This window comes from Micromonospora rubida (assembly GCF_009908295.1).
In the GTDB taxonomy this organism is placed as follows: Bacteria; Actinomycetota; Actinomycetes; order Mycobacteriales; family Micromonosporaceae; genus Micromonospora; species Micromonospora rubida.
Map to the genome: position 1 here is coordinate 557,992 of NZ_JAAALO010000002.1, position 55,890 is coordinate 613,881.

Annotated in this window: 55 protein-coding genes and 1 pseudogene (2 of these 56 cut by a window edge); 22 read left to right on the forward strand and 34 right to left on the reverse strand. The window is 74.0% G+C overall.

The annotated features are described in order from the left end of the window. Positions 1–359: the 3' portion of a phosphatidylserine decarboxylase gene (locus GVV04_RS06920; RefSeq protein WP_161685736.1), read on the forward strand. The gene continues 895 nt to the left of window position 1, outside the view; only the last 359 of its 1,254 coding nucleotides appear in the window; its start codon lies off the left edge, out of view; its stop codon occupies positions 357–359. 51 nt (positions 360–410) lie between these two features. Here the strand turns inward: GVV04_RS06920 and GVV04_RS06925 are convergent, their stop codons facing one another. The 3 genes from GVV04_RS06925 to GVV04_RS06935 all read right to left on the reverse strand — a co-directional run bounded on the left by GVV04_RS06925 (position 411) and on the right by GVV04_RS06935 (position 3,662). Then, positions 411–1,331 (reverse strand): CDP-alcohol phosphatidyltransferase family protein, encoded by a 921-nt coding sequence (locus tag GVV04_RS06925; RefSeq protein WP_161685738.1) that lies wholly within the window; start codon positions 1,329–1,331, stop codon positions 411–413. Between the two features lie 346 nt (positions 1,332–1,677). After that, entirely contained in the window at positions 1,678–2,586 is a 909-nt protein-coding gene (locus GVV04_RS06930) for an NUDIX hydrolase (RefSeq protein WP_161685740.1), read from the reverse strand. A gap of 128 nt (positions 2,587–2,714) precedes the next feature. Then, positions 2,715–3,662: an NUDIX domain-containing protein gene (locus GVV04_RS06935; RefSeq protein WP_161685742.1), complete on the reverse strand. Its 948-nt coding sequence runs from the start codon at positions 3,660–3,662 to the stop codon at positions 2,715–2,717. Between the two features lie 144 nt (positions 3,663–3,806). Between GVV04_RS06935 and GVV04_RS06940 the strand changes: the two genes are divergently transcribed. After that, positions 3,807–4,169: a PspC domain-containing protein gene (locus tag GVV04_RS06940; protein WP_161685744.1), complete on the forward strand. Its 363-nt coding sequence runs from the start codon at positions 3,807–3,809 to the stop codon at positions 4,167–4,169. A 7-nt stretch (positions 4,170–4,176) separates the two neighbouring features. Here GVV04_RS06940 and guaA read toward each other — a convergent pair whose 3' ends face one another. Further along, positions 4,177–5,733 (reverse strand): glutamine-hydrolyzing GMP synthase, encoded by a 1,557-nt coding sequence (guaA, locus tag GVV04_RS06945; protein WP_161685746.1) that lies wholly within the window; start codon positions 5,731–5,733, stop codon positions 4,177–4,179. A 128-nt stretch (positions 5,734–5,861) separates the two neighbouring features. Next, entirely contained in the window at positions 5,862–7,559 is a 1,698-nt protein-coding gene (locus GVV04_RS06950) for an FAD-dependent oxidoreductase (RefSeq protein WP_161685748.1), read from the reverse strand. A gap of 139 nt (positions 7,560–7,698) precedes the next feature. Between GVV04_RS06950 and GVV04_RS06955 the strand changes: the two genes are divergently transcribed. Continuing rightward, positions 7,699–8,817, forward strand: coding sequence for an LCP family protein (locus GVV04_RS06955; protein WP_161685750.1), 1,119 nt, complete (start codon positions 7,699–7,701; stop codon positions 8,815–8,817). Between the two features lie 49 nt (positions 8,818–8,866). Here GVV04_RS06955 and GVV04_RS06960 read toward each other — a convergent pair whose 3' ends face one another. From GVV04_RS06960 to guaB, 4 genes are all read right to left on the reverse strand, one after another. After that, positions 8,867–10,345: a M1 family metallopeptidase gene (locus tag GVV04_RS06960; protein WP_161685752.1), complete on the reverse strand. Its 1,479-nt coding sequence runs from the start codon at positions 10,343–10,345 to the stop codon at positions 8,867–8,869. A gap of 201 nt (positions 10,346–10,546) precedes the next feature. Continuing rightward, complete coding sequence (locus GVV04_RS06965; protein WP_161685754.1) at positions 10,547–12,025, reverse strand: M1 family metallopeptidase; 1,479 nt, start codon at positions 12,023–12,025, stop codon at positions 10,547–10,549. Positions 12,026–12,233: 208 nt separating this feature from the next. Beyond that, positions 12,234–13,352, reverse strand: a complete 1,119-nt coding sequence (locus GVV04_RS06970; RefSeq protein WP_161685756.1) for a GuaB3 family IMP dehydrogenase-related protein — start codon at positions 13,350–13,352, stop codon at positions 12,234–12,236. Positions 13,353–13,382: 30 nt separating this feature from the next. Beyond that, a complete protein-coding gene (guaB, locus tag GVV04_RS06975; RefSeq protein ID WP_161685758.1) occupies positions 13,383–14,945 on the reverse strand; it encodes an IMP dehydrogenase in 1,563 nt (520 codons plus the stop codon). Between the two features lie 232 nt (positions 14,946–15,177). Here guaB and GVV04_RS06980 point away from each other — a divergent pair, with 232 nt between their 5' ends. Continuing rightward, positions 15,178–15,588: a DUF5319 domain-containing protein gene (locus GVV04_RS06980; protein WP_161685760.1), complete on the forward strand. Its 411-nt coding sequence runs from the start codon at positions 15,178–15,180 to the stop codon at positions 15,586–15,588. Between the two features lie 37 nt (positions 15,589–15,625). Here the strand turns inward: GVV04_RS06980 and GVV04_RS06985 are convergent, their stop codons facing one another. Continuing rightward, positions 15,626–16,444, reverse strand: coding sequence for a helix-turn-helix transcriptional regulator (locus GVV04_RS06985; RefSeq protein WP_161685762.1), 819 nt, complete (start codon positions 16,442–16,444; stop codon positions 15,626–15,628). 253 nt (positions 16,445–16,697) lie between these two features. Here GVV04_RS06985 and GVV04_RS06990 point away from each other — a divergent pair, with 253 nt between their 5' ends. Beyond that, entirely contained in the window at positions 16,698–17,081 is a 384-nt protein-coding gene (locus tag GVV04_RS06990) for a WhiB family transcriptional regulator (protein ID WP_161685763.1), read from the forward strand. A 592-nt stretch (positions 17,082–17,673) separates the two neighbouring features. Here the strand turns inward: GVV04_RS06990 and groL are convergent. Together groL and groES are read right to left on the reverse strand one after the other, a co-directional pair. After that, on the reverse strand, positions 17,674–19,317 hold the full coding sequence (groL, locus tag GVV04_RS06995) for a chaperonin GroEL (RefSeq protein WP_161685765.1): 1,644 nt from the start codon (positions 19,315–19,317) through the stop codon (positions 17,674–17,676). A gap of 71 nt (positions 19,318–19,388) precedes the next feature. Continuing rightward, positions 19,389–19,703: a co-chaperone GroES gene (gene groES, locus GVV04_RS07000; protein WP_161685767.1), complete on the reverse strand. Its 315-nt coding sequence runs from the start codon at positions 19,701–19,703 to the stop codon at positions 19,389–19,391. Between the two features lie 1,040 nt (positions 19,704–20,743). On the opposite strand from groES, the gene GVV04_RS07005 reads away from it, so the two are divergent. The 3 genes from GVV04_RS07005 (at position 20,744) to ybaK (ending at position 23,011) form a co-directional block, all read left to right on the forward strand. Continuing rightward, the gene (locus tag GVV04_RS07005) at positions 20,744–20,968 is read left to right on the forward strand and encodes a helix-turn-helix transcriptional regulator (RefSeq protein WP_161685769.1); all 225 of its coding nucleotides are present in this window, start codon (positions 20,744–20,746) and stop codon (positions 20,966–20,968) included. A 213-nt stretch (positions 20,969–21,181) separates the two neighbouring features. Then, positions 21,182–22,393: a THUMP-like domain-containing protein gene (locus GVV04_RS07010; RefSeq protein WP_161685771.1), complete on the forward strand. Its 1,212-nt coding sequence runs from the start codon at positions 21,182–21,184 to the stop codon at positions 22,391–22,393. 138 nt (positions 22,394–22,531) lie between these two features. Beyond that, the gene (ybaK, locus tag GVV04_RS07015) at positions 22,532–23,011 is read left to right on the forward strand and encodes a Cys-tRNA(Pro) deacylase (RefSeq protein ID WP_161685773.1); all 480 of its coding nucleotides are present in this window, start codon (positions 22,532–22,534) and stop codon (positions 23,009–23,011) included. A gap of 254 nt (positions 23,012–23,265) precedes the next feature. Here the strand turns inward: ybaK and GVV04_RS07020 are convergent, their stop codons facing one another. From GVV04_RS07020 to GVV04_RS07050, 7 genes are all read right to left on the reverse strand, one after another. Continuing rightward, positions 23,266–23,523 carry a hypothetical protein gene (locus GVV04_RS07020; protein WP_161685775.1) on the reverse strand — a complete coding sequence of 86 codons (258 nt, stop codon included), beginning with the start codon at positions 23,521–23,523 and terminating at the stop codon, positions 23,266–23,268. 89 nt (positions 23,524–23,612) lie between these two features. Further along, positions 23,613–23,927: a hypothetical protein gene (locus tag GVV04_RS07025; protein WP_161685777.1), complete on the reverse strand. Its 315-nt coding sequence runs from the start codon at positions 23,925–23,927 to the stop codon at positions 23,613–23,615. After that, on the reverse strand, positions 23,924–24,466 hold the full coding sequence (locus tag GVV04_RS07030; RefSeq protein WP_161685779.1) for a hypothetical protein: 543 nt from the start codon (positions 24,464–24,466) through the stop codon (positions 23,924–23,926). Before GVV04_RS07030 ends, GVV04_RS07025 begins: the two co-directional genes overlap by 4 nt. 13 nt (positions 24,467–24,479) lie before the next feature. After that, the gene (locus GVV04_RS07035) at positions 24,480–24,908 is read right to left on the reverse strand and encodes a hypothetical protein (RefSeq protein ID WP_161685780.1); all 429 of its coding nucleotides are present in this window, start codon (positions 24,906–24,908) and stop codon (positions 24,480–24,482) included. Continuing rightward, positions 24,905–25,456: a hypothetical protein gene (locus GVV04_RS07040; protein WP_161685782.1), complete on the reverse strand. Its 552-nt coding sequence runs from the start codon at positions 25,454–25,456 to the stop codon at positions 24,905–24,907. The genes GVV04_RS07035 and GVV04_RS07040 overlap by 4 nt, the downstream gene beginning before the upstream one ends. Positions 25,457–25,601: 145 nt before the next feature. Continuing rightward, entirely contained in the window at positions 25,602–26,129 is a 528-nt protein-coding gene (locus tag GVV04_RS07045; RefSeq protein ID WP_161685784.1) for a hypothetical protein, read from the reverse strand. An 11-nt stretch (positions 26,130–26,140) separates the two neighbouring features. After that, positions 26,141–26,680 carry a MauE/DoxX family redox-associated membrane protein gene (locus GVV04_RS07050; RefSeq protein WP_161685786.1) on the reverse strand — a complete coding sequence of 180 codons (540 nt, stop codon included), beginning with the start codon at positions 26,678–26,680 and terminating at the stop codon, positions 26,141–26,143. A 424-nt stretch (positions 26,681–27,104) separates the two neighbouring features. Here GVV04_RS07050 and GVV04_RS07055 point away from each other — a divergent pair, with 424 nt between their 5' ends. The 5 genes from GVV04_RS07055 to GVV04_RS07075 all read left to right on the forward strand — a co-directional run bounded on the left by GVV04_RS07055 (position 27,105) and on the right by GVV04_RS07075 (position 31,919). Beyond that, on the forward strand, positions 27,105–28,193 hold the full coding sequence (locus tag GVV04_RS07055; protein WP_161685788.1) for a sugar ABC transporter substrate-binding protein: 1,089 nt from the start codon (positions 27,105–27,107) through the stop codon (positions 28,191–28,193). 125 nt (positions 28,194–28,318) lie between these two features. Then, on the forward strand, positions 28,319–29,125 hold the full coding sequence (locus GVV04_RS07060; RefSeq protein WP_161685790.1) for an ATP-binding cassette domain-containing protein: 807 nt from the start codon (positions 28,319–28,321) through the stop codon (positions 29,123–29,125). Next, positions 29,122–30,384 (forward strand): sugar ABC transporter permease, encoded by a 1,263-nt coding sequence (locus GVV04_RS07065; protein WP_161685792.1) that lies wholly within the window; start codon positions 29,122–29,124, stop codon positions 30,382–30,384. Before GVV04_RS07060 ends, GVV04_RS07065 begins: the two co-directional genes overlap by 4 nt. A 7-nt stretch (positions 30,385–30,391) precedes the next feature. Next, on the forward strand, positions 30,392–31,573 hold the full coding sequence (locus GVV04_RS07070; RefSeq protein ID WP_161685794.1) for an ROK family transcriptional regulator: 1,182 nt from the start codon (positions 30,392–30,394) through the stop codon (positions 31,571–31,573). Positions 31,574–31,628: 55 nt separating this feature from the next. Then, complete coding sequence (locus tag GVV04_RS07075) at positions 31,629–31,919, forward strand: DUF1707 SHOCT-like domain-containing protein (protein WP_161685796.1); 291 nt, start codon at positions 31,629–31,631, stop codon at positions 31,917–31,919. Between the two features lie 27 nt (positions 31,920–31,946). Here GVV04_RS07075 and GVV04_RS07080 read toward each other — a convergent pair whose 3' ends face one another. Beyond that, a complete protein-coding gene (locus tag GVV04_RS07080) occupies positions 31,947–33,710 on the reverse strand; it encodes an ABC transporter ATP-binding protein (protein ID WP_161685797.1) in 1,764 nt (587 codons plus the stop codon). Then, positions 33,710–35,413: an ABC transporter ATP-binding protein gene (locus GVV04_RS07085; protein WP_161685799.1), complete on the reverse strand. Its 1,704-nt coding sequence runs from the start codon at positions 35,411–35,413 to the stop codon at positions 33,710–33,712. Before GVV04_RS07085 ends, GVV04_RS07080 begins: the two co-directional genes overlap by 1 nt. A gap of 175 nt (positions 35,414–35,588) precedes the next feature. Here GVV04_RS07085 and GVV04_RS07090 point away from each other — a divergent pair, with 175 nt between their 5' ends. Genes GVV04_RS07090 through GVV04_RS07105 form a run of 4 tightly spaced genes read left to right on the forward strand, consistent with a single transcriptional unit; the run spans position 35,589 to position 37,973 of the window. Further along, positions 35,589–35,957, forward strand: coding sequence for a YbaB/EbfC family nucleoid-associated protein (locus GVV04_RS07090; protein ID WP_161685801.1), 369 nt, complete (start codon positions 35,589–35,591; stop codon positions 35,955–35,957). A gap of 9 nt (positions 35,958–35,966) precedes the next feature. Next, positions 35,967–36,290: a hypothetical protein gene (locus GVV04_RS07095; protein WP_161685803.1), complete on the forward strand. Its 324-nt coding sequence runs from the start codon at positions 35,967–35,969 to the stop codon at positions 36,288–36,290. A 1-nt stretch (position 36,291) separates the two neighbouring features. Next, on the forward strand, positions 36,292–37,380 hold the full coding sequence (locus tag GVV04_RS07100; RefSeq protein ID WP_161685805.1) for a WXG100-like domain-containing protein: 1,089 nt from the start codon (positions 36,292–36,294) through the stop codon (positions 37,378–37,380). Between the two features lie 2 nt (positions 37,381–37,382). Beyond that, a complete protein-coding gene (locus tag GVV04_RS07105) occupies positions 37,383–37,973 on the forward strand; it encodes a hypothetical protein (protein WP_161685807.1) in 591 nt (196 codons plus the stop codon). A 22-nt stretch (positions 37,974–37,995) separates the two neighbouring features. On the opposite strand, the gene GVV04_RS07110 is transcribed toward GVV04_RS07105, so the two are convergent. The 11 genes and pseudogenes from GVV04_RS07110 to GVV04_RS07160 all read right to left on the reverse strand — a co-directional run. Next, entirely contained in the window at positions 37,996–38,250 is a 255-nt protein-coding gene (locus GVV04_RS07110) for a hypothetical protein (protein WP_117665155.1), read from the reverse strand. A 32-nt stretch (positions 38,251–38,282) separates the two neighbouring features. Then, positions 38,283–39,329 carry a tRNA (adenosine(37)-N6)-threonylcarbamoyltransferase complex transferase subunit TsaD gene (gene tsaD, locus GVV04_RS07115; protein WP_161685808.1) on the reverse strand — a complete coding sequence of 349 codons (1,047 nt, stop codon included), beginning with the start codon at positions 39,327–39,329 and terminating at the stop codon, positions 38,283–38,285. A 6-nt stretch (positions 39,330–39,335) separates the two neighbouring features. Next, a complete protein-coding gene (gene rimI / locus GVV04_RS07120) occupies positions 39,336–39,791 on the reverse strand; it encodes a ribosomal protein S18-alanine N-acetyltransferase (protein WP_161685810.1) in 456 nt (151 codons plus the stop codon). A 55-nt stretch (positions 39,792–39,846) separates the two neighbouring features. Next, complete coding sequence (gene tsaB / locus GVV04_RS07125) at positions 39,847–40,524, reverse strand: tRNA (adenosine(37)-N6)-threonylcarbamoyltransferase complex dimerization subunit type 1 TsaB (RefSeq protein ID WP_161685812.1); 678 nt, start codon at positions 40,522–40,524, stop codon at positions 39,847–39,849. An 80-nt stretch (positions 40,525–40,604) separates the two neighbouring features. Next, the gene (locus tag GVV04_RS07130) at positions 40,605–41,465 is read right to left on the reverse strand and encodes a maleylpyruvate isomerase family mycothiol-dependent enzyme (protein WP_161685814.1); all 861 of its coding nucleotides are present in this window, start codon (positions 41,463–41,465) and stop codon (positions 40,605–40,607) included. A gap of 260 nt (positions 41,466–41,725) precedes the next feature. Beyond that, complete coding sequence (gene ung / locus GVV04_RS07135) at positions 41,726–42,427, reverse strand: uracil-DNA glycosylase (protein ID WP_161685816.1); 702 nt, start codon at positions 42,425–42,427, stop codon at positions 41,726–41,728. Positions 42,428–42,652: 225 nt separating this feature from the next. Next, a complete protein-coding gene (gene tsaE / locus GVV04_RS07140) occupies positions 42,653–43,132 on the reverse strand; it encodes a tRNA (adenosine(37)-N6)-threonylcarbamoyltransferase complex ATPase subunit type 1 TsaE (protein ID WP_328822245.1) in 480 nt (159 codons plus the stop codon). Positions 43,133–43,170: 38 nt separating this feature from the next. Beyond that, positions 43,171–44,259: an alpha/beta fold hydrolase gene (locus GVV04_RS07145; RefSeq protein ID WP_161685818.1), complete on the reverse strand. Its 1,089-nt coding sequence runs from the start codon at positions 44,257–44,259 to the stop codon at positions 43,171–43,173. Between the two features lie 13 nt (positions 44,260–44,272). Continuing rightward, positions 44,273–45,391: an alanine racemase gene (alr, locus tag GVV04_RS07150; protein WP_161685819.1), complete on the reverse strand. Its 1,119-nt coding sequence runs from the start codon at positions 45,389–45,391 to the stop codon at positions 44,273–44,275. A 72-nt stretch (positions 45,392–45,463) separates the two neighbouring features. Next, complete coding sequence (locus GVV04_RS07155; RefSeq protein ID WP_161685820.1) at positions 45,464–46,933, reverse strand: NAD(P)H-hydrate dehydratase; 1,470 nt, start codon at positions 46,931–46,933, stop codon at positions 45,464–45,466. A gap of 59 nt (positions 46,934–46,992) precedes the next feature. Beyond that, positions 46,993–47,121 (reverse strand): annotated as a pseudogene (locus tag GVV04_RS07160) (holo-ACP synthase); the annotation flags it as partial. A gap of 238 nt (positions 47,122–47,359) precedes the next feature. Here GVV04_RS07160 and GVV04_RS07165 point away from each other — a divergent pair. Together GVV04_RS07165 and GVV04_RS07170 are read left to right on the forward strand one after the other, a co-directional pair. Next, positions 47,360–47,656, forward strand: a complete 297-nt coding sequence (locus GVV04_RS07165; protein ID WP_161685822.1) for a type VII secretion target — start codon at positions 47,360–47,362, stop codon at positions 47,654–47,656. Continuing rightward, the gene (locus GVV04_RS07170) at positions 47,653–49,290 is read left to right on the forward strand and encodes an alpha/beta hydrolase (RefSeq protein WP_161685824.1); all 1,638 of its coding nucleotides are present in this window, start codon (positions 47,653–47,655) and stop codon (positions 49,288–49,290) included. Before GVV04_RS07165 ends, GVV04_RS07170 begins: the two co-directional genes overlap by 4 nt. Before the next feature lie 108 nt (positions 49,291–49,398). Here the strand turns inward: GVV04_RS07170 and glmS are convergent, their stop codons facing one another. Next, positions 49,399–51,312: a glutamine--fructose-6-phosphate transaminase (isomerizing) gene (gene glmS, locus GVV04_RS07175; protein ID WP_161685826.1), complete on the reverse strand. Its 1,914-nt coding sequence runs from the start codon at positions 51,310–51,312 to the stop codon at positions 49,399–49,401. Between the two features lie 282 nt (positions 51,313–51,594). Here glmS and GVV04_RS07180 point away from each other — a divergent pair, with 282 nt between their 5' ends. From GVV04_RS07180 to GVV04_RS07190, 3 genes are read left to right on the forward strand one after another with little or no spacing between them, the layout of a single operon-like run. Further along, a complete protein-coding gene (locus GVV04_RS07180) occupies positions 51,595–52,575 on the forward strand; it encodes an MmpS family transport accessory protein (RefSeq protein ID WP_161685828.1) in 981 nt (326 codons plus the stop codon). 39 nt (positions 52,576–52,614) lie between these two features. Beyond that, entirely contained in the window at positions 52,615–53,811 is a 1,197-nt protein-coding gene (locus GVV04_RS07185) for a pyridoxal phosphate-dependent aminotransferase (RefSeq protein ID WP_328822246.1), read from the forward strand. Then, a complete protein-coding gene (locus tag GVV04_RS07190) occupies positions 53,808–54,917 on the forward strand; it encodes a threonine aldolase family protein (RefSeq protein ID WP_161685830.1) in 1,110 nt (369 codons plus the stop codon). Before GVV04_RS07185 ends, GVV04_RS07190 begins: the two co-directional genes overlap by 4 nt. A 99-nt stretch (positions 54,918–55,016) precedes the next feature. Here GVV04_RS07190 and glmM read toward each other — a convergent pair whose 3' ends face one another. Continuing rightward, positions 55,017–55,890 carry the 3' portion of a phosphoglucosamine mutase gene (gene glmM / locus GVV04_RS07195; protein ID WP_161685832.1) on the reverse strand. Its footprint extends 482 nt past the window's final position, so 874 of the gene's 1,356 nt are visible here — the last part of the coding sequence; its start codon lies beyond the right edge, outside the window; the stop codon is at positions 55,017–55,019.

Genomic DNA, 55,890 nt, shown 5'->3' on the forward strand with positions numbered 1-55,890 from the left:
CGGTGCTGGACGTGCACGTCAACCGGTCACCGGTGGCCGGCAAGGTGGTCGACTACTTCGTCGCCGACGGCGGCTTCGTCAACGCGATGAAGCCGGACGCCGAACACAACGTGGCGGCGTACACGGTGCTGGACACCGAGCACGGCACGGTGGTCGTCGCGCAGCGCACCGGGCTGATCGCCCGGCGGATCGTGCAGCGCGCACCGATCGGGTCGCTGCTGGCCAGGGGCGAACGGTTCGGCCTGATCCGGTTCGGCTCGCGGACCGACGTCTACCTGCCGGCCGACGCGGCCGACCCGCTGGTCGGGCCGGGCGACAAGGTCATCGGCGGGTCCACGGTCATCGCCCGCTGGCGCTGACGACGAAAGGGGCGCCGCGGACAGCGGCGCCCCTTTCGGGTGGATCGTCGGTCAGGCGGTGCGGCGCTGGTGCAGCCAGAGCAGCGGGCCGCTGACCAGGTAGCCCACCACGACCAGGGCGAAGGTCAGCCGGACGTCGACCAGCGCGCCGATCGCCGGGGCCAGCCAGAGCCACGGCGGCAGCTTGACCAGCCGGGCCAGCTTCGCGTAGGGGAAGCTGGAGACCATCGCGAAGGCCAGCAGCGCCACCCCCGCGATCTGCACCAGACCGGGCAGCGGCAGCCCGATGGCGACGGTCAGGGCGAGCACGGCCGCCGCCATCGTGGTCGGCACACCGCAGAAGAAGCGGCCGTCCTTCGGCGAGACGTTGAACCGGGCGAGCCGGATCGCCGCGCAGGAGGCGACGAGCGCTGCGGCCACCGCGGCGGCGGCGGGCGGGGCCTCGCCGGCCAGCGAGGCGTAGACCACCACCGGGGCGGCGAAACCGAACGAGCACATGTCGGCCAGCGAGTCCATCTGGGCGCCGAACGGGCTGGCCACCCCGAGCTTGCGGGCGAGCGCGCCGTCGAGCCCGTCGAACACGACGCAGGCGATGAGGAGGAGCGCGGCGATGCGCACCTCACCATGCATGGCCACGAAGATGGCGTTGATCCCGAGCGCCAGGCTGGCCAGGGTGCAGGCGTTGACCAGCGCGAACTTGGCGCGGCGGGCCGCCGTCCGCTCGCCGGGCAGCAGCGGGATCGACATCGACGCCGCGTCGTCGACCGGGGTGCTGGGGGCGAGGGCCGGGCTCACCGGCGCGATCGCCTGGACCTCGGCGCGCTCGTACCGGTCGAGGCCGTACCGGCGGCGCTGCCGATCGAGGTAGCGGTGCTCGGGCGAGGCCAGGTCGGCACCGACGGCGTCGCCGCCGTCGCGGCGACCCACCCGGACCAGCAGCACCTGGCGGGCGAATGTGCTGCTGCGGCGCAACGGGCCCGCCCAGCGACGCCCTGCGGGGCGCGGACTGTCAGTCGTACGACGCCGGCGCCAGGGGGCTCTCGGCACGTTTCCTCCATCACCGGATCGGCTGGCCACCACGGGGCGGGGCGTCCGGCTGTCTCGTGCCGGACCGCTTCTGGCCCGGCAGCCTTCAAGCGGAGTACACCATTGCACAGGGGAGTAGGGCTTGGCGATAGCTGACGGCGGCACTTGTCATCTCGGTCAAACCGCGCGAACCGCCTCGTTATTCCCATCCCGGGCCTCATCGCCCGTTCCTTACATCAACCCCGCCACACAGCCTACCGGAGCCGGTCGATGCCGGCCCGACGGGCGGGCGCTATGCGACTCGATGTCCGATTGCCAGGGCCGCGACCTCGGTCATGCGCAGCCCTTCGAGCCCGTCGGGCGGGAACCAGGCCGCAGCGGCCGTCGACCCCCCGGCCAGCTCGACGACCCGCGCCTCAGTCGGCTCGTCGACCAGCACCCGGTAGACCACCCGCACCCCGTGCCGGTCCAGCGGCCTGCCCTCCGGCCCCAACGCGGCGGGATTGTGCAGGTTGTGCACCATCAGCAGCTCCACCACCCGGCCGAGCTGGCCGGCCTCCTCGACCAGCTCCCGGAGCAGCCCGCCGGCCGGCTGCTCGCCGTGGTCGGTGCCGCCGCCGGGCAGGTGCCACCACCCAGCGCCCGGGTAGCCGTCCGCGATCATGGTGAGCAGCACCCGACCGGCCGGGTCGGTGACCAGGCCGTACGCCGCGAAGCGCTGGTGCCGGTCGGTCGCCGGCGCCGGTGGCGGCGCGGTGCCGGGCGCGACCGGCCGCAGCGGGGTGACCGGCAGGCCGAGCGCCTCGGCGGTGAACGGCATCAGCGGCAACCCGGCCGCCTCCTCGGGGCTCGACCAGCGCACCAGGTCCGTGGTGCCGTCGGCCTCGTCCCGGAGCGCACCGCCGCCGCTTGGCCGGACGGCGAAGATGATCCGGTCGGTGTGCAGCGTGACGCCCGCGCCGGGCAGCGGTGTGACGTCAGCGACAGCGGCGAGCAGGTCGGTCACCTCGACGGCGAGCCCGGTCTCCTCGGCGAACTCCCGCAGCACGCCGGCCTCGGGGTGCTCGCCGTGCTCCAGGCCACCCCCGGGGAGCTGCCACACCCCCGGGAGGCCGGCCCGGTCGGAACTCCGCACGAGCAGCACCCGCCCGTCCTGGTCCCGACAGACCCCGTACACCCCGACCCGCCGCCGCTGCTCCATGCGCCACTCCCCGTCCGCCCGGATCGCACGCCCGGTCGATCATGAAGCTATCGCCTGCCGCCAGGGCGGGTCGCGGCGACAACCCGATGAGCGACCGGGCCCACGCGAGGGCTGAGGGGACGGGGCGGTCAGGTGAGCCGGGCGGCCTGGACTGCCTCGGCCGTGACCTCGGTGAGCCGGTCGGCGGGCAGGGCGCCGAGCTCCTCGCGGGCGAACCAGCGGGCCTCGCAGGTGGAGCCGCCGACGTCGGTCACGGTGGGCGGGGCGGGCTGGTCGACCGCAACCCGGTAGAAGGCACGCACGCCGTGCCAGTCGATCGGATAGCCCTCGGGGCCGAGCGAGGCGGCGTCGCGGTGGCTGGCCACGCCGAGCAGCTCGACGAGGCGACCCCGCTGGCCGGTCTCCTCGACCAGTTCCCGGATCAGCGCCGCGCCCGGCTGCTCGCCGTAGTCGGTGCCGCCGCCGGGCAGGTGCCAGCAGCCGGCGCCCGGGTACCCGTCGGAGACCCGGGTGAGCAGCACCCGGCCCTCGGGGTCGGTCGCCACCGCGTACGCGGCGAAGCGCTGGGCCCGGTGCAGCCCGTCCGGGCCCGGGACCGCGTAGAAGGAGGGGAACTCCGGCGGCTCGTCGGGCACCACGTCGGCCGAGGAGGCGGGCAGGCCGAGGGCCCGCGCGGTGAACGCGCGCAACGGCAGCTCGCGGGCCTCGGTGAGGGTGAACCAGCGGGCCAGGTCGGTGGGCCGGTCGACCCGGTCGGCGAGCGTGCCGCCCCGCACCGAGACCTGGTAGATGAGCCGGTCGGTGTGGATGGTGATGCCCCGCTCGGGCAGGGCCCGCATGTCCGCGAGCACGTCGTCCAGCCCGGCGACGGCGACCGAGAGCCCGGTCTCGGCGGCGGTCTCCCGGACGACGGTGTGGTTCGGGTCCTCCCCGTGGTCGACCGCCCCGCCGGGGAGGGACCACGTTCCGGGGGTGCCGGAGCGCTCCGATGCGCGGACCAGCAACACTCGGCCGACTGAATCAGCACAAACTGCGTATGCCGCGATCCTGCGGAGCGGCTCCAGCATGGTGGTCACGGGGGGGAATTCTCCTCGGCCGGCGTTACCTGCACCGAAAAGAGTCAGATTCCTGACTGATGACTGGATCATCAGGGAACGGTCAGGGTAACGATCCGGGCCGTCACCGAGGTCGCCGCGCCGCCCGGCGCGGACCGTGGGGACATGACCTCGACGCCGCCGCACCAGGCCCCGTACAAGCAGCTCCGCCGCCCCACCACCGACCGGATGGTGGCCGGGGTGGCCAGCGGCCTCGGCCGCTACTTCGCCGTCGACCCCACCCTCGTCCGGGTGGGGTTCGCCGTCGCGACCGTGCTCACCGGCGGGCTCGCCGCGCTGACGTACCCGATCATGTGGTTCCTGATGCCGGAGGAGCCGGCCGGCGCCCCCGCCTGGCCGCACCCGGCGGGCCCCGCGACGCCCGGCACGTCGCCCACCCCGGGGTACGGCCCGCAGCCCACCTGGCCGCCGGCCCCGCCGACCGCGCCCGGGGCGCCGGACGAGCCGGTGCCCCAGACGGCCGGCTGAGCCGGCGTCACTCCCACTCGATGGTGCCCGGCGGCTTGCTGGTGACGTCCAGGACCACCCGGTTCACCTCGGCCACCTCGTTGGTGATCCGGGTGGAGATCCTGGCGACCACCTCGTAGGGCAGCCGGGACCAGTCGGCGGTCATCGCGTCCTCGCTGGAGACCGGGCGCAGCACCACGGGATGCCCGTAGCTGCGCCCGTCACCCTGCACGCCGACGCTGCGCACGTCGGCCAGCAGCACCACCGGGAACTGCCAGACGCCCCGGTCCAGGCCGGCGGCGGTCAACTCCTCGCGGGCGATCAGGTCGGCCTGGCGCAGCAGGTCGAGCCGCTGCTGGTCGACCGCGCCGATGATCCGGATGGCCAGGCCGGGACCCGGGAACGGGTGCCGCCAGACCATCGCCTCGGGCAGGCCCAGCTCCAGGCCGAGCGCCCGGACCTCGTCCTTGAACAGCGTGCGCAGCGGCTCGACCAGGGCGAACTTCAGGTCCTCCGGGAGGCCGCCGACGTTGTGGTGGCTCTTGATGTTGGCGGTGCCGGTGCCGCCGCCGGACTCCACCACGTCCGGGTAGAGGGTGCCCTGGACCAGGAACTCGACGTCGCCGTGCGAGGCGACCTCCCGGGCGGCGGCCTCGAAGACCCGGATGAACTCCCGGCCGATGATCTTCCGCTTCTGCTCCGGGTCGATCACCCCGGCCAGCGCGCCGAGGAACCTCTCCTGCGCGTCGACCACCTTGAGCCTGATGCCGGTGGCGGCGACGTAGTCCTTCTCCACCTGCTCGGCCTCGCCGGCCCGCAGCAGGCCGTGGTCGACGAAGACGCAGGTGAGCTGGTCGCCCACGGCCCTGTGCACCAGCGCGGCGGCGACCGCCGAGTCCACCCCGCCGGACAGGCCGCAGATGACCTCCTTGTCGCCCACCTGGGCGCGGATCCGGGCCACCTGCTCGTCGATGATGTTCGCGGGGGTCCAGGTGGGCTCGATGCCGGCGATGTCGTACAGGAACCGGGTGAGCATCTCCTGGCCGTGCGCGGTGTGCCCGACCTCCGGGTGGAACTGCACCCCGGCCCGGCGGCCGGTGAGGTCCTCGAACGCGGCGACCGGGGCACCCGCCGACTCGGCGGTGACCGTGAAGCCGGCCGGGGCCTCGGTGACGCAGTCGCCGTGGCTCATCCACACCGGCAGGTCGGCCGGCAGGTCGCGGAGCAGCACCCCGGGGTCGAGGAGGCGGGGGCGCAGCGGGGTGCCGCCGTACTCCCGGTTGCCGGTGCGCGCCACGGTGCCGCCGAGCGCCTGGGCCATCGCCTGGAAGCCGTAGCAGATGCCGAACACCGGGACGCCGGCGTTGAACATCCCGGCGTCGATCTGCGGGGCGTCGGGGGCGTAGACGCTGGACGGGCCGCCGGACAGGATGATCGCGGCCGGGTTCTTCGCCAGCATCTCGGCCACCGGCATCGAGTGCGGCACGATCTCGGAATAGACCCGCGCCTCACGCACCCGGCGCGCGATGAGCTGGGCGTACTGGGCTCCGAAGTCCACCACAAGGACGGGGCGAGGCGTGCTCATGTGCAGGAAGCCTACCGACAGTCACACCCGCCCCGGGCAGCGGCCGGCCATTCCCGCGTGGCGTACCGCGCCCGGCCTGCGGACGGCGGGGGCTGCCTTCCCACCGGAGGCGTCAGGAGGCGTCCCGCTCAGGGCCGCAGGGCGCCGGGGGCGTCCGCCGGGACGGCCGGGTGGGCCGGCGGCACCGGGTCGAGACGCAGGTACGGCTCCCCGAGCGGCGGGCGCGGGTCGGCCTCCCCCTTGTTGGGCCAGAGGGACATCGCCCGTTCCGCCTGTGCGGTGATGGTCAGCGAGGGGTTCACCCCGAGGTTCGCCGAGACGGCCGCGCCGTCCACCACGTGCAGCCCGGGATGGCCGTGCACCCGGTGGTACGGGTCGATCACCCCGTCGGCCGGGGTGACCCCGATCACCGCCCCGCCGAGGATGTGCGCGGTCATCGGGATGTTGAACGGCTCGGTGAGCGCCCCGCCGGGCGTACCGCCGATCTCCTCGGCGAGCAGCCGGGCGGCGGCGTTGCCGGCCGGGATCCAGGTCGGGCTGGGCTCGCCGTGGCCGGCGACGGCGGCCAGCCGCCGGCCGAACAGGCCGCGCCGCCAGCGGGTGGTCAGCGAGTTGTCGGCGGACTGCATGACCAGCGCGATGATGGTCCGCTCCGACCAGTTGCGGACGGTGAGCATCCGGGCGGCGGTCCCGGGCTGCCGCAGCAGGGTGGCCACCCAGCGGCGGACCCGGTGCGGGCCGCCGTCGACCAGCAGCGACTGGAGCAGCCCCATCGCGTTCGAGCCGCGCCCGTAGCGGACCGGCTCGATGTGGGTCTGCGGGTCGGGGTGGAACGAGCTGGTGATCGCCACCCCCTCGGTGAAGTCCAGCCCCTCGGCGCGGGCCCGCGCGGGCGGCACCGACGCGCCGAGGATCGCCTCGGAGTTCGTCCGGGTCAGCTCGCCGAGGCGGGGCGACAGGGCGGGCAGCGCCCCGGTGGCCTTCATCTCGTGCAGCAGCCGCTGGGTGCCGAGCGACCCGGCGGCGAGGACCACCTGGTCGGCGTGGAACACCTGGCGGCGCCGGCGCAGCCAGGCCCCGGTGCGGACGGTCTCCACCCGGTAGCCGCCGCCGTCGGCCGGGCGGACGGCGGTGACCGTGGTCAGCGGGTGCACCCGCGCGCCGAGCCGTTCGGCCAGCCACAGGTAGTTCTTGACCAGGGTGTTCTTCGCCCCGTGCCGGCAGCCGGTCATGCACGCCCCGCAGTGCGTGCAGCCGGTGCGCTCCGGGCCGGCCCCGCCGAAGTACGGGTCGGCGACCCGCTCCCCCGGCCGGCCGATGTGCACCCCGACGGGGGTGGAGTGGTAGGTGTGGCCGACGCCCATCCGGTCGGCCACCGCCCGCATCGCCCGGTCCGCGCGGGTCTGCACCGGGTACGTGGTGACGCCGAGCATCCGCTTCGCCTGGTCGAAGTGGCGGGCCAGCTCGGCACGCCAGTCGGTGACGTCCCGCCACTGCGGGTCGGCGTAGAACGCGTCGAGCGGCTCGTAGAGGGTGTTCGCGTAGACCAGCGAGCCGCCGCCCACCCCGGCCCCGGACAGCACCAGCACCCCGCCGCCCGCCCCACGGCCGGCGGACCGGAGCAGGGTGATCCGTTGCAGCCCGTAGCAGCCGAGGCGCGGGGCCCAGAGGAACCGGCGCATCCGCCACGAGGTCTCCGGGAACTCGTCGTCGGCGAAGCGCCGCCCGGCCTCCAGCACGCCGACCGAGTAACCCTTCTCGGCCAGCCGGAGCGCGGTGACGCTGCCGCCGAAGCCGGAACCGATGACGAGCACGTCGTACCGCATGAAGGCATCATTACCGACGGGTAGCTATCGCGCCAGCGCCCGTTTTCGCGGCATCATGCACCCCGCCGCCGGCGATCCGTCGCCCAGCGGCCGCAACCCGACGACTCGGTCGGAGCGTTGTACGAGCGGGGGGTGTGACATGGCCGGACAGGCGGGAACCGGACGCCGGCGGTGGCGGCTGGGGCTGGCGGTCCTCGCGGCCCTGGTCCTGGTGGCGGGCGGCGCGACGGCGGCCGTCCGGCTGGCCGCCGACCGGCAGCCCGAACGCGGGGCGGGGCGGATCGCCGCCGCGCCCACGCCGTCGGAGGCCACGCCGAGCCCCACCCCGCCGCCGGGGGCCGACGTGACCGGGCCGCTGAACCTGCTCATGGTCGGCGTGGACACCCGGGTCAGCGTGCCCGGCTGGGAGCCGCACGGCGACGCCGTGCTGGTGGCGCACGTGACGAAGGAACTGGACCGGGCGTACGTCTTCTCGCTCCCCCGCGACCTGCTGGTCGACATCCCCGCTTTCCCGAAGGCCGGGTACTCCGGCGGGAAGACCAAGCTCACCCACGCGATGAGCTACGGCAGCCGGGTCCCCGGCAAGCCGAAGGAGCCGAGCGCCACCCAGGGGTACGAGCTGCTGCGCAGCACCGTCAGCGGGTACACCGGGCTGCGCTTCGACGCCGGGGCGGTGGTCACCTTCCAGGGCTTCGAGAAGCTGGTGAACGCCGTCGGCGGCATCGACGTCTACGTCGACCAGCGCACCGTCTCGCTGCACCGGCAGCCCAACGGCAAGCACCGCGACCCGGCGCCGGGCGGCGGCGGCTACGTCGGCCCGCAGATGGTCTACGAGAAGGGCGAACAGCACCTCAACGGCTGGCAGGCGCTGGACTACGCCCGGCAGCGCTACGGCCTGGACGGCGGGGACTACGCCCGGCAGCGCCACCAGCAGCAGCTGATCCGGGCGCTGGTCCGCAAGATCCAGGGCGAGGACCTGGCCCGGCAGCCCGACCGGGTCGAGCAGGTGGTCGGCGCGCTCGGCGACACCCTGATCTACGCGGGCGGGCCGAGGATCGTCGACCTCGCGTACGCCCTCGGCGGGCTGCCCGCCGACCGGCTCGTCCTGGTCAGCCTGCCCGGCGAGGGGGTCGGCAAGGGCAGCGCCTACCGTGGCGAGCAGCTCAAGCCGGTCGGCCGGAAATTCCTCACCGAGCTGAAGGCGGGCCGCGCCGAGCAGTACCTGGCCGCCCACCCCGAGCTGATCGTGAAGAAGTGACCGGTGCCGGGGCGGCCGATCCACCGGGCCGCCGCGCGGGCGACCCGGATCAGCGCGTCGGCCCCGGCCGCTCCGGCCGCTCGGTGCCGTACAGCCACGCGTCGAAGAGCGCGTCGAGCTGCTTGCCGGAGACCTGCTCGGCGAGGGCCACGAACTCCGCGGTGGTGGCGTTGCCGTCGCGCTTGTCCGCCGCCCAGGTCTTCAACAGCTCGAAGAACGCCCGGTCGCCGACGGCGGCGCGCAGCGCGTGCACGGTCATCGCCCCGCGCTGGTACACCGATTCGCTGAACAGGTCCTTCGCCCCCGGCTTCCCCGGCGGGGTCCGCCAGACCTGACCGGACGCGCCGAGGTACGCCGCGTCGAACGACTGCCGCGCCGTCCGCCCGCCACGGTGCTCCTCCCACAGCCACTCCGCGTACGTGGCGAGCCCCTCGTTGAGCCAGATGTCCTGCCACCTGGCCAGCGCCACGCTGTTGCCGAACCACTGGTGGGCCAGCTCGTGCGCGACCACCCCGGTGTTCTCGCCCCGGCGGAAGAAGTTGGCCGAGTAGACCGGCCGGCTCTGCGTCTCCAGCGCGTACCCGATGCCCGGCTCGGAGACGACCACCCCGCCGTACGCGCCGAACGGGTACGGCCCGAAGACGCCCTCCAGGTAGTCGGCCACCTCGACGGTGCGGGCGATCGACGCGTCCGCGGCCCCCTTCGGCACCTTCGTGGTGACCGCGCTGAACACCGGCCGGCCCTTGTGCTCGGCGCGGGTCACCCGGAACTCGCCGATCGCCAGGGTGCTCAGGTAGCTGGCCATGGGCGAGCGCTCGGCCCATTTCCAGGTGGTCCAGCCGGCCTGGGTGCTCTTCCCCAGCGGCACCCCGTTGCTGACCGCCGTCAGCCCCTCCGGCACGGTGATCTCGAAGTCGTACGCGGCCTTGTCGGAGGGGTGGTCGTTGACCGGGAACCAGGTGCTCGCCGACTCGGGCTGGCCGAGGGCCACCGCGCCGTCGGAGGTGGCCCGGAACCCGCCCTCGCCGAGGGCCTCGTTGCGCAGCAGCTTCGGCTCGCCGTCGTAGCCGATCTCGGCGGTGAAGCCGTTGCCGGAGGTCAGCCCGGCGGCGGGGGTCACCACCAGCTCGTCGTCGGCGCGGGCGTGCCGGGCGGGGACGCCGTCCACGGTCACCTTCCGCACGGTCAGCCCGGCCAGGTCCAGGTTGAAGGAGGACAGGTCGACGGTGGCCGTGGCCTGCACGACCGTGGTGCCGGTCAACCGGTCCTTCGCCGGGTCGTAACGGACCCGCACGGTGTACCGGGTCACGTCGTACCCGGCGTTGCCGTACCGGGGGAAGTAGTCGTCGCCCACCCCGGCCGCGCCGGGCCTGAACTGCCGGGCCGAGGTCGTCGACGCGGCGGCCTCCGGCGCGGACGGCTCGGTCGGCGTCGAGGAGCAGGCGGCCGAGGAGCAGGCGGCCAGCCCCAGCGCAACGGCCAGCAGCAGCCCGGTGCCGGGGCGCAGGCCCCGCAGGGTCAGCGTCATCACGTCGTCCCTCCCGGCGGAGGTCCCCGGACCGCCCGACCCTGGCCGGCCGCTCCGCCCGCGGCAGCCTACCGAGCGCCGGCCACGGCGCGGTCACGCCGGGTGGGACCGGGAAGGGCGGCTGGGATCCCTCGGCGGCCCGGTCCGAGACGTTCGTGGTCGGGTTGTCACGCCGGGTGGGACCGGGAAGGGCGGGTGGGATCAGGGCAAGGCGGGAGCGGTGCCGCCGACGAGCCAGGCGTCGAAGAACGCGCCGAGCCGCCGGCCGGAGACCCGCTCGGCGAGGGCGACGAAGTCCGCAGTGGTGGCGTTGCCGCCGCGCCGCTCGGCGGTCCAGGTGCGCAGGATCCGGAAGAACACCTCGTCACCGACGGTGCGCCGCAGCGCGTGCACCGCGAGCGCGCCCCGCTGGTAGACGGCGGCACCGAACATGTCCGCCCGGCCCGGATTCACCGACGGCCGCGACCAGTCGGTCGCGGCGTGACGCAGCTCGAAGGCGCGCTGCGCGGTCCGGCCGCCGCCGTGCTCCGTCCAGAGCCACTCGGCGTACGTCGCGAAGCCCTCGTTGAGCCAGATGTCGCCCCACCGGTCCAGCGAGACGCTGTCGCCGAACCACTGGTGGGCCAGCTCGTGGGCGACCACCTCGGTGTTCGGGCCGCCGGCGAGGAAGAACCCCGGCCCGTAGGCCGGGCGGGACTGGGTCTCCAGCGCGTACGAGATCCGCCCGTCGGCGAGCGCGATCCCGCCGTACGAGTCGAACGGGTACGGCCCGAAGCGGTCGGCCAGGAAGTCGGCGATCTCCCCGGTACGGGCGATCGAGGTGGCGGCCGGCCCGTCCGCCGGCAGGCCCGCCGCGACGGCGGTGACCATCGGCTTGCCGGCGTGGGTGCCCGTGGTCACCCGGTAGTCGCCGATCACCAGCGTGCTCAGGTAGCTGGCCATCGGCGCCCGCTCGGCCCAGCGCCAGGTGGTCCAGCCGCCGCTGCTGCTCCGCCCCGCCGGCACCCCGTTGCTGAGCGCGGCGAGCCCGTCCGGCACGGTCACCTCGACGTCGTAGGTGGCCTTGTCGGACGGGTGGTCGTTGACCGGGAACCAGGTGGCCGCCGACTCGGGCTGGCCGAGGGCCACCGCGCCGTCCGGGGTGGCCAGGAAGCCGCCGACGCCCAACTCGCTCTCGACCGGCGCGGGCACCCCGGCGTACTCCACCTCGACGGCGAACGGGGCGCCCCTCGCCAGGCCGCGTGCCGGGGTGACCACCAGCTCACGCCCGTCCCGGGCGTGCCGGGCGGGCTTCCCGTCGACGCGGACCGTGGACACGGTCAGGCCGGCGAGGTCCAGGTTGAACCGGGACAGGGCGGCGGTCGTCGTGGCGGTGATCGTGGCGTGGCCGGTGAGCCGATCGTCGGCCGGGTCGTAGCGGACCCGCAACCGGTACGCGGCCACGTCGTAGCCGCCGTTGCCGTGGCCCGGGACGTACGGGTCGCCGACGTCGACCGGGCCGGGGCGGGGGCGGTCGGGGTCCGGAGGCGCCCCGGTGCAGCCGGCGAGCACGGCCACGACGAGCCCTCCGGCCAGCAGAGAACGCCCCGCCCACCCGGTACGGACGCCCCCCGACCTCGGCCGAGCGCCACTGCTGCCTGCGGCAACTCCCCGACCCGGCCACCCTCCCACTCGAACCATCACTCACCTCGCCACGCTCAGAAAACCCCACCCACCCACCCCATACCCTCCCAAACTCCCCGCCCCGCCCCCACCCCCTCCCGTCCCCACCCCCGCCTAATACACGGAAAGAGTGGTTATTCCGGCGGGAATAACCACTCTTTCCGTGAAAGTGCGGCCCGTGGGGTTGCCCGGGGGGCCCCGGGGGCGGGGGTGGGGTGGGGGTGGGTTAGCGGTCTAGGACCAGGCCTACCTTTTGGAATTCCTTGAGGTCGCGGTAGCCGCACTTGGCCATCGCGCGGCGGAGGCCGCCGAACAGGTTGAGCTGGCCGTCCGGCTCGTCGGCCGGGCCGGACAGGAGCTGCTCCATCGAGCCGAGCGGCTCGCCGGCCACCTCGAACGCCCCGCGCGGCAGCGACGGGTGGCTGGCCGCGGAGTGCCACCACGCGCCGCCGGCCGGGGCCTCCTCGCACAGCGACAGCGGCTCGCCGAGCATCACCGCGTCCGCGCCGCAACCCAGCGCCTTGGCGATGTCGCCGGAGGTCTGGATGTCCCCGTCGGCGATCAGGTGCACGTACCGGCCGCCGGTCTCGTCCAGGTAGTCGCGGCGGGCAGCGGCGGCGTCGGCGATCGCGGTGGCCATCGGCACCCGGATGCCGAGCACCGACTCGGTGGTCGACCACTCGTCGCCGCCGATGCCGACGATCACCCCGGCCGCGCCGGTGCGCATCAGGTGCAGCGCGGTCTTGTAGTCGGTGCAGCCGCCGACGATGACCGGGAGGTCGAGGTCGGCGATGAACTCCTTGAGGTTCAGCGGCTCGTCGGTGGTGGAGACGTGCTCGGCCGACACGATGGTCCCCTGGATCACCAGGATGTCCACGCCCGAGTCGAGGATCACCGGGGCCAGCGCCAGGGTGTGCTGCGGGGAGACCCGGACCGCCACGGTGCTGCCGCCGGCCCGCAGCTCACGGACCCGCTCGGCGATCAGGTCCGGGCGGATCGGCTCGGCGTACACCTCCTGGAGCCGCTTGGTGGCGCGGGCGTCCTCGCCCAGCGCGGCCAGCTCCTCAAGGATCTTGGTCGGGTTCTCGTACCGGGTCCACAGGCCCTCGACGTTGAGCACGCCGAGCCCGCCGAGCTGGCCGAGCCGCACGGCCGACTGCGGGCTCATCGTCGCGTCCGAGGGGTGCCCCACGCAGGGGATGTCGAACGGGTACGCGTCGAGCTGCCAGGCGGTGGAGACGTCGTCGACGTCCCGGGTGCGGCGGCTCGGCACGATGGCGATGTCGTCCAGGTGGTAACCGCGCTGCGCGGTTTTGCCCAGGCCGATCTCGACCACGTCACGCATGGGGGCTCCAGGTGTCTCGGGGGGTGGTGGTCAGCGGGAGTGGTAGTTCGGCGCCTCGGCGGTCATCTGGATGTCGTGCGGGTGGCTCTCCTTGAGCCCGGCCGCGGTGATCCGGATGAGCTGACCCCGGTGGTGCAGATCCGGGATGTTCTCCGCACCGGCGTACCCCATCGCCAGGCGCAGCCCGCCGACCAGCTGGTGGGCCATCCGGGAGAGCGGCCCCCGGTAGGGCACCTGGCCCTCCACGCCCTCCGGGACCAGCTTGTCGTCGCTGAGCACGTCCTGCTGGAAGTAGCGGTCCTTGCTGTACGACTTGGCCTGGCCCCGGGACTGCATCGCGCCGAGCGAGCCCATCCCCCGGTATGCCTTGTACTGCTTGCCGTTGACGAAGATCAGCTCGCCGGGGCTCTCCTCGCAGCCGGCCAGCAGGCTGCCGAGCATCACCGTGTCGGCGCCGGCCACCATGGCCTTGGCGATGTCACCCGAGTACTGGATGCCGCCGTCGCCGATCACCGGCACGCCGGCCGGGCGGGCGGCCCGGGCCGCCTCCATGATCGCGGTGATCTGCGGGACGCCCACCCCGGCGACGATCCGGGTGGTGCAGATCGCGCCGGGGCCCACCCCGACCTTCACGCCGTCGGCGCCGGCGTCGACCAGGGCCTTCGCCCCGGCGTACGTGGCCACGTTGCCGCCGACGATGTCGATCTTTACGTCCTTCTTGAGCTGGCGCACCATGTCCAGCACCGCCCGCTGGTGGCCGTGCGCGGTGTCCACGATCAGCACGTCCACGCCCGCGTCGACCAGGGCCCGGGCCCGCTTGTAGGCGTCCTCGCCCACGCCGATGGCGGCGGCGACCCGGAGCCGACCGGCGTCGTCCTTGCTGGCGTCCGGGTACTGCTCGCTCTTGGTGAAGTCCTTGACGGTGATCAGCCCGCGCAGCCGGCCCGAGTCGTCGACGATCGGCAGTTTCTCGACCTTGTGCTGGCGCAGCAACGCCAGCGCCTCGTCCTTGCGCACCCCGACGGGCGCGGTGACCAGCGGCGTCCGGGTCATGATCTCGTGGACCGGGGTGGCCGGCTCGGAGACGAAGCGCATGTCCCGGTTGGTGACGATGCCGACGAGCTGGCCGTCGCCGTCCACCACGGGCACCCCGGAGATCCGGTACCTGCCGCAGAGCGCGTCGACGTCGCGCAGGGTGTCCTGCGGGCTGGCCGTCACCGGATTGGTGATCATGCCGGACTCGGAGCGCTTGACCAGGTCGACCTGGAGCGCCTGGTCCTCCAGGGAGAGGTTGCGGTGCAGCACGCCGATGCCGCCCTGGCGGGCCATCGCGATCGCCATCCGCGCCTCGGTGACCGTGTCCATCGCGCTGGACAGCAGCGGGATGGCCAGCTCGATGTTGCGGGTCAGCCGGGTGCGGGTGTTGACCCGGCTGGGCACCACGTCCGACTCGCCGGGCTGGAGCAGCACGTCGTCGAAGGTGAGGCCGAGCGGAACCACGCGGGCCGAGCCGGCGGGCAGCTCCGGCAGGTGGCCGCCCAGCTCGCCGTGATCGGCGCCGGCCGGCGGAACGGTGCTGGGCGAATTATCCACGAATGCTCTCCTGAGCTGGTCGGGCGGGCTTCAGCGAGGCGGCGCGCGCGGGCAACCGGCGCACGCCGGGTGACGGCGCGTCAGTGTCATCGTACCCATCGGCCCGGGCCGACCCCGCCGGAGCCGGCCCGGTCGTCGACGCTGCGTGACGGCGGCCCCCGTCAGCCCCGACGCCGGGTGACCGGGCGGACGGGGGCGGGCGGCACGTGGTCACGGGGTCTACGGTGAGGGGGTGCACGACGAGCCCATCGACCCGTTCAACGGCGACCCGGCCGATCCGGCGGCGGAGCTGCACGACCCGGACGGCGACGCCGCACTCGACCCCCTGACCGAGGTCGAGCGGCAGGACGTGCTTGAGGACCTCGCCGATCTGGAGATCTACCAGGCCCTGCTGGCGCCCGTCGGGGTGCGCGGGCTGGTGATCGAGTGCGAGGACTGCCGGGAGCCGCACTACTTCGACTGGGACCTGCTCCGGGGCAACCTGCGTCACCTGCTCAGTTCCGGCCGGCCCCGGGTGCACGAGCCGGCCTACGACCCGGACCCGGACCACTACGTCACCTGGGACTACGCGCGCGGCTACGCCGACGGCGTGCACGACACCCTGACCGAGGGCACCGAGGACGACACCGAGCCGGGTAGCTGAGACCGGAACCGGCCGGGCAGGGGCCCCGGCGGCGCGCTCAGGCGACCAGGCCGGCACGGAAGCCGGCGGCCACCGCGTGCGCGCGGTCGCGGGCGCCGAGCTTGCGGAACAGCCGGCGGGCGTGTGTCTTGACGGTGTCCTCCGAGACGAACAGCTCCCGGCCGATCTCGGCGTTGCTCTTGCCCTCGGCCATTCCGAGCAGCACCTGGAGCTCCCGCTCGGTCAGGCCGACCGCCCCCCGGGCGCCCCTGGCCGGGACGGCCCGCCGGGGGTTCGCCGGCTCCTCGGTCTCGCCGCCGGCCGGCTCCGGCTCGTCGTCGCCCCGCTGCACGGGCACCACCGACGGCACGCCGCCCGGCCCATCCTGGGCCGCCGACCAGGCCGAGCCTGGATTGTTCGGGGCACGGCCGGCCGGGGCGGGGCGCTTCTGGCCGCCGACGGCTGCGGCGTCCCGGGCCGGGTCGGCCACCCGGCGCCGGGTCGCCCGGCCCGGCGCGGAGAGCAGCAGCAGGGCCTTGGCCACCGCGCTGGTCAGGTCGTGGTCGGTGCCCTGGATCAGGCCCCGGGCCCCGGCGCCGATGCTGGCCGCGGCCGCGTCGGACTCCTCGGCCCCCAACAGCAGCACCGCGGCCTGTGGGGCGCGGGCCAGCACCCGACGCACGAAGCCGGCGCTGTCCGGCCGGGTGAGCGCCGTGTCGGCGAGCACCACGTCGGGTGGGCCCTCCGCCAGCCGCAACATCACCTCGGGATCGGAGACGGCGGTACGGACGGCGGCGGACAGTCCGAGCCGGGCCGCCGCGGAGTTCAGTTGCTGTGCGGCGAGCGGTGTTCGAACGCACACGAGAACAGTACGCACTGTGGTCTCCTCTCCGACCCGAAGCAGACCACGGCGGGGTGGGGCGGGGTGGGTGTTCCCAGCAATCCTCCGAACTTTTCCGACAGATGGGGCATATGCGGACCAATGTCCGACGTTTTCGATCACAGAAGTGTGAGCCGGCGCAAGCCGGGGTACCGGAATCCCAAGCCGGAAATCGGTGCGCCAGCGCGGCCGCCGCCCGGACATCCGGTCAACTGAGAGTCTCCGCGGTGCCGCGGGAGGAGGGGTGCTGATGTCGAACGTACGCAGGCTGCCCGGACCCATCGTCGACCTCTGGGACTGGCAGCGGCTCGGTGCCTGCCGGGGCCGCGACAGCGCCCAGTTCTTCCACCCGGACGGGGAGCGCGGCTCCTCCCGCCTGCGCCGCGAGTCCGGCGCCAAGACGGTCTGCCGGGCCTGCCCCGTGCGCGCCGAGTGCGCCGCGCACGCGCTGTCCGTCCGTGAGCCGTACGGCGTCTGGGGCGGCTTCAGCGAGGCGGAGCGGCTACGACTGCTCGCGGTCGGCTGGGAGGACCTGGCCGACCGCCGGCACAGCCGCGTCGACGTGGCCCGCCTGGAGTCCCGCCTCGGCCGCCCGCACAAGTCCACGATGCCGGCCCAGCGCAGCGTCGCCTGACGACCGCACCCACCGCACGACAACGCCGCGCCCCGGCCGCCCATCGCACGACGACGCCGCGCCCCGGCCGCCCATCGCACGACGACGCCGCGCCCCGGCCGCCCATCGCACGACGACGCCGCGCCCCGGGCGGCCGGGGCGCGGCGTCGTCGGTGGTGACCTGGTCCGGCCGGATCCCGCCGGATCCCACCGGATTTAGGGCGGCCGAGGCCGACCCGCAGGGCACCGGCGTTCCGGCCCCGCTGGGTGGTGCTGCTGGCGCCGGAGGTCGCGTAGCTCGGCCGCCCTTCGACACGCCCACCATCGGGTGACGGGGCTCCCGACGCGCCCGCCACGGGGTGACCGACCGCCGGGCGCGTCGGACCTGCGGCGGAAGCGTGTCTTCGGCCGGGCCGAGCGGGGCCCCCCACCGCCCACCCGCCAGGAGGCGGAAAGGACGTCAGAGAGGCGGGAAGGACGTCAGCGGCGCGGGAAGCGCGGGAAGGACGTCAGCGGCGCGGGAAGTGCGGGAAGTGCGTCAGCGGCGCGGGAAGTGCGTCAGGGCACGCCGTCGGGGTGACGGCGTGCCCTGAGCGGTGTCGTACGGCGTCGGTCAGAAGCCCGGGCCGTGCTGGTGGCCGTGGCCGTGCGAGTGGCCGTGGCCCCCGGCGGCCGGCTCGGCCTTCTCCGGCTTCTCCACCACCAGGCTCTCGGTGGTGAGGAGCAGGCCGGCGATCGAAGCGGCGTTGGAGACCGCGCTGCGGGTCACCTTCACCGGGTCGATGATGCCGGCCTTGACCAGGTCGACGTACTCGCCGGTGGCGGCGTTGAGGCCGTTGCCCCACTCCTGGGCGGCGACCTTCTGCACCACGACGTAGCCGTCGTGGCCGGCGTTCTGCGCGATCCAGCGCAGCGGCTCGACCAGCGCCTTGCGCACGATCGAGACGCCGACCTTCTCCTCGCCGGTCAGGCCGAGGTCGTCGTCGAGCACCGACCGGATCTGCGCCAGGGCGGCGCCACCGCCGGGCACCGTGCCCTCCTCGACAGCGGCCTTGGTCGCGGCGATGGCGTCCTCGATGCGGTGCTTGCGCTCCTTCATCTCGACCTCGGTCGCCGCGCCCACCTTGATGACCGCGATGCCGCCGGAGAGCTTCGCCAGCCGCTCCGCCAGCTTCTCCCGGTCCCACTCGGAGTCCGAGGCCTCGATCTCCTTGCGGATCTGGGCGACCCGGTCGGCGACCTCGCTGGACTGCCCGCCACCGTCGATGACGGTGGTGTTCTCCTTGTCGACCACGACGCGCCGGGCGGTGCCGAGCACCTCCAGGCCGACCTGGTCCAGCTTGTAGCCCAGCTCCGGGGCGACCAGCTCGGCGCCGGTGAGGATCGCCATGTCCTGGAGCATCGCCTTGCGGCGGTCGCCGAAGCCGGGGGCCTTCACCGCGCAGACCTTGACGGTCTTGCGGATGGAGTTGACCACCAGGGTGGACAGGGCCTGGCCCTCGACGTCCTCGGCGATGATCAGCAGCGGCTTGCTGTTCTGGAGGACCTTCTCCAGCAGCGGCAGCAGCTCCTCGATCGCCGAGATCTTCTGCGTGGTGATCAGGATGTACGGGTCCTCCAGGACCGCCTCCTGCTCCTCCACGTCGGTGACGAAGTTCGGCGAGATGAAGCCCTTGTCGAACTGGAGACCCTCGGTCACGTCCAGCTCGGTGGCGAGGGTGGAGCCCTCCTCGACGGTGATGACGCCGTCGCGGCCGACCCGCTCCATCGCCTCGGCGATCAGCTCACCGATCGTGGCGTCCTGCGCGGAGATCGTCGCCACGTGCGCGATCGACTCCTTGCTGGCGACCTCGACGGCCCGTTCGAGCAGGGCCTCGGAGATCTTGTTGGCGGCCGCGTCGATGCCGCGCTTGATGCCGGCCGGGTTGGTGCCGGCGGTCACGTTGCGCAGGCCCTCGCGGACCATCGCCTGGGCCAGCACGGTCGCGGTGGTGGTCCCGTCGCCGGCGACGTCGTTGGTCTTGGTCGCCACCTCCTTGACCAGCTGCGCGCCGAGGTTCTCGTACGGGTTGGTGAGCTCGATCTCCTTGGCGATGGTCACGCCGTCGTTGGTGATCGTGGGCGCACCGAACTTCTTGTCCAGGACGACGTTGCGCCCGCGCGGGCCGAGAGTGACCTTGACCGCGTCCGCGAGGGCGTTGACACCGTGCTCCAGCAGGTGCCGGGCGTCATCCGAGAAGCTAAGGATCTTCGCCATTAATGTCCCTTCGAAGCGTCACTGCCCCGGCCCGGCGAACCGGACCGGGGCAGTGACACTGATCGGTTTGTCTACTTCTCGATGACCGCGAGGACGTCGCGGGCGGAGAGCACCAGGTACTCCTCGCCGGCGTACTTGACCTCGGTGCCGCCGTACTTCGAGTAGAGGACGGTGTCGCCGACGGCGACGTCAACCGGAATCCGGTTGCCCTTGTCGTCGATCCGGCCCGGGCCGACAGCGAGGACGGTGCCCTCCTGCGGCTTCTCCTTGGCGGTGTCGGGGATCACGATGCCCGACGCCGTGGTGGTCTCAGCCTCGTTCGCCTGGACCAGGATCCGGTCCTCGAGCGGCTTGATCGCAACCTTGGTCGCGGTAGTCACGGGCATACCCTCCTGGGGTATTGGTTTCGTTGCTGGCCGACGGGGCCGACCAGCGTCAATCTGCCACATGCCACCGGGCGGGGCCGTCGTCGCGGGTGCCGGTCCGCCTGGCGTTCAGCGCCCGGGCATGGGCCCGGAAGCTGGCACCCTCGATGGGAGAGTGCTAATCGCAGGTTAGGCCGTGGCTAGCACTCCGTCAAGGAGAGTGCCAGCGCGCCGCCCGTCGTGTCGCCGCAGAGCCGCCACAATTCCGCCACTCGTAGCCGCGACACGCCGACACCACCTCGCCACACCGTCACCAACCCCCGCTGGGAGACTGTGACCGCAGAGGCACTGCCGCTGGGGCAGTCCGCCAGGGCCTCGGCAAAGTCGCTGGGCGCCGATTCCCGCCCGAGGTTCATCCAGCCTCCGGGACTCCTGTCCCGCTGCTTGAGGATGATCCGAGATCCTGGCCAGGGCCTTGGTCACGGTCTCGCCGGTCCTGCGCTGTCCCTGTCTCCGCTCCCGCGAATGCCCCGGAAGATTGCCGCACGCCGCCCCATGCCGCCCCGCGCTTCGGGCAGTCCGGGTGGCGGCCGGACGATTGCCCGTTACCCCCCCGCATCCGGTCGGGGATCTGCCTGTCGGCCCCTTTGGAGCTGCCCCGTTTACGCGCCCGCTCCACCGGTAGCACAAACGGGGCAGCTCCAAAGGGGCCGACGGAGGGTGGACCGACCCGATGGCGCACACCCCGGCCGCGCACGCCATCCTCGACCGGCTCACCGACGGGGCCGACCCGGCGAAGACCGACCCGGCAGGGGCCGACGATGTCGGTAGGCGCACGTATCCCCTGGGACCTGCCAACCCGGGGACCCTCACGACCTTGCCGGGGTGTCGGGCGTCATGCAGCGCCATCGGTGCCTCCGTTTCTGCGGCACCCCGCCCCACCGGGCTCCGCCTCCACCAGGGCGGGGGTACCGCGCCACCGATCACACACCCGCCGAACGCCCCCTGTCAGCTAGGGCAGGCCCTAAGGGGTAGGACCTACTGTGCCTACCTTCGGGGTCATGGGCGAGGAGGAAGTCCCGGGTCCGCTCGTTGGAGCGGCTGAGATTCAGCAGATGCTGCGCGTGAGCCGGTCGCGGTTCCGGCAGATCATCCTGCTGCCCAAATTCCCAGCGCCGTTTCAGAAGCTGATCGGCGGCTCGGTGTGGCTGCGGTCAGACGTCGAGGCGTACATCCGGGACTACCGCCGTCCCCGGCCGCCAGCGGACGAGGACACCCCGGGCTGACCCAACGCCTCCCGTACGGGAGGTGGCGGCATCAGGCAGAAGCAGGGCCGGCAAGTTCGCCGCCTGATCAACGGTGCCGGGTGCGGCAGATGACCACACCCGGCTAACGCAAACCGTTGGCTAGTCAAGGCCCACGGCGAAACCATGACCCGATGCACGGACCCCTGACGGCCCGCAGCCGAACAGCCCGGCCGGGGCCGGGACAATGGGCGGGTGGATCTCGACCAGTTCGCCGCCCTGCGTACCCCCGAGGGGTCGGCCGCGCTCGACGCGGCGACCGAGAGGGCCGGCGGCGACCCGCTGGCCGCGGCGGGCGCACTCCGCTCGGCCGGCATCCCGGCCGGGCTCGCGGCGGCGGCGCTGACCCAGGCGGAGCTGCGCCGCCGGGCGGTCGGCAAGTTCGGGCCGGAGGCCGCCGGCATGTTCCTCACCCGCGCCGGCCTGGAGCAGGCCACCCGCCGGGTGGTCGCCGACCGGCGGGCCGACCGGCTGCGCGCCGCCGGGGTGCGCACCCTCGCCGACCTGGGCTGCGGGCTCGGGGCCGACGCGCTCGCCGCCGCCCGCGCCGGCATCCGGGTGTACGGGGTGGAGGCCGACCCGGTGACCGCCGCCATGGCCGCCGCGAACGCCGAGGCCGCCGGGCTGGCCGACGCGTTCACCGTGGAGTGCGGCGACGCCACGGCGTTCGACGTGTCCCGGGTCGATGCGGTCTTCTGCGACCCGGCGCGGCGCCGGGCCGGCACCGGACGGCGGATCTTCGACCCGAACGCCTACTCGCCGCCGTGGGACTTCGTCACCGGCCTGGCCGAGCGGGTGCCGCACACCGTGGTCAAGGTGGCCCCCGGCCTCGACCACGCGCTGATCCCGGCGGGCGCCGAGGCGGAGTGGGTGAGCGTGGCCGGCGACCTGGTCGAGGCCGCCCTGTGGTGCGGCCGGCTCGCCGCGGTCCCCCGCCGCGCCACCCTGCTGCGGGAGCCTCCCCCCACCGCCGCCGCCGTGCCGGTCGCCCACCATCAGCTCACCGGCTCCGGCGCGGTCGAGGCCAGGGTCGGCCCGGTCCGCCGGTACGTCCACGACCCCGACCCGGCGGTGGTCCGCGCCCACCTGGTCGCGGAGCTGGCCGACGCCATCGACGCCACACTCGCCGACCCGAGCATCGCCTACCTGTACGCCGACGCGCCGGGCGAGACGCCGTTCGCCCGCTGCCTGGAGGTCACCGACGTGCTGCCGTTCTCGCTGAAGCGGCTGCGCGCCCTGCTGCGCGAGCGCCGGGTGGGCCGGGTCGAGATCCTCAAGCGCGGCTCGGCGCTGGAGCCGGAGAAGCTGCGGCGAGACCTGCGGCTGGCCGGCCCGGAGGCGGCGAGCCTGGTGCTGACCCGGGTCGCCGACGCACCCACCGTGCTGCTGTGCCGACCGGTTGGCTGAGCGCCGCCGCAGCCGGTGGCGGGCGAACCGGCGGGGTGCGAGCCGGGCGTGCCGCCGCGTCGATCGGCCGATTCCCGGGGCCCGTCGATCGGCCGATTCCGGTGGCCCGCCGGGCGACGCCGGGTTAGCTTGTCGGGCATGGCGGGACAGGGCACTCCGGCGACGGCGCTGCTGAACAGGCGGAAAATCCGGCACAGCACCCATCCGTACGACGTCTCGCCGGACGCGCCGAACTACGGTGCGCTCGTCGCGGCGGCCCTGGGCGTGCCCCCGGAGCGGGTGTTCAAGTCGCTGGTCGCCGAGGTCGACGGCGCGCTCGCGGTGGCGGTGGTGCCGGTGACCGGCGAGTTGGACCTCAAGGCGCTGGCCGCCGCGCTCGGCGGCAAGCGGGCGACGATGGCGGACCGCGCGGTCGCCGAGCGGGCCACCGGCTACGTGCGCGGCGGGATCAGCCCGATCGGCCAGCGCAAGCGCCTGCCCACGGTGCTGGACGCGTCCGCCCTGGGCCACGAGACCGTCTACGTCTCGGCCGGCCGACGCGGCCTTCAGCTTGAGCTGGCCCCGGCCGACCTGGTCACCCTCACCGACGCGACGACCGCCGCTCTCGCCGCCGGGTGAGCGACGTCCGTTCGACGGCGAGGCCGGGTGAGCGACGCCCGTTCGACGGCGAGGCCGGGTGAGCGACGCCCGTTCGACGGCGAGGCCGGGTGGACGCCACGACAGCCGCCGGGACGGCACCAGCCGGTGGCGTCGGTCGCCCGCGCCCGGCGGGCGGAGCCGTCGGTTCGTGCCACCGGCAGCGGGGCGGACAGCCCGGCGCGGAAACGGGAACCGCCGGGTGGCCGGTGTCGGCCCACCCGGCGGCCTCCTGGTCAGCCGCGGGTGCTGACCCGCTGGATGTTGACCACACCCTCCTCGTCGAAGACCTCGAGGATCTGGGTGGAGAAGCTGCGCTGACCGCGTCGGGTCAACGTGACGCCCTCCTGGACGCGAACCCGGTCGGCCCTGTTGTGCGAGGCGAAGACGTCGACGGGCTCACCGTTGCGGATGTCCGCGCAGATGTGGATGGTCTGCGTACCGTCGGCCTCGTCGCTGACGACGACGAGGCCGCGGTCGATGGGTAGTTTCACTGCAGGACCCCTTTCCTCTCAGAGGTAGCGGTTTGCGGGGTTTCCGATGGGTGCGACGGCCCGGCCGCGACGGGCGAGGCCGGGGCCCGTCAGCCGTACTGGCAGGAGGCGGCCGACCCCACGGTGGTGCCGCCGGACTTCTTCTCGCAGCACTGGCACCAGAGGAAGCCGCCGGAGGTGGTGCACGACCAGGTGTAGTTCGTGGCCGCGCTGCAGTTGCTGAAAGTGACGTTCGGCGGGACGAAGACCAAATTGCAGCACTGGTAGTTGGCGGCCATCGCCGGGGTCGACCGGGCGAAGACGGCGCCCGAGGTGACCAGGCCCACCGCGCCCAGTTTGGCGAGGAACCCCCGCCGGGACCCGCCACCGCGGGACCGGGGTGCCTCGCGTTCGTCGTCGCTCATACAGCCTCCTTAGCTGCCTGTACCGCGGCACGGACTGCCGCGACATCGCTGAACAACAATGCGGAAACCAGCCGCCCCTCTTTGATGACCAGAGCGGAGGGGCTGATCTTTACGCCGAATTGAGTGGCGACCCAGTCGCCGCCTTCATCTATGTGGTGGGGCAGTCCGTCGATTCTGTGTCGGTCGATGAACTCCAATGCTTCGTCTCGGTGGGCCGTCGTCACGATGACGCCGAGGTTGTCGGGGTCGGGCTGGCCGGCGAGCTGCGCGGCCACGTCCTCGCAGCTCGCGCATCGCGTGCTGAGGACCAGCACCACGCGCGGGCCGCCGCTGCCGAAGCCGGCCAGCTGGCCGGGCCAGCCGCTCGGGCGCTCGCCGAACCGGGCCTGTTCGAGCGGCCGGACCCCGGTGCCGCCGGCCGGGGAGGCCGGCGAGCCTTCCAGGCCGCCGGTCCGCGCGTACAGCTCGCCGGCCAGGGCGAAGAGAAGAACGATCGCTCCCGCGAGCAGCACGGTCACGAACATGGTCAGGTAGCTCATTCCGGCCCTTCCTTCATCCCGTCGTGGCGGCGGTCCGTCGTGTCGCCGGATCGGCGACTGGGGTGGCTGGGTGCAGCGGCGACTCGGCCTTGGCCGCTCCGCCGAACATGACCCGGGTCCATCCGCCGGCGTAGCAGAAGACGCCGCAGGTGGTGGTGATGCCGAACCTGCCCGGCGCCCGGGAGGCCCCGACGTGCCGCGGGATCCCGCCCATCGAGTAGACGCTGTCCAGGTCCTGCCACAGCGAGATGCTCAGCACCACCCGCTGCCGCCAGTCCACCAGCACCTTGATGCCGAGGTAGCCGGTGGCCTGCCGACGGACGTGCCGCTTGAGCCGCAGGTGCATCAGCAGGATGAGCAGAACCTTGGGCAGGGTGTGGCAGGTGAACCGCGTGACCACCACCTGCCCCTTGGCCGGGTCCGGCTCCAGCAGCGGCGTCATGCCTGGACCACGGCCACGACGAGGGACAGCGCCACGGCCAGGATCGTCACGCCCGAGGCCCGTCTCGCCCGTACCACCCATTTCCGGCTCCTCCTTTCCGGTAGGTCGGCGTGCTTGGACATGCTCCAGAGCGAGACCAGCAGGCTCGCGACGAGCACGACGCAGAGGAGGAGGATCGGCGCCGAGGCCGGATCGACCAGCAGGACGGCCGCCAGCGCGAGCCAGATCAGGGACACGGTCTTCTGCGTGGTGAAGAGCAGTCCCAGGTCGATGCCCCAGACCACGCCGAGCGTCCCGCCGGGGAGCGTGCGGACCAGTCGCTGGGGCACCTGCCGCCAGATGTGCGGCGTACGGTCACGGAGGTCGGCGACGCCGAGCCAGACGGCGACCGCGGCCAACAGCGCCAGCCGCAGCGGTTCGGGCAGCAACTGCTGGAGCAGCATGCCCGCGAGGAACACCGGGATCGCGAGGAGCACGCCGGCGATCACCCCGCCGACCGCGAGGCCGACCAGGAACCGGACGCCCTCGAACGGGTTCCGACGCAACATGGGACCGGCGACCCCGGCCATGGACACGCCTCAAGGGCTGAGGGCCTGCAGCATGGCTCCTGTTATGCCGAGAACGACCCAGACGATCATGGCGACGCTCCTTCTCGACGTGCGGACGGTCGGTCGCGCGGCGGGGCGCTGTCGCTCAGACCCGCTGCCGGGTGGGGGACACGGTGGCCCGCAACAGGGTGAAGTCGGTGAACGCCAGGGCGGAGATGAGCATCCCGTCGCGGAAGACGAGCGCCGCAGGGCTGATGGCGATGCCGAACTCCCCCCGCACCCAGTCACCGCCCTCGTCGACGTGGTGGGGAAGCCGGGCCAGTCCGTTGGCCGCCACGAACTCCGCGCCGACGACGGCGTCGCCGGTGGAGACGACCACCGCGACGTCAGCCACGTCGGACCCGCCGACGAGTTGGTCGGCGACCTTTCGGCAACTGGAGCAGGCTGTGCTCAACACGAGGACGATCCGCAGCGGCCCTTCGCCGGCCCCGGACAGGCCGGCCGGCCAGGTGGACGGAGTGGTGCCGATCCGGGCCTCCTCCAGCAGGCGTACCCCGCTGGTCCCGGCGGCGGCCCCGCCGCCCGACCGGGTCGAGAGCTGGCCGAGCATCGCGAAGAGCACCACCACGGCGCCGGCCAGGACCAGGAGGGCGAACCCGAACACATAACCCATCGATGCACTCCTCAGTCGTGGGCGGCCGGGGTCGGCCGGGCGCGGATCAGGTCGCGGACCATGTCCCGCCAGGTCCAGACGACAATGGCCACCGCGAGGCCGGCGGTGCCGACCGGCAGCAGGTCGGGGCGCGGGAGGCCGCCCGGGCCGTACCGCAGGACGATGATCGCGGCGGCGACGAGCGCGAGCCCGCTGAGCACGGAGCCGGCCCCCAGCGGACGGCTCTCCGGCCGCCCGAAGCAGCCGCACGGCGCGCGCAGGCCCCGGGCCCGGCCGAGCAGACCCGCCCCGGCGAAGGCCAGGCCGAGTACGCCGGCGAGCAGGGCGCCGGTCGGGCGCAGGACCGGGACGAGCAGGGCGATCGCGACGAACGTCTCCGCCAGGGCCAGCAGGCGGACGACCCGTCGCGCCACCGGGTCGGCCAGCCGCAGCAGCCCCGCGACCGCCTCGCGGGCGTGCTCGGGGGCGACGAGCTTGCCGAGCCCGGCGCAGAGGTGGACGGCTGCGGTGGCGCAGGCGACGACGCCCACGGCAACGGCGGCCGTCGTCATGACGGCGGGAACGTGCTCAGGGCGCAGTTCATCGACATGTGGTGACCCCCGTTCGCTGACCGGCGTCCCGTGCCGGCACCGGCGGTTGCGTCCACCATGGACGGTCACCGCAAGTGGCAACAGTCTTACGCACCGAGTTGCACGGGGTCAATATTCCATCGATGGGTATTTATTAATTTCCGTGCACCTTCCATGGCGGCGACCACCCCGACCGGACCGATGACGGAGCGTGTCGAGCGCGTTCCCGAATCGTTACCGTCCGCGATGAACTCTTGACCTCCGCGGCCTTGTGCGACAGATCCGCCAAACAATAGGTTGCCGGAGACAACAAAGGTCGCCGTCAGCAACCACCACCAGGCCCTGTCGCGCGCGCGTCACCACCAGGCACCCTCGAGTTCCGTCCCCCTCGAAAGGACCCGTGCACATGCGCAGAGGGATCCTCGCCATCGCCGCGGTCGGCATGCTGACCGCCGGAAACCTCACCGCCTGCGGCGGCGACTCCGACGACACCGCCGGCCGGCCGAGGCCGAAGATCGGGGTGATCCTGCCGGACAGCGCCTCGTCGAACCGCTGGGAGGCCGCGGACCGCAAGTACCTGGCGGCCGCTTTCAAGGCGGCCGGGGTGGAGTACGACATCCAGAACGCCCATAACGACAAGGCACGCTTCGTCACCATCGCCGAGCAGATGATCACCAACGGGGTCACCGCCCTGATGATCACCAATCTCGACTCGGGCACCGGCAAGGCCGTCCTGGACAAGGCCACCCAGCGGGGGGTCGCCACGATCGACTACGACCGGCCCACCCTGGGCGGCTCCGCGCAGTACTACGTCAGCTTCGACAACGTCTCCGTGGGCAGGCTCCAGGGCGAGGGCCTGGTCAAGTGCCTGGCCGAGAAGGGCGGGCAGAAGCCGGTGGTCGTCGAGCTGAACGGCGCACCGACCGACAACAACGCGGCCCAGCTCAAGGAGGGCTACGACTCCGTCCTCGGGCCGAGATACGACGCACGGGAATACGTCAAGGGGCCGGACCAGTCGGTGCCCGAGTGGAACAACACCACCGGCGGCACCATCTTCGAGCAGATGCTGACCCAGACCGGTGGCAAGATCGACGGCGTGCTCGCCGCCAACGACGGACTGGCCAACGCGGTCATCGCCGTGCTCGCGAAGAACAGGCTCAACGGCAGGGTCCCGGTCACCGGCCAGGACGCCGACGCGCAGGCCCTGCAGCACATCCTGGCCGGGGACCAGTGCATGACCGTGTACAAGCCGATCAAGGCCGAGGCCGAGGCCGCGGCCGCGCTGGCCATCGCGCTGGCCAGGGGCGAGAAGAGGAAGACCGACCAGAGCTTCCGGGACACCGCGGGCAACCGGGACGTCCCGGCCGTGCTGCTGGAGGCCCAACCGATAACCAGGGAGACGGTGAAGAACGTCATCGCGGACGGCTTCGTCGACAGGAACGCCGTCTGCACCGAGAAGTACGTCGCGCTCTGCGCCAAGATCGGCTTGAGCTGAGCCGGTCGGTCCCGGCCCGTGTCGGATGTGACACCCTCTTGCCCGGCCGTCGGACACTTCCGTCGTGTCGGACGGCCCGTCCGGTGGGCCTCCGACCGTCGGACACCTACGCGAAGGAGACCACCGTGTCGGGGACCCCCCTGCTGGAGCTGCGCGGAGTCGACAAGAGCTTCGGCCCCGTACAGGTCCTTCACGACGTCGCCTTCTCAGTCCATCCGGGCGAGGTGACCGCCCTCGTCGGCGACAACGGCGCCGGCAAGTCGACGCTGGTCAAGTGCATCAGCGGCATCCACGGCACCGACGCCGGCGAATACTTCTTCGAGGGCCAGCCGGTGACCATCAACGGCCCCCGGGACGCCGCCGCCCTGGGCATCGAGGTCGTCTACCAGGACCTCGCCCTCTGCGACAACCTCGACATCGTGCAGAACATGTTCCTCGGCCGGGAACGGCGCTCGGGCCTGGTGCTCGACGAGCCGGCCATGGAGGAAGAGGCGGCCCGGACCCTCGCCTCGCTGTCGGTGAAGACGATCAGCTCGCTGCGGCAGCACGTCTCCAGCCTCTCCGGCGGCCAGCGCCAGACGGTGGCGATCACCAAGGCGGTGCTCTGGAACAGCAGGCTGGTCATCCTCGACGAGCCGACGGCGGCGCTCGGCCTGGCCCAGACCGCCCAGGTGCTCGAACTGGTCCGGCGACTGGCCGACAACGGGCTGGCCGTCGTCCTCATCTCGCACAACATGAACGACGTCTTCGCGGTGTCGGACCGGATCGCGACGCTCTACCTCGGCCAGATGGTCGCCCAGGTCAGGACGACCGACGTCACACACGCCCAGGTGGTCGAGCTGATCACCTCGGGGCGTAGCGGGAGGCTCGGCACCGCCACCGAGACCGGCAACGGTTACCTCAGCACCAGAGTCGCGGGAGCTGCGGAATGACCACACGGACCAGGACGGTCCACACCGAACCGGTGGCCGCCGTCGGGCAACCCACCCTCAGCGGCCACGTCCAGGGCTACCTGGCCCGCCTGCGCGGGGGCGACATGGGCGCCCTGCCGGCCATCCTGGGCCTGGTCGTGCTCTGCGTGTTCTTCTCGGTCCTGCGGCCCAACTTCCTCACCGCCGGCAACTTCGCCAACCTGTTCACCCAGGGCGCGGCCGTCGTGCTGATCGCGATGGGCCTGGTGTTCGTCCTGCTGGTGGGCGAGATCGACCTGTCCGCCGGCTTCGCCAGCGGGGTCTGCGCGGCGGTGCTGGCCAACCTGCTGACCATCCAGGGCTACCCGTGGTACGTGGCCACCCTCGCCGCCCTCGGCACGGGCGTGCTGATCGGGCTGGCACTCGGCTTCCTCGTGACGAAGGTCGGCATCCCGTCCTTCGTGGTCACGCTGGCGGGCTTCCTCGCCTTCCAGGGCGTCATGCTGATGCTGATCAAGGGCGGCACGAGCGTCCCGGTCCAGGCCGAACCCATCGTCGCCATCGAGAACAACAACCTTCCGCCGCTGGTCGGCTGGCTGCTGGCCGCCGTGGTGGTCACCGGGTACGCCGCCTCGCAGCTGCTGCGGTACCGCAACCGCTCCGTCCGCGGGCTCGTCACGGACCCCCTGTCGGTGGTGCTGGTCCGTATCGGCACGCTCGCCGTCGGCGTCGGCGGCACCGTTCACGTGCTCAACCTCGAACGCAGCCTCAACAGCCTGATCAGCTCGAACCGGGGGATGCCGGTGGTCGTACCGTTGATCGCCCTGCTGCTCGTCGCGCTGACCTTCGTCCTGTCCCGCACCGCCTACGGGCGGCACGTGTACGCGGTCGGCGGCAACCGGGAGGCCGCCCGCCGCGCCGGCATCAGCGTCGACCGCATCCGCATCTCGGTCTTCGTGGTCTGCTCGTCCATGGCGGCGGTCGGCGGCGTCGTGGCCGCCAGCCGGTTCAGTTCCGTGGACGCCAACACCGGCGGCAGCGACGTGCTGCTGTACGCCGTCGGCGCGGCCGTGATCGGCGGCACCAGCCTCTTCGGCGGCAAGGGCCGCGTGGTGGACGCGGTGCTCGGCGGCGCGGTGGTCGCGGTGATCGACAACGGCATGGGCCTGATGAACGCGAGCTCCGGAGTGAAGTACCTGTTCACCGGGCTGGTGCTGCTGCTGGCCGCCGGCGTCGACGCGCTCTCCCGCCGCCGTGCCGTCGCCACCGGGAACCGCTGAACAGCCGATGCGCGCGGGCCCGAGCCAGGAGGAGATTCGCCGGCAGAATCTCGGTGCGCTGCTGCGCCACGTCCACGTCCACGGGGCGACGTCGCGCGCCACGCTCACCACCGAGTTGGGGCTCAACCGCAGCACCATCGGCGCGCTCACCACCGACCTCGTCAACGCGGGCCTGGTCAGCGAGGAGACGCCGAGGGAGACCCGGCGGGCGGGACGACCGTCGCTGGTCGTCCGGCCCGAGTCGGCCCGGGTCTACGCCTGGGCGTTCAGCATCGAGGTGGACCGGCTGCGGATCGCCCGGATCGGGCTCGGCGGCGTCGTGCTCGACCGCCGCACGGTGGAGCGTCCGCGCGGCCTGCTGGCTGAGGAGACCGCGCCGCTGCTGGCCGGGGAGCTCAAGAGGATGCAGCAGGAGGTGCGGCCGGGAATGATCTGTATCGGCGCGGGCATCGCGGTCTGCGGCATGGTCCGCCGGGACGACGGCATGGTCCGCCTGGGCCCGCACACCGGCTGGGTGGACGAGCCGATCGCGGACGCCCTGGCCGCCGAGCTCGGCACCGGCACGACGCCCACGGTGGGCAACGTGGCCGACGTCTGCGCCTTCGCCGAGTACACCCGCGGCGCCGCCGCCGGCTGCAACAACGTCATCTACCTGTACGGCGACGTGGGGGTGGGCGCCGGCATCATCGCGGGCGGCCGCCGGCTGACCGGGCACGGCGGCTACGGCGGCGAGGTGGGGCACATGGTCGTCAACCGGGACGGCGTCCGCTGCGCGTGCGGATCGCGCGGCTGCTGGGAATCCGAGATCGGCGAGTACGCCCTCCTACGCGCCGCGGGCCGGCCGGAGGCCCACGGCAGGGAGGCGGTGCTCGCGGTCTTCGACGCCGCCGACCGCGGCGACGCGCGGGCCCAGGCGGCGGTCCGGCAGATCGGCGACTGGCTCGGCTTCGGCGTGGGCAACCTGGTCAACATCTTCAACCCCGAGATGGTGATCTTCGGGGGGACGATGCGGGACCTGTACCTCGCGGCGGCGGCCCAGATACGCAGCCGGCTCAACTCGATCGGCCTGTCGGCCTGCCTCGAACACGTCCGGCTCCGTACGCCGAAGCTGGGCGACGACGCCGCCCTGATCGGCGCGGCCGAGCTGGCCTTCGAGCGGTTGCTGGCCGACCCGCTCGACGCCGCCTGACAGCCACCTCTCGGCGGGGCGGACCCGACGGTGACGGCTGCGTACCCTGTCCTCCGTGGACGTCGAGCTGCGCGCCTCCGACGACGACCGGCACCGGGTGGTCGCCGAGCTGCAACGGCACACCTCGGCGGGCCGGCTCAGCCTGGACGAGTTCTCCGAGCGGGTCGGGGTGGTCTGGTCCGCCCGTACCCTCAACGACCTGGCCACGGTGACCCGGGACCTGCCGGTCGAGCCGCCCCCCGCCGGGCCGGCCGCCGAACACGGCCGGCGGGACCTGCTGGTCGTCTTCGCCGTCGCCGTCGCCACCCTGATCCTGCTCGGCCTGCTGATGGCCCTCACCCGCTGACCCGGCCACTGGCCCCCGCCCCCGGGCTCAGCCGTGCCAGGAGCGCCAGAGGGCCGCGTAGGAGCCGCCGGCCGCGACCAGCTCGTCGTGCGAGCCCAGCTCGATGATCCGGCCGTCCTCCACCACGGCCACCCGGTCGGCGTCGTGCGCGGAGAAGAGCCGGTGCGCGATGGCGATCACCGTCCGGCCCGCCAGCACGGCGGCCAGCGAGCGCTCCAGGTGCCGGGCGGCCCGGGGGTCGATCAGCGAGGTCGCCTCGTCCAGGACCAGGGTGTGCGGGTCGGCCAGCACCAGCCGGGCCAGCGCGAGCTGCTGGGCCTGCGCCGGGGAGAGCGGGTGCCCGCCCGCGCCGACCACCGTGTCGAGGCCCTGCGGCAGCGCATCCGCCCAGCCCAGGGCGTCCACCGCCGCCAGCGCCGACCGGACCCGGGCCGGGTCCGCGTCGGGCCGGACCATCGCCACGTTGTCGGCCAGGGTGCCGATGAAGACGTGATGCTCCTGGGTGACCAGCGCGACGTGGGTGCGCAGCTCCGCCAGGGGCAGCCCGTCCAGCGGCCGGCCGTCCACGGTCACCGACCCGGTGCGCGGGGAGTGCACCCCGGCCAGCAGCCGGCCCAGGGTGGACTTGCCCGCCCCGGACGGCCCGACCATGGCCACCTTCTCCCCCGGCTCGGGCACCAGGGTCACGCCGTGCAGCACGTCCCGGCCCTCGCGGTAGGCGTACCGGACGTCGCGGGCGACGAGCCGGGGAGCGGCCGGGCCGCCGCCCGCCGACGGTCGCGGTGACCCGACGGCCGGGTTCGGGCCCGCGTCGTCGGCGGCGGCCACCCCGAGCAGCCGGGCCATCGAGGCGCCGCCCACCTGCAACTCGTCCAGCCAGGAGAGCAGCCGGTCGACCGGGTCCACGAGCTGCTGGGCGTAGAGGGTGGCCGCGGTGACCTGGCCGAGGCTGGCCCAGCCCTTCAGGTAGAACCAGCCGCCGACGACCAGGGTGGCGACCACCGGCACCACGTACCCGAGCTCGGCGACCGGGAGGAAGACGGTACGCAGCCCGAGGGTGTACCGCTCGGCCACGTACGACCGGCGGATGTCGGCGGCGGTGCGGGCACCGCGGCGGGCCTGTTGGCGCAGCGCCTCCGTGGTCCGCGCCCCCTCGACGGTCTCGCTGATCCCGTCGGTGATGTCGGAGTACGCGGCGTTCTCCCGCAGGTAGCCGGCCGGGGCGCGGCGCAGGTACCACCGGGTGCCGGCCCACAGGATCGGCACCGCGAGCAGGCTCGGCAGCACGAGCAGCGGCCCGGTCAGCAGCAGCGCGACGACGACGAACACGACCGTGACCAGCGCGATCAGCGTCTCCGGCACCGCGAACCGAACCGTCCTGGACAGCGCGGAGACGTCCCGGGACGCCCGGGTGAGCAGGTCGCCGGTGCCGGCCCGTTCCACCGTGGACAGCGGCAGGGCGAGCAGCCGGTCGACGAACTCCTCGCGCAGCTCGGCGAGCATCCCCTCGCCGAGCCGGGCCGACGCCAGGTGGGCGAACCGCACCAGCACCGACTGGGCCACCACGAAACCGCCGATGGCCAGCGCGATCCGGTCCACCGTGACGGTCGAGGTGCCCTGGGAGATGCCCTGCACCAGGTCCCCGAGCAGCCGCGGCGCGACCAGCCCGGCCGCCGCGGCCAGCGCGTGCAGGCCAAGCGTGACGGCCAGGGCGCGGGGATGCCGGCGGACCAGGGCGCGGGCGTACCGGCGGACCTGGCCGGCGTCGGCGACCGGCAGTGCGGTGGTCATCAGCTCTCCCCCCGGCTCACCGTGGCCGCGTAGCGCGGCTCGGTGCGCAGCAGTTCCTCGTGCGGCCCCTCGGCCACCACCTTGCCGTCCTCCACGAACACGACGTGCTCGACGCCGCCCAGCACCAGCGGGCTGGTGGTGCAGACCAGGGTGGTCCGGCCCCGCCGGGCCGGGCCGAGCCGCGCGGCGATCCGCGCCTCGGTGTGCGCGTCCACCGCGCTCGTCGGCTCGACCAGCACCAGCGTCTCCGGGTCGGCGACCAGCGCCCGGGCCAGCCGCAGCCGCTGCTGCTGACCGCCGGAGAACTCCCGGCCCCGCTCGGCGACCCAGCCGTCGAGCCCGTCGGGCAGGGCGTCGACGATGTCGGTCGCGCTCGCCGCGTCCAGCGCCGCGAGGATCGTCGCCGGCTCGGCCGCGTCGTGCGGGTCCAGCTCCACCCGCAGCGGGCCGGTGAACAGGTGCGCGTCGTTGTCGGCCACCAGGATCCGCTCGCGCACCGCCGCCAGCGCCACCTCCCGCAGCGGTACGCCGTGCAGCGTCACCTCCGCGTCGACGTACCGGCCGAGCCGGTCGGCGATCGCGGCGGCGTCCTCGGGGGCGGCGGCGACCAGCGCGGTGAGCCGGCCGGCTGGCACGACCAGCCCCGACTCGGCGTCCACCAGCTCGCCCGGGCCGGCCGGCAGGGTCGCCGGGCGGGCGGGGTCGACCAGCTCGGGGGTGAGCCGGAGCAGCCGGACCACCCGGCGGGCCGCCACGTGCCCCCGGGTCAGCCGGTCCACCGCCTCGGTGAGGTTACGCAGCGGGCTGACCAGGAACGCGGTGTAGCCGTAGAAGGCGACGAGCTGGCCGGCGGTGATCTCGCCGCGCAGCGCGAACCGGGCACCCAGCCAGGTGACCAGCACCAGGAACGCGCCGGGCAGCAGGATCTGGGTCGCCTCCAGCAGCGACTCCACCCGGGCCACCCGCAGCCCGTCGGCGCGCAACGCCTGGGACCGAGCCCGGTACCGGGCCGACAGCACCGGCTCGCCGCCGACACCGCGCACCACCCGCAGCCCGGAGACGATGTCGCCGGCCCGGGCGGTCAGCGCCCCCTCCGAGTCCCGGTACGCCTGCTGCCGGCGGTGCAGCGGCCGGATGAGCAGCCCCACCACGGCCATCAGCAGCGGCACCCCGAGCACCACGACGAGGCCGAGCGGCACCGACGCGGAGAGCAGGATCACCGCCACCGTGGCGATGGCGACCAGCGATCCGGCGCCCCGGGCGGTGATGTCGATCGCGTGGCCGATCTGGCCGATGTCGGCCGTACCGATGCTGACCACCTCGCCCCCCGCGACCCGGCGGGGCAGCGCGGCCCCCAGCCGGTTCGCCGCGCCGACGGTGACCTGCACCGTCCGGTACGCGCCGCCCAGCCAGTTGTGCAACGCGCACCGGTGCCGCAGCGCACCCGCGCCGGCCTGGAGCACGCCCAGCCCGAGCAGGGCCAGCCCCCAGGTGAGCAGGGCGCCCTGGTCGCGGTGGGTGAGGCCGGCGTCCACGGCCCGGCCGACGGTGGCCGGCATCAGGGCCTGGGCGACCATCCAGACCACGCCGAGGCCGATGGCGGCGAAGAAGAGCAGCGGTTGCCGACCGGCCAGCCACACCAGGTAGCGGGTCGCCGAGCGGTCGTCGGGTACGCCGGGATCACCGGCCGGTTCGAATCGCATGACCCGCCGACGCTAGGCGGTGGAGAACCGGTTGCGCCAACGCTTTCCCGCCGGTGTAAGTGATCGCACCGCAGGTAGACGGGGCCGCGGGGATGCAAGATCACCCGACTGGCCGGGAGGGGCTAAGCTCTCGGCGGACGTGTCCGCGCACCGCCGAGGCGAATCGAGGTGTCCCTTGACCGACCAGGACGACCAGCCCAGCGACCTGGTGAGCCGCTTCACCACGGCCCGGGCGACGGCGGAGGAGTGGGACGGCCTCGTTCGCGTCGAGGTGGACGGCACCGGCGACCTGCTGGCCCTCGACCTCGACCCCCGGGCGATGCGGTACCCGTCGACGGACCTGTCGGCGGCGATCCGGTCGGCGTTCCGCACGGCCCGGGCACAGGTGCAGGTGACCCTGCAGGAGCAACTCGCAACCGAACCGGTGTCCCTGCCCGACGGGCTGGGGTCGCTGGGCACGGTAAAGCACGACGCCGAGCTCCGGCTCGGCGAGCTGACCTCCAGCGCCCAGCAGATCCTCGACCGACTCGGCCGGGCCGGCTGAGGGGCCGGGGTGAATCCGACACATGTCGAACCCGACCTGCTCGCGACGGCCGGGCAGCTCATCGGCGACGCAGCCGGCCAGCTCGACAACGGCCTTGCCGAGTTGCAGGCCACGGTGACCACGGACAACCCGTGGGGCGCCGACGAGCCGGGCACGCTGTTCGGGGCCGCGTACACGGGGGTGCTGTCGCACGCGCTGGAGGTCTACGGGTCGCACGTCGGCCTGCTGGCCTACGCCGGGCAGAACCTCGACGCCTGGGCGCGGGAGGTGGCCGAGACCGACCGGGCCGCCGACGAGATGTTCACCGCGCTGCACGGCCGGACGGGCCTGTGACGTGGGGCTGCAACTTCCCGCGGAGCTGACCGAGCCGCTGAGCTGGATCGGCCTGGAATGGCCACAGGCCGACGAGGAGTTACTCTTCGCGGCCGGGCAGCAGTGGCTCACGTTCGGGCTGCGGCTCCAGACGACGGCCGAGACCGGCAACGGCGCCGCCCGGGCGGTCTGGGAGCGGAACCAGGGCGAGACGGTCGACGCGTTCCACGCCTGGTGGACGCGCGACGACGGCCCGCAGCCACGGCTGACGGAGGACGAGATCGCCGCGCAGCTCATCGGCGCGTCGCTGATCGTGTTCGCGGCGATCACGCTCTTCATGAAGATCGCCTTCATCGTCCAGCTGATCATCCTGCTGGTGCAGGTGACCATGGCGATCGCCGCCGCCGTGGCCACGTTCGGGGCGTCCACGGCCACCATCCCGGGCTTCGTGGCGGCCACCCGACTCGCCTGCCGGCAGCTGCTCAAACAGGTTGTCAAACAGGTGCAGACCCTGCTCAAGGAGCTGCTGGAGCGCGCGCGGAAGCTGCTCAAGCGGGCCCGGAACGCCGGCCCGAAACGGGCCCCGAAGACCGGCCCGGACGGGATACCGCCGCGCATCACCGACGGCCCGCGGATGCCGACGCAGCAGATGAACCCGCACTACCGGACCGAGACCGACCCGACGAAGCCGCCGTTCCCCGGCCAGTCCGTGCGCTACCTCGACGACGCCGAGCGGGAGGCCCACCGGGTGGTGGTGGGTCGCGACGGCCAGCTGTACCGCAGCGACGGTACGCTCTTCGACACCACGGCGGGCAGTTCCGTACACGCGGGCGGCGGCGGCCGGGCCATCTTCGTGATGGACGAGCGGGGCAACCTGTACGCCTCCAACTACCAGGCAGTCGGCGATTTCCACCACTCCAGCTTCCTCGGCGGTCAGCCGGTCGCCGGGGCCGGCGAGATCGAGGTCGTCAACGGCCGGTTGCAGTTGCTCACCGACCGCAGCGGCCACTACATGCCGGGCCGCTCGTTCACCGACCAGGTGGCGGCCAACCTGCGCGATGCGGGTGCCCCGCCGTTCAGAACCAGCTACATGGCACCGAAGGGCACGTGATGATGACCGCAGACTGGCGTGGGCCCGTCGACCAACTCCTCTACAGCGTGATGTTCGATTCCGTGCTGGACGACGCGGTCGTGGCCCGGACCGCCCGGACCGTCCTGGACGGCCGGTCGCTGACCGCCGGCCCGGGCGCGTACGTGGACGCGATCGGCGCCGCGCTCTCCTCGGACGCCCGGCTGGCCGAGTCCTTCGACACGCCGCACGACGAGGCTGCCTTCCGGGACTTCCTCGGCCGCCTGCGGCACCGGCTCGAACAGTTGCGGCCGTGGCCCGAGCCCGCGTACGTGCGGCTGCCGGTGGAGCAGTGGCTGACGTTCGGGGCCGCCCGGCCGGTGGCGCAGCTCGGGCAGTCGCTGATGGCGGTACAGGACCGGCTGGCCCAGCGGTTCGAGCGGCTGCCGGGCGACGACGGCCGGTACGGGCTGCTCCTGCGGCTCAACTCCGGCCACACGGTGGCGGTCGTGGGGTCGTACCAGCCGGGGCCGGTGACCCTGCTGCAACGCGGTCCCGGCGACCCGGCGACGGTCATCGCCGCCTTCCAGGCGGCCACCGGCCTCGACCGGAGCCTGATCGTCCCGACCCCCTGACCGCCCCGGCGGGCGGGGGGGGTCAGCGGTCGACCTGGGTGAAGTCCCACGAGTGCGGCGGGCGGGCGACCAGCGTCGCGGGCGGGTCGGGCAGCGGCCGAGGGCTGCTGCGCCACTTCGAGATGACCACCACCCGGTGATCGGTCGAGCTGAACACCTCGCTGGACAGGTGCAGCGGGTCGTGCTCGAACTCGGGCAGCGCGGTGTCGCAGACCCAGGTGATCAGGTCGGCGAAGCCGTAGGCCTCCGCCCGCGCCTCCCACATCCGTACGATCACGTCGTCGCTCCCCTCGCCGTCACGTCGAGCCGTCACACGCTCACCGTGGTCAGCGGCAGGGCCGAGTCGGCCGGCAGGTCGAGCCGGCTCGGCGCGACCCCGGCGGCGACCAGGTGCGAGCCGAGCGCGGCCACCATCGCCCCGTTGTCGGTGCACAGGTTCGGCCTGGGCACCCGCACCCGGATGCCCAGCTTCGCCGCCCGGTCCTCCGCGAGCACCCGCAGCCGGGAGTTCGCCGCCACTCCCCCGCCGATCACCAGCGTGTCGATCCCGTGGGCCCGGCAGGCGGCCAGCGCCTTCGTGGTGAGCACGTCGCAGACCGCCTCCTGGAACGACGCGGCCACGTCGGCCACCGGCACCGGCTCGCCGGCCCGCTGCCGGGCCTCCACCCAGCGGGCCACCGCCGTCTTCAACCCGGAGAACGAGAAGTCGTACTCGTGCTTGGCGAGGTCCTTGGCGGCGGTGAGCCCGCGCGGGAAGCCGATGGCGGCGGCGTCGCCGGCCCGGGCCTCCCGGTCGATGTACGGCCCGCCGGGGAACGGCAGGCCGAGCAGCCGGGCCACCTTGTCGAACGCCTCCCCGGCGGCGTCGTCGATCGTCGCCCCGAGCGGGGTCACCCCCCGGGCCAGGTCGTCGACGAGCAGCAGGGACGAGTGCCCGCCGGAGACCAGCAGGGCGATCGCCGGCTCGGGCAGCGGCCCGTGTTCGAGGGTGTCCACGGCGACGTGCGCGGCGAGGTGGTTGACCCCGTACACCGGTTTCTCGGCCGCCAGCGCGTACCCCTTGGCGGCGGCGACGCCGACCAGCAGCGCGCCGGCCAGCCCCGGGCCGGAGGTCACCGCGATGGCGTCGATGTCGGCGATGGTCACCCCCGCCTCCCGCAGCGCCCGGTCCATGGTCGGCACGATGGCCTCCAGGTGGGCCCGGCTGGCCACCTCGGGCACCACGCCGCCGAACCGGGCATGCTCCTCGACGCTGGAGGCCAGCGCGTCGGCGAGCAGGGTGTGCCCGCGCACGATGCCGACCCCGGTCTCGTCGCAGGAGGTCTCGATGCCGAGGATCAGCGGTTCGTCAGCCATGTCTCCTCAGTCCTGCTCGCGCCGCATGACCAGCGCGTCGGTGTTGCTCGGTTGGTAGTAGCCGCGGCGCACCCCGATCGGCTCGAAGCCGTACGTCGCGTAGAGCCGCTGGGCGGGGGCGTTGTCGGCCGCGACCTCCAGCAGCGTACTGCGGGCACCCCGGCGGGCGGCCTCGGCGAGCAGCGCCTCCAGCAGGGCCCGGCCCACGCCGCGCCGCTGGGCTCCCCGGCGGACGGCGATGTTCTGCACCCACGCCTCGTCCGGAGCCGCCACGGCCAACCCGGCGTAGCCGAGCAGGGAGCCGTCGTCGGTCGCGACGAGGTAGAAGTGGCCGTTGGCCAGCTCGTTCCAGAACATCGCCGGCGACCACTGCTCGGCGCCGAACAGGTCCGCCTCGATCGGCAACACCTCGTCGATGTGCCACCAGCGGAACGGTTCCAGCCGTACCCCGGCGGGGCTCACGGCGCCACCTCGGCTCGCGACTGCGGGGCTCGCAAACCCCGCTCACTCCTCACGCTCACGGCAGGGCCGGTTTGCGGGTGGTGGCCGCCACCGCGTCGGGGCGGCGCAGGTACAGCGGGGTGAGCGGGTCGCCGGGGGCACCGGAGCGGATCCGCTCGGCCGCCAGCGTGGCCAGCACGGTCGGGTCCGGGTAGCGGGGCTCGGCCCGCAGCGGCAGGTCGAACACCTCGGCGTACCGGTGCGCGCCGTCGCCGGCAGCGGCGGTGACACCGAGGTCGTGGGCTCGCCGCGCGGCCACCGCCGGGGTGTCCACGTCCGGGCCGGCGATCCGCTGGCCCGCGCCGTCGTACACCGCCCAGTAGACCTCCCGGCGGCGGGCGTCGCTGGCCGCCAGGACCGGCTCGCCGGCCGCCGCCGGGTGCCCGATCCCGTCGAGCGAGCAGACGCCGTACGCGGGAACGCCGAGCACCTGGGCCATGGTGGCGGCGGTGACCAGCCCCACCCGCAGCCCGGTGAACGGGCCCGGGCCCAGCCCCGCCACGATCGCGGTCAGGTCGGCCGGGCGGGCGCCGACCTCGGCGAGGACCGCGTCGACCTGCGGCGCGAGCAGCTCGCCATGCGCGCGGGCGTCGACGGTACGACGTTGCGCCCGCGCCGTCACTCCGTCGGCCGTGACCTCCACCAGCGCTGCGGTCACCGCAGGAGTCGAGGAGTCCAGCACCAGTACGAGCACGAACGCCACCCTAACCGCCCCACCCCGCCCCACCCCGCCCCGGCCCCTGACCGGCGAGGGTGGGGTGGGGTGGGGTGGGGTCAGTTCGGGGCTCGTAGGACTCGGAGGAAAGGAAAGAGGAGCCAGGGCCGGGGGCCCCGGAGGGCGAGCTTGCCGGCGAGCACCGTGCGGACCCGGCTGACCCGGCCGAACAGCATCAGGTTGAGCGCCGCCGGGTCGAACCGGACCCGGACGTCCGGCGGGGTGCCCGGGGCAGCGACCGTCACCACCCCCCGGTGCAGGACGAGGGTGGTGTCGGCGCAGTACGCGGACCGGAACTCGACGGTAATCCGGCGTTCCCGGGGCGGCTCGTCGTTGTCGAGCAGGTGTCCGTAGCCGGCGCGGAGCACGTTGACCAGGAAGACCTCGAAGAAGAGCACGGCCTCCGAGCCGGGCATCTTCCACGGCCGGCCGGTCGCGCGGGCGATGTCCCAACCGTGCACGAGCAGCTCGTTGACCAGGTGGCCGAAGAGACCGGCGAGGGGCGCGCGGGCGTCACCGAACCAGCTGAGCAGCTCGTCCGGGCGGCGGTCGGCGGTGATGCGGAGGAGCTTGTCCACGTCGGCCTGGAACCGATCCAGCAGCGGCCGGGGCGACCGGTCGGTCAGGTGCCGCATTATCAGGTCGTTGACGTCAGCGATGGTGTCCACGGTGACGGTCGGGAGCTGGGCGTCGAGGCCGGGGATCGGCATCGGCGGATGATCCGGGTCGAGTTTGGTCGCGTACCACCAGGCGACCGAGACCAGATGGACGACGGTGTCCGCCACGGACCAGTGCGCGGTCACCATGGTGTCCGGCCGGTCGACCGTCTCGACCAGCCGGACGAACCGGGCGGTGGCCTGCTCCAGCGCCGCCCTGGCACTCTGCCACTGCTGCGGGCTGATGGTCGCCGTCGTCGCCATGGGACGCCTCCGATCGCGGAGTCACCGGGTCCCGGGAAGCCTACAGCGGATAGTGATCGCCGCCTCACTTCAAGCGTGCCCTCGTTGGAGGCGGCCGGTCGACCGGCCGAGGGCCACCCGGCGGCTCGCGGGCTCGGCCCGCCCTTTTGGGGCAGGTCGCGGGCAGCAGACCGGATCGGGCTTGGCGCGCAGCCGGACCGGTCGTCCGTTGCGACGGCGACCGGTCCGGCGCGGTTCGGTTCAGCGTGGTGCGGGCCGGGTCAGCTGGCGGACCGCTCCCAGTCGATGGTCGGCAGGCCGGCGTCGGCGAGGGCCTTGTTGGTCGCGCTGAACGGGCGGCTGCCGAGAAAGCCGCGCGGGTTCATCGGGCTGGGGTGGCCGGCCTCCAGCACCACGTGCTGCGGGTTGGCGACCAGGGCGGCCTTCTTGCGGGCGTACCCGCCCCAGAGCAGGAAGACCACCCGCTGATCGAGAGCGTCCAGCGCCCGAATCGTGGCGTCGGTGAACTCCTCCCACCCCTTGTTGGCATGCGAGCCGGGGGTGGCCTGCCGAACGGTCAGCACCGAGTTGAGCAGCAGCACGCCCTGCGCCGCCCAACCGTCGAGGTTGCCGCCGCGCGGCTTCGCCACGCCCAGGTCCTCGCCCAACTCCTTGAAGACGTTGCGCAGCGACGGTGGGACCGACACCCCCTCACGGACGCTGAAGCTCAGCCCGTGCGCCTGCCCCGGCTTGTGGTACGGGTCCTGCCCCAGAATCAGCACCCGACACTCCTGCGGCCCGCACAGCCGGTAGGCGGAGAACAGGTCCTCGACCGGCGGGAACACGGTCTGGGTGGCGTACTCCCCGGCGACGAACTCGGCCAGCGCAGCGGTGCGGGCCGGGTCGAGGTGGGGGGTGAGCACGGCGCGCCACTCGTCGGGCAGCAGCGCGAGCAGGTCGAGGGCGGGGGCGTCGTCGGGCATCGGCAACCTTTCGCAGTCGGTCGGTCCCCTTCCTACCAGCCCCGTCCGACACCCCGACACGGGAGTACGGGCTCCCGTCGCCGCCCGTCGACGGGCAGCGGGAGCAGTTTCTCGGAAAGAGTGGCCTCACGACGGCCGATAGCCACTCTTTCCGAGAAACTGCACGATCTCGGGGCGGGGCGGGGCGGGGCGGGTGGGGTGGGTGGGGTGGGTGGGTGGGGTGGGTCAGGGCAGGGTGGCGAGCCGGGTGGGCCAGTCGCCGCCGACCGGCTCCAGCTCGACCACGCGGGTGTCGTCGTCGCGCCGGTCGATGCGGACCCGCAGGTGGGCGTCGACCAGCTGCTCGACCAGCCCCTCCCCCCACTCGACCACGGTGACCGAGTCGTCGACCGAGGCGTCCAGGTCGAGGTCGTCGATCTCCGCGCGCGGATCTGCGGCGTCCCCGAGCCGGTACGCGTCCGCGTGCACCAGCGCCACCGCGCCACCGCGCGCCGGGTCGGGGCGGTGCACCCGGGCGATCACGAAGGTCGGCGAGGTGATGTCGCCCCGTACCCCGAGGCCCGCCCCGATGCCCTGGGTCAGCGCGGTCTTGCCGGCGCCGAGCGGGCCGGTGAGCAGCAGCAGGTCGCCGGCGCGCAGCGCCCCGGCCAGCCGACGGCCGAACGCGTGGGTGTCCTCGACCGTCGGCAGCGTGACGACGCTCACCGCGCCACCCCCCACGTGATGCCGACCCCCGACGGCGCTCACAGCGCCGCCAGGAAGTGTTCCAGTGCGGCGTCGACCTCGTCGGCGTGCTCCAGCATCACCACGTGCCCGCTGTTGTGGATCTTGAGAAACTCGGCGTGCGGCAGCCGCCGGACGATCTCCTCCGAGTGCGTCACGGGCGTGATCATGTCCTTGTCGCCGACCACCACCAGCACCGGGGTGCCGCCCAGCGCGGCCAGCGCCGGGTACCGGGAGTGGGTGGCCAGCGTGCGCAGGTAGCGGGTGACCGTGTCGGCGGAGGTGCGCGAGTTCATCTCCTCGACGTACGACACCAGGGCCGGGCTCGGCTTCGGGGTGCCGAAGCCGTACTGGCGGGTGAGCAGCCAGGCGATGTTCGAGGCCGACTTGCGGGCCTTGTCGATGGCCGTGCCGCCGTACCGGGTGGCGTTGTTCATCATGTAGAGCACCGGCGAGCTGACCCGCCCGAGCAGGGCCGGGGCCACCAGCCTCGTCTCGGCCAGCAGCCCGCCGGAGGTGGCCATCAGCACCGTGCCGACCACCCGGTCGCCGAACAGCTCCGGGTACAGCTCGGCGAACGCCATGATGGTCATCCCGCCCATCGAGTGGCCGACCAGCACCAGTGGCCCCTCCGGGGTGGTCCGGTCGATCACCCGGCGCAGCGTGCGGCCGAGCGCGGCGAGGTCGTACTCGCCGGTCTCCAGCCGCCCCGACCGGCCGTGGCCCGGCTGGTCGTACGCGACGATCCGGTGGTCGCCGCGCTCGGTGAGCATCTTGCGCTGGAAGTGGAAGGTGCCCATGTCCAGGCAGAAGCCGTGCACCAGCACCACCGTCGGGTGCCCGGCGACGGGACGGGTCGGCTCGACCACCTCGACGTGGATGTCGGTGCCGTCGGCCAGCTCCAGCCGGAACGCCTCGTCGTACGGCTGCGCGCCGAAGACCTCGTCGGCGTACGGGTCGGTGGAGTCTGCCTTGAGCCGGCGGACCAGGGCGCGTTCGCTCACCACGCCCGCCGCGAGCCCGGCGGCGGCCACGCCGACCGCGGCCCCGAGCACGCCGGCGACCCGGCCGGCGGCGGTGCGCGGCCGGGGGATGTGGAACCTGCTCACGCCGCCACCCCGGTCACGGCCGCTCGCCGTCGTACACGCGGGGCACCCGGACCCCGCCGAACCGGGTGACGATCTCGTAGTTGATGGTGCCGACCGCGTCGGCCCAGTCGTCGGCGGTCGGCTCGCCGTCGGTGCCGGGGCCGAAGAGGGTCACCACGTCGCCGTCGGCCACCGGGTCGTCGCCGCAGTCGACCACGAACTGGTCCATGCAGACCCGGCCGGAGACGGACCGCCGCCGCCCGGCGAGCTGCACCGGGCCGGCGTTCGAGGCGTGCCGGGGCACCCCGTCGGCGTAGCCGAGCGGCACCACGGCCAGGTTGGCGTCGGCCTCGGTGAGGTAGGTGTGGCCGTACGACACGCCGCTGCCGGCCGGGACCCGCTTGGTGAGCATGACCCGGGCCCGGGCGGTCATCGCCGGGCGCAGCCCGAACCGCTCGCCGGCCACCGGGGAGAGCCCGTAGATCGCGATCCCCGGCCGGACCAGGTCGAAGTGGGTGTCGGGGCGGGTCAGGGTGGCGGCGGAGTTGGCCAGGTGCCGGTAGCGCGGGCGCAGCCCGGCCCGCTCGACCATGTCCAGCCCCTCGTGGAAGACGGCGAGCTGGCGGTCGGTGGTGGGGTGGCCGGGCAGGTCCGCGTACACGAAGTGGCTCCACACGCCGACCACCTCGACCAGGCCGTCGGCCTGGGCCTTCGCGGCGGCCTCCAGCAGCGCCGGCCATTCGGCGGCGGTGGCCCCGCCGCGCGCCAGGCCGGTGTCGATCTTCAGGTGCAGCCGGGCCGGGCGGCCCGCCCGCCGGCCCGCCTCGATCATCTCGTCGAGCTGGGGCAGGCTCGCGGCGGCCAGGTCCACCCCGACGGCGACGCCCTCGTGCAGCGGCAGGCCCGGGGCGAGCAGCCAGGCCAGCACGGGCGCGGTCACGCCGGCCCGGCGCAGGGTCAGCGCCTCGTCCAGGGTGCAGACACCGAGCCAGTCGGCCCCGGCGTCGAGCGCCGCGCGGGCCGAGGGGAGCATGCCGTGGCCGTACCCGTCGCCCTTGACCACCGCCATCAGCTCGCCGCTGGTCCCGGCGCGCAGCCGCGTCACGTTCTCCCGGATCGCGTCAAGATCAACCCGCACCTCGGACTGCCACATGCCCCCAGCCTACTGACCCCCGTGGTCAACCCGGGCCGGAGCCACCACGAACGGCGGGGCGGCGGCCCGAGGTCAGGGCAGCCGGGCGACGACCGGGCGGAGGGCGGCGGCCACGTCGGGCGCGGTCACCGGCCCGCCACGGGCCGCCTCCCGGCCGGCCAGCCCGTGCAGGTACGCCGCCACGGCGGCCGCCCGCTCCGGGGCCAGCCCGGCGGCCAGCAGCGAGCCGAGCAGCCCGGCGAGCACGTCGCCCGTGCCCCCGGTGGCCAGCGCGGGAGTGCCGGTCGGGTTGACGTACGCCCGGCCGTCGGGGGTGGCGACGATCGTCCGGTCCCCCTTGAGCAGCACCACCGCGTTCATCCAGGCGGCCAGCCGCAGCGCCGCGGCGGCCCGGTCCGCCCCGGGCTCCTCGCCGCAGAGCCGGCCGAACTCCCGGTCGTGCGGGGTGACCACGATCGGGGCGTCCCTTCTGCGCAGCCGGTCCGCCATCGACCCGTCGACCAGCAGGGTCAACGCGTCGGCGTCGAGCACCACCGGAACCGGGGCGGCGAGCACCGCGCGCAGTTCGGCCACCGCGTCCTCGCCGGTGCCGAGGCCGGAGCCGCAGACCCACGCCTGCACCCGGCCGGCGTCGGCGACCCGCCTGCTGGCGATCACCGAGGGATGCTGGCGCAGCACGTCGTCGCGGGCGCTCCCGGCGTACCGGACCAGGCCGGTCGGCCCGGCGAGCGCGCCGCCGACGGAGAGCACCGCCGCCCCCGGGTACGCCGCCGAGCCGGTCGCCAGGCCGACCACGCCCCGGGTGTACTTCTCCGAGGCCGGGCCCAGCTCCGGCCACCACTGCTCGACGTCGGACCACTCGGTGACCCGCAGCGCGGGGGTGCCGCGCAGCCAGGGCCCCAGCCCGATGTCGACCAACTCGACCTGGCCGGCCAGCGCCACGGCCGGGCCGACCACCAACGCCGGCTTCAGCGCGCCGAACGCCACCGTCACGTCGGCGCGGACCGCGTTCGGCCGGCCGGAGGCAGCCAGGGGCACGTGACCGGTGTCGACGGCGACCCCGCTCGGCACGTCCACGGCGACCACGGCGGCCCGCACGCCGTCCCGGCCGCGCAGTCCGGGCAGCTCGACGGCGAGCCGGTCGGCCGCCTCGCGCAACCCGCCGGTGCCGCCGATCCCGACGATCCCGTCCAACACCAGGTCCACCTGCGCGGGCGGGCGGTCCACCAGCCGGCCCCCGGCGGCGCGCAGCGCGGCCAGCCCTTCGGCGTGCGCCCGCCCCGGGGTGAGCAGCAGGACGGAGACGGCGGCGCCCCGGCGGGCCAGCCGCTCCCCGGCGTACAGGGCGTCGCCGCCGTTGTCGCCGGTGCCGACCAGCAACAGCACCCGGGAGCCGTACACCCCGCCCCGGTCGGCGAGCAGCAGCGCGCAGCGGCGGGCCAGCCCCGCGGCGGCCCGCTGCATCAGCGTCCCGGCGGGGAGGGTGGCCATCAGCCCTGCCTCCGCCGCCCGCACGTCCGCGACCCGCCACACCGGTTTCATGCCACCCCGTCCCGTCCATACCACCCGCGCCGGTCCCGTCCGTACCCGTGTCGGTCCCGGGTTCGCGGGTTGCCGGCGGTGCACCGCTCGGCCTCGGTGAACAGCCGGTCGGCGAGCAGCGCCGTCCGCGCCAGCGCCTTGGCGAACCGCTCGACCAGGACGACGTCGATGCCGACAGCGACGATCACCGCCTCACCCTACTGGCGGAGGACGCCGCAGATTAGCCATCGGTCCGGCTGTGGGCAAGGCCTGTGGACAACCCGGGGGCACGGGCCAGAGCCGTTGTCCACAGGGCGTACCGGCCGGCACCGGGGCCACCTAACGTCGTCGCCATCGTCCGTCGTGGTCACGGCCTCGCCCGGCGCCTTTGCGCGATCGCGGAGTCCCTGTCGCCCGTCGACGACACCGAGCCGGAGGAGTGCGCCGATGCGCGAGGAGCCGTTCACCGTCCGCCCCGAGCTGCTGCGGGAGGTGGCCCGGGCGCTCGACGCCGACGCGTACCGGCTGGGGCACGGGCTGGCCGGGGCGCCCGGCCTGGTGGTGCGGGCGCCCGGGTGGCGGTCGGCGCCCGCCCTGGCCGCCCTGGAGTCGGCGGTGCATGCCTGGTGCGGCGGGCTCGGCGCGCGGGTGGCTGCCGCCGGTCAGGCGTTGTCCGCCGCCGCCGAAGGTTACGAGACGGCCGACGAGCGGGCGGCCCGCCGGCTGACGGTCCTGCCCCGGTGAGCGCGTCGGCGAACGCGTCGGCGGGGCACGCCGGGGCGGGGAATGCCCCCGCCGGGGACGGCGGCTACGCCCGGCTGTGGGCGGCCGACCCGGCCGGCTGGGCGGCAGCCGGGACTGCCTGGCGGGGGCTGACCGGGCTGGTCGACCGGCGGTCGGCCGAGCTGGCCGGGGCTGCCGGGGCACTGCGTGCCGGTTGGACGGGTGCCGCCGCCGGGGCTGCCGGCGGGCGGATCGCCGCCTTCCGGGCCGACCTGGCCGCCCTCGCGCCGGCACTGATCGAGACCGACCAGGTGCTCGCCGAGCTGGCCGGGCGGCTGCGCCGGGCCAGGGCCGGGCTGGCCGAGGCGGTCGCCCTGGCCGAGGCCGGTGGGGTGCGCATCGACCGGCGGGGGCGGGTGAGCGTGGCCCCTTCGGGTGCCCGGCCGGGCGACCCCGGCCCGCCGGTGGCGCGGGTGGCCGCCGCCGTGACCGCCGCCCTCGCGCTGGCCGACGCGGCCGACCGGGAGGCTGCCGGCCGGCTCGACGAGCTGGCCGCGGCGGCCCGGGCGGGCTGGGTGGCCCCGCCCCCGCCCTGGCGGCCGACACCCGGCGCCGACCCGTCGGCCGTCCGGGCCTGGTGGGCCGGCCTCACCCCGGCGCAGCGCCGCTGGCTGGTGGCCCGGGAGCCGGAGCTGGTCGGCCGGCTCGACGGGGTGCCGGCGGCGGCGCGGGACCAGGCGAACCGGCTGCTGGTCGGCCGGTGGCGGGAGGTGCTGCTGGCCGAGCGGCGGCGGCTGGTGGCCCGGTGGCCGCACGGGCCGGTGGAGACTGTCGGGCTGGCGCGGGTGGGGGCGACCCTGGCCGGCCTGGACGCGCTGACCGCCCGGCTGACCGGCGGCGGGCAGCCGCGCGCGTACCTGCTGGGGCTCGACCCGGGTGGCGAGGGCCGGGCGATCGTGGCGCTGGGCGACCCGGACCGGGCCGACCGCGTGCTGACGTACGTCCCGGGGATGACCGCCGGCCTCACCGACGCCACCGGGGAGCTGGGCCGGGCGGGCCGGGTGCAGGCCCGGTGCGCGGCGCTGGACCCGACGGGGGCGACGGCGGCGGTGCTCTGGCTGGACTACGACGCGCCGGACTTCCTGCACGAAGCCGTCCTGCCCGGCCAGGCGCGGGACGCCGGCCCGGCGCTGCACCGGTTCCAGGAGGGCCTGCGGGCCACCCACGACGGCCCGCCGGCCCGGCAGACGGTGCTCGGGCACAGCTACGGCTCGCTGGTCGTCGGCACCGCCGCCCGGGACCACGGTCTCGCCGCCGACGCGCTGGTGTTCGTGGGCTCCCCCGGGGTGGGCGTGGACCGGGCCGACGGGCTGCGCCTGCCCTCGGGCGAGGTCTGGGCGAGCACCGCGCCCGACGACGCGATCCGGCTGGCCCCAGCCCCCGACGAGCTGCCCCGCCGCGTGCTGCGCGGGCTCAGCCCGCTGACGGCGGTGCTGACCGCCCGGGAGGACCACACGCTGTGGTTCGGGCACGACCCGGCCGACCCGGGCTTCGGGGGCCGCACCTTCCCCAGCGGCCGGTACGGCCACACCGGCTACTGGGACCAGGGCAATCCCGCCCTGGACGGCATGGCCCGCGTCGTCCTCGGCCGGTGACGGCCCCGACGCGTGCCCCGGGACCCGCAGCGGCCCCCTGCCGCCGACGGGCGGAGAGGGCCGGCTCCGGCGGGCGGTTTACTCGACGGTGACGGATTCCGGCGGCGGTTACTCGACGGTGACGGACTTGGCCAGGTTCCGGGGCTGGTCGACGTCGTGGCCCCGGGCGGCGGCGATCTCCGCCGCGAGCACCTGCAACGGCACGGTGGTCACCAGCGGGGCGAGCAGCGTCGGCGTGCGGGGCACGCGGATCAGGTGGTCGGCGTAGCGCACCACGGCCTCGTCGCCCTCCTCGGCGATCACGATCGTCCGGGCGCCCCGGGCGCGGACCTCCTGGATGTTGGAGACGATCTTGTCGTGCAGCATGCCCCGGCCGACCGGCGACGGCACGATGCAGATCACCGGGGTGCCCTGGTCGATCAGGGCGATCGGGCCGTGCTTGAGCTCTCCGGCGGCGAACCCCTCGGCGTGCATGTACGCCAACTCCTTGAGCTTGAGCGCGCCCTCCAGGGCCACGGGATAGCCGACGTGCCGGCCGATGAAGAGCACCGTGGGCTCGTTGCGGATCTCCCGGGCCAGCTCGCGCACCGGCTCGATCCGGTCCAGCAGCTCGCGCAGTTTGGCTGGCATCTGGTGGAGCTGGTCCACCACGGCGGCCACCTCGTCGGCGAACTTGATCCCGCGCACCTGGGCCAGGTGCAGCCCGATCAGGTAGCAGGCCACGAGCTGGGTGAGGAACGCCTTGGTGGAGGCGACGGCGATCTCCGGCCCGCCGTGGGTGTAGAGGACGGCGTCGGACTCGCGCGGGATGGTCGAGCCGTTGGTGTTGCAGATGGCCAGCACCCGGGCCTTCTGCTCCTTGGCGTGCCGCAGCGCCATCAGGGTGTCCATGGTCTCGCCGGACTGCGAGATCACCACGATCAGCGTGGACCGGTCGAGGACCGGGTCACGGTAGCGGAACTCGCTGGCCAGCTCCACCTCGCAGGGGATCCGGGTCCAGTGCTCGATGGCGTACTTGGCGACCAGGCCGGAGTGGTAGGCGGTCCCGCAGGCGACGATGAAGATCTTGTCCACGTCGCGCAGGTCCTGGTCGCTGAGCCGGACCTCGTCGAGCATGATCTCGCCGCTGCCGGTGAGCCGGCCGAGCAGGGTGTCGGCGACGGCCTGCGGCTGCTCCTCGATCTCCTTGAGCATGAACCAGTCGTAGCCGCCCTTCTCCGCGGCCGAAGAGTCCCAGTCGACATGGAAGTCCTTGCCGGTGGCCGGACGGCCGGCGAAGTCGGTGATCTCGACGGAGTCGGGGGTGATCAGGACGATCTGGTCCTGGCCCAGCTCGATCGCGTCGCGGGTGTGCTCGATGAACGCGGCGACGTCGCTGGCGAGATAGTTCTCCCCGTCGCCCCGGCCCACCACCAGGGGGGAGTTGCGCCGGGCGCCGACCACCGCGCCGGGCACGGCGGCATCGACGGCCAGCAGGGTGAACGCCCCTTCGAGGCGCTGGCAGACCACGCGCATCGCGGCGGCGAGCAGCCCTGGCCCGTCCGGCTCGCCGGCGGCGCGCAGCTCGGCCAGCGCGGCGGAGAGCAGGTGGGCGGCGCACTCGGTGTCGGTGTCGCTGCTGAACTGGACGCCGGCATCCTCCAGTTCGGTGCGGAGCTTGGCGAAGTTCTCGATGATGCCGTTGTGGATCACGGCGACCCGGCCGTCGGGGGCGACGTGCGGATGGGCGTTTCGGTCGGTGGGGCCGCCGTGGGTGGCCCAGCGGGTGTGGCCGATGCCGGTGGTGCCGTCGCCGATGCCGATCGGGCTGGCGGCGCAGCCCTCGGGGTCGACGGCGGCGCGCTCGGCCAGCAGCTTCTCCAGGTTGGCCAGCTTGCCCGCCTTCTTCTCGGTCAGCAGCTCGCCATCGCACACGACGGCCACGCCGGCCGAGTCGTAGCCGCGGTACTCCAGGCGGCGCAAGCCGTCGAGCACGATGCCGAGCGCCGGGCGCGCGCCGGCGTAACCCACGATTCCACACATGACCCGCAGCCTAACCCAGTTTCACTCATCACACGTGCGCGGAAGCCGGGTAAACAAGCACTGAATTTGAGCGAATGGGTGAGGCGTGGCGGTCGCGGGGATGAACTTCCCCGCCCCTGGGCCCCCTGTTCCGGCCGGACGGCGCCCACCAGCAGGGGCCCGCCGGGCGGACCGGACGCGTACATTGAGGGCCTCCCTCGCGGGGAGCCGGTCTCGGTAACGGTCCCCGGCGTACCCGCTCCCTCCGCGGCCACGTCCGCGCCCCTTCCCCGGAGCCCTCCGATGTCCGAGGCGTCGTCGACCCCCGAGCCGAGCCAGTCCCCCGACAACGACCCCGGCGGCCCTCCGACGCCCGCGCCGGACCAGGCGCCCTCGTCCGTCCCGGACCTCCCCCCGGCCACGGTGCCCTCGACACCGGGCGCCGCACCGTGGGCACCCCTCAGCCCGCTCGCCCCACCGGAGCCGTGGGCGGCGCCGGAGCCGTGGGAACCGTCGGCGGCGAGCCATGCGGGTCTCCCGCCCGCCGCCGCCTCGGAGGCGTCGGCGGCGGGCGGTTCTCTTCCCGGTGGGCAACCCCGGTCGGGGTACGTCCCGGCGGGCTGGCCTCCAGCCCAGCCCGGCCCCGCCCAGCCCGGCTGGCCCGCCGGGGGAAACCCCGCGCAGGCCGGTTGGCCCCCGGCCGGCTATCCACCGCCGTTCGCCTACCCGGGGCAGCCGCCCACCCGCTCGGGCGGCGACGCGAAGGTGATCGCGCTCGTGATCGGGCTGGTGGTCGTCGTGGTGCTCGGGCTGTGCTGCTGCGTCGGCCTGGGCGGGATCGTCACCACCGCAGCGGACGACGGGACGACAGCAGGCGACCCCTGGTACGACGAGGACGGGACGACACCAGGCGACCCCTGGTACGACGAGGACGAGGACGAGCCGGCCGACCCTCCCACCTTCCCCGCCGACCCGTCGAAGAAGCCGGTGACCCGGCCGACCGCCGGCCCGGCTCCGGTGACGGTGGTCTACGAGGTCACCGGGGGCGGCCGGGCCGACGTCGCGTACTTCGACGCCGACAGCGACCTGATCCATGTCGACAGCGCGAAGCTGCCCTGGCGGACCACCATCCGGACCAACGGGCGGAGCCGGGTCATGGTGGAGGCCACCCGGCCCTACGACGAGAACGAGCCGCTCACCTGCCGGCTGTCGGTCACCGGGGCGAGCCCACCGGTGACCGACACGACCACGGCAGTCTGGCGCACCACCTGCTCGACCGGCTGAGGGTGGGCGTCGCCGGGCGCGGGCCGTAGGCTGACGCGGGTGACGACGCCCACCGATGTCGACCCGCTGGTGGCCCGGATGCGGCCGTTCGGGACGACCATCTTCGCCGAGATGTCCGCTTTGGCCGTGCGCACCGGCGCGGTCAACCTGGGCCAGGGCTTCCCGGACACCGACGGCCCGCCGGAGATGCTCGCCGCCGCCGCCGAGGCGCTGCGCGGCGGGCAGAACCAGTACCCGCCCGGCCCGGGCATCCCCGCGCTGCGCGCCGCCGTAGCCGGCCACCAGCGCCGGTTCTGGGGCCTGGAGTACGACCCGGACGGCGAGATCGTGATCACCGCCGGAGCGACCGAGGCGATCGCCGCGAGCATCCTCGCCCTCTGCGAGCCGGGCGACGAGGTGGTCTGCTTCGAGCCGTACTACGACTCGTACGCGGCCTCGATCGCCCTCGCCGGCGCGGTCCGGCGGCCGGTGACCCTGCGCCCGGGACCGGACGGCCGGTACGCCTTCGACCCGGACGCCCTGCGCGCCGCATTCGGGCCGCGGACCCGGCTGGTGCTGCTGAACTCGCCGCACAACCCGACCGGAAAGGTCTTCACCCCCGACGAGCTGGCCCTGGTGGCCGCGCTGTGCCGCGAGCACGACGCGTACGCGGTGACCGACGAGGTGTACGAGCACCTGGTCTTCGGCGATGCCGCCGCGCCCCACGTGCCGCTGGCCACCCTGCCCGGGATGCGCGAGCGCACCCTGCGGATCTCCTCGGCCGGTAAGACGTTCTCCTGCACCGGCTGGAAGGTCGGCTGGGTCAGCGGCCCCGCCCCGCTGGTGTCGGCGGTGCTGCGGGTCAAGCAGTTCCTCACCTTCGTCAACGCCGCCCCGTTGCAGCCGGCGGTGGCGGTGGCCCTCGCCCTGCCGGACGGGTACTTCGCCGACCTCGCGGCCGGCATGCGGGCCCGCCGGGACCAGCTCGTCGCCGGGCTGGCCGACGCCGGCTTCGACGTGCTCACCCCGGAGGGGACGTACTTCGTCACCGCCGACATCACCGCTCTCGGCGGGCGGGACGGGGTGGAGTTCTGCCGGTCGCTGCCGGAGCGCTGCGGGGTGGTCGCCGTGCCGACCCAGGTGTTCTACGACGACGCCGAGGCTGGCCGGCGACTGGTCCGGTTCGCCTTCTGCAAGCGGCCGGAGGTGCTCACCGAGGCGGTGGCCCGGCTGCGCCGGATGGGGGCCGTCGGATGACCGACGCGAACGCCGACCGGCTCCGCCGGATGGCCGCCATGCGCGGCTGTGACCAAATACTCTCCGGCAGCCGGCCGGTGTCGATGGCCGAGCATCTCGACGCCGTACGCGCCACGGTCGCCCCCGACGCCCTGCCCGACTTCTACGGCGAGGGCGGCCCGGTCGAGGCCCTGGAGTTGCGGGTCGCCGAGTTGCTCGGCACGGAGGCCGCCGTCTTCTTCCCGACCGGCACGATGGCCCAGCAGGTCGCCGTCCGGTACGGCGCGGAGCTGACCGGCAGCACCACCGTCGGCCTGCACCCGCTCAGCCACCTCGTGCTGCACGAGCGGGACGCGTACGCGGTGCTCGGCGGGCTGCGGGCGGTGCGCACCACGAACGCGCCGCGCAACCCGACCGCCGAGGAGGTGGCGGAGCTCGCCGAGCCGATCGGCACCCTGCTGCTGGAGCTGCCGCTGCGCGACGCGGGTTTCGTGCTGCCCAGCTGGGACGAGCTGGTCGACGTGGTCGCCGCGGCCCGGGACGCCGGAGCCCGGGTGCACCTCGACGGCGCCCGGCTGTGGGAGTCGACCCCGCACCTGGGGCACCCGCCGGCCGCGGTCGCCGCCCTCGCCGACAGCACGTACGTCTCGTTCTACAAGTCCCTCGGGGGCATCTCCGGGGCGGCCCTCGCCGGGGACGCCGGGCTGATCCGGTACGCCCGGGAGTGGCGGCACCGGTACGGGGGCACCCTGTTCCAGCAGTGGCCCACGGCGGCGGCCGCGCTGGTCGGGATGGACCGGGAGCTCCCCCGCCTGCCCGGGTACGTGGCACACGCGACGGCGGTGGCCGCCGCCCTGGCCGGGTTGCCCGGCGCCCGGGTGTATCCGATGCCCCCGCACACCCATCAGTTCCGGCTCTGGCTGCCGCACCCGGCGGACCGGCTCAACGCGGCCAACCTCGCCCTCGCCGAGGAGGAGAGGGCGTGGTTCGTCGGCGGCTGGCAGGACACCGAGGTCCCGGGCCTGGCGATGGCCGAGGTCACCGTGGCGGCCCCGGCCCTCGACCTCGACCCCGCCCAGGTCGCCGACCTGGGTGGCCGCTTCCTCCGCCGGCTGGCGGCGACCTGACGCTGACCGCGCTGTAGATCTTGGAAGAATGTGGCCCCCGGCGGGGCCGTTTCCCTCCGAGATCTACAGCGCGGGGGCGGGGCGGCGGGGCAGTGGGGGTCAGGTGGTGGGGCTCGCGACGCGGACCCGCTCGGCGATGCGCTCGGCGACCTCGCGGGCGGTCTGCTCGGTGGCGGCCTCGACCATGACCCGCACCAGGAGCTCGGTGCCCGAGGGGCGCAGCAGCACCCGACCGGTCTCGCCCAGCTCCGCCTCGGCCCGCTCCACCTCGGCCCGGACGGCCGGCGCGGCGGCACCCACCGAACGGTCCCCGACGGGCACGTTGATCAGCACCTGCGGCAGCTTGGTCACCACCGCGGCCAACTCCGCGAGGGACTTGCCGGTGGCTGCCATCCGGGCCATCAGGTGCAGCCCGGTCAGCACGCCGTCGCCGGTGGTGGCGTAGGCCGGCATGACGATGTGCCCGCTCTGCTCACCGCCGAGGGCGAGGTCGGAGGCGCGCAGCTCCTCCAGGACGTACCGGTCGCCGACCTTGGTCTCGACCAGCCGGATGCCCTGCGCGGACATGGCCAGCCGCAGGCCGAGGTTGCTCATCACGGTGGCGACCAGGGTGTCGTCGGTGAGCGTGCCGGCGTCCCGCATGGCCAGGGCGAGGATCGCCATCACCTGGTCGCCGTCGACCTCGACCCCGTCGGCGGTGACCGCGACGCACCGGTCGGCGTCGCCGTCGTGGGCGATGCCCAGGTGCGCGCCGTGCTCGACCACGGCCTCGCGCAGGGCGTCGATGTGGTTGGAGCCGCAGTCGTCGTTGATGTTCAGGCCGTCCGGCTCCGCGTGGATGGCGATCACCTCGGCGCCGGCCTCCCGGTACGCCACAGGCGCGACGTCGGCCGCGGCGCCGTTGGCGCAGTCGACCACGACCTTGATCCCGTCGAGGGGGTGCGGCACGGTGCCGGTCAGGTGCTGGACGTAG

Excerpts from the sequence above, each read along its gene's own strand:
- groES (WP_161685767.1), bottom strand. The coding sequence starts at position 19,703 with ATGCCCGTGACTACCGCGACCAAGGTTGCGATCAAGCCGCTCGAGGAC.
- GVV04_RS07030 (WP_161685779.1), bottom strand. The coding sequence starts at position 24,466 with ATGAGCTACCTGACCATGTTCGTGACCGTGCTGCTCGCGGGAGCGATC.
- GVV04_RS07065 (WP_161685792.1), top strand. The coding sequence starts at position 29,122 with ATGACCACACGGACCAGGACGGTCCACACCGAACCGGTGGCCGCCGTC.
- GVV04_RS07050 (WP_161685786.1), bottom strand. The coding sequence starts at position 26,680 with ATGACGACGGCCGCCGTTGCCGTGGGCGTCGTCGCCTGCGCCACCGCA.
- GVV04_RS06965 (WP_161685754.1), bottom strand. The coding sequence starts at position 12,025 with ATGGTTCGAGTGGGAGGGTGGCCGGGTCGGGGAGTTGCCGCAGGCAGC.
- GVV04_RS06970 (WP_161685756.1), bottom strand. The coding sequence starts at position 13,352 with ATGCGTGACGTGGTCGAGATCGGCCTGGGCAAAACCGCGCAGCGCGGT.
- GVV04_RS07035 (WP_161685780.1), bottom strand. The coding sequence starts at position 24,908 with ATGACGCCGCTGCTGGAGCCGGACCCGGCCAAGGGGCAGGTGGTGGTC.
- GVV04_RS07180 (WP_161685828.1), top strand. The coding sequence starts at position 51,595 with ATGTCCGAGGCGTCGTCGACCCCCGAGCCGAGCCAGTCCCCCGACAAC.
- glmS (WP_161685826.1), bottom strand. The coding sequence starts at position 51,312 with ATGTGTGGAATCGTGGGTTACGCCGGCGCGCGCCCGGCGCTCGGCATC.
- GVV04_RS07040 (WP_161685782.1), bottom strand. The coding sequence starts at position 25,456 with ATGTTGCGTCGGAACCCGTTCGAGGGCGTCCGGTTCCTGGTCGGCCTC.
- GVV04_RS07070 (WP_161685794.1), top strand. The coding sequence starts at position 30,392 with ATGCGCGCGGGCCCGAGCCAGGAGGAGATTCGCCGGCAGAATCTCGGT.
- GVV04_RS07085 (WP_161685799.1), bottom strand. The coding sequence starts at position 35,413 with ATGCGATTCGAACCGGCCGGTGATCCCGGCGTACCCGACGACCGCTCG.
- ung (WP_161685816.1), bottom strand. The coding sequence starts at position 42,427 with ATGCCCGACGACGCCCCCGCCCTCGACCTGCTCGCGCTGCTGCCCGAC.
- alr (WP_161685819.1), bottom strand. The coding sequence starts at position 45,391 with ATGTGGCAGTCCGAGGTGCGGGTTGATCTTGACGCGATCCGGGAGAAC.
- GVV04_RS07045 (WP_161685784.1), bottom strand. The coding sequence starts at position 26,129 with ATGGGTTATGTGTTCGGGTTCGCCCTCCTGGTCCTGGCCGGCGCCGTG.
- ybaK (WP_161685773.1), top strand. The coding sequence starts at position 22,532 with ATGGCGGGACAGGGCACTCCGGCGACGGCGCTGCTGAACAGGCGGAAA.
- GVV04_RS07055 (WP_161685788.1), top strand. The coding sequence starts at position 27,105 with ATGCGCAGAGGGATCCTCGCCATCGCCGCGGTCGGCATGCTGACCGCC.
- GVV04_RS07130 (WP_161685814.1), bottom strand. The coding sequence starts at position 41,465 with ATGGCGACGACGGCGACCATCAGCCCGCAGCAGTGGCAGAGTGCCAGG.
- tsaD (WP_161685808.1), bottom strand. The coding sequence starts at position 39,329 with ATGGCTGACGAACCGCTGATCCTCGGCATCGAGACCTCCTGCGACGAG.
- GVV04_RS07105 (WP_161685807.1), top strand. The coding sequence starts at position 37,383 with ATGACCGCAGACTGGCGTGGGCCCGTCGACCAACTCCTCTACAGCGTG.
- GVV04_RS06955 (WP_161685750.1), top strand. The coding sequence starts at position 7,699 with ATGGCCGGACAGGCGGGAACCGGACGCCGGCGGTGGCGGCTGGGGCTG.
- GVV04_RS06960 (WP_161685752.1), bottom strand. The coding sequence starts at position 10,345 with ATGACGCTGACCCTGCGGGGCCTGCGCCCCGGCACCGGGCTGCTGCTG.
- GVV04_RS07025 (WP_161685777.1), bottom strand. The coding sequence starts at position 23,927 with ATGAGCGACGACGAACGCGAGGCACCCCGGTCCCGCGGTGGCGGGTCC.
- GVV04_RS07165 (WP_161685822.1), top strand. The coding sequence starts at position 47,360 with ATGCGCGAGGAGCCGTTCACCGTCCGCCCCGAGCTGCTGCGGGAGGTG.
- GVV04_RS06940 (WP_161685744.1), top strand. The coding sequence starts at position 3,807 with ATGACCTCGACGCCGCCGCACCAGGCCCCGTACAAGCAGCTCCGCCGC.
- GVV04_RS06950 (WP_161685748.1), bottom strand. The coding sequence starts at position 7,559 with ATGCGGTACGACGTGCTCGTCATCGGTTCCGGCTTCGGCGGCAGCGTC.
- GVV04_RS07005 (WP_161685769.1), top strand. The coding sequence starts at position 20,744 with ATGGGCGAGGAGGAAGTCCCGGGTCCGCTCGTTGGAGCGGCTGAGATT.
- groL (WP_161685765.1), bottom strand. The coding sequence starts at position 19,317 with ATGGCGAAGATCCTTAGCTTCTCGGATGACGCCCGGCACCTGCTGGAG.
- guaA (WP_161685746.1), bottom strand. The coding sequence starts at position 5,733 with ATGAGCACGCCTCGCCCCGTCCTTGTGGTGGACTTCGGAGCCCAGTAC.
- GVV04_RS06930 (WP_161685740.1), bottom strand. The coding sequence starts at position 2,586 with ATGGAGCAGCGGCGGCGGGTCGGGGTGTACGGGGTCTGTCGGGACCAG.
- GVV04_RS06990 (WP_161685763.1), top strand. The coding sequence starts at position 16,698 with ATGTCGAACGTACGCAGGCTGCCCGGACCCATCGTCGACCTCTGGGAC.
- GVV04_RS07080 (WP_161685797.1), bottom strand. The coding sequence starts at position 33,710 with ATGACCACCGCACTGCCGGTCGCCGACGCCGGCCAGGTCCGCCGGTAC.
- GVV04_RS07190 (WP_161685830.1), top strand. The coding sequence starts at position 53,808 with ATGACCGACGCGAACGCCGACCGGCTCCGCCGGATGGCCGCCATGCGC.
- GVV04_RS07155 (WP_161685820.1), bottom strand. The coding sequence starts at position 46,933 with ATGAAACCGGTGTGGCGGGTCGCGGACGTGCGGGCGGCGGAGGCAGGG.